Origin of the sequence: Pseudomonas sp. 2848 (assembly GCF_003253945.1) — a bacterium.
GTDB lineage: Bacteria > Pseudomonadota > Gammaproteobacteria > Pseudomonadales > Pseudomonadaceae > Aquipseudomonas.
Genome location: NZ_QKZD01000009.1, coordinates 1 through 57,671 on the forward strand (window position 1 = coordinate 1; position 57,671 = coordinate 57,671).

The window sequence follows — 57,671 nt, forward strand, 5'->3', positions numbered from 1 at the left end:
CTGTACATCGGTGGCGCGCAGGTGGCACGCGGTTACTTCAATCGCCCTGAACTGACTGCCGAGCGCTTCCTCGACGATCCGTTCGCCGCTGGCCGGATGTACCGCAGCGGCGACCTGGTGCGCTGGAACGCCGACGGCACCCTGGAGTACCAGGGGCGCAACGATGACCAGGTGAAGATTCGCGGTGTGCGGGTCGAGCTGGGCGAGATCGAGGCCGCGCTCAAGGCCCAGCCGGGCATCGCCGATGCCGTGGTGCTGGTGCGCGACGAGCGCCTGCTGGCGTGGTTCACCGAAGCGGCAACGGTCGATATCGAGCGCTTGCGCGAGGGCTTGCAGGCCAGCCTGCCGGCGCATCTGCTGCCGCAGGCCTTGGTCCGCCTGGACGCACTGCCACTGACCAGCCACGGCAAGCTGGACCGCAAGGCGCTGCCGGATCCCGATCCCTCGGCCCTGGTTCGCCACGCCTATGTCGCGCCGACCGGTGCTTCCGAGGTGGCAATAGCCGCGATCTGGGCCGAAGTGCTGGGTATCGAGCAGGTCGGTCGCCACGACAACTTCTTCGAACTCGGTGGCCACTCGCTGCTGGCGGTGACCCTCACCGCGCGCCTGCGCCAAGCCGGCCTGCAGGCCGACGTGCGCACCTTGTTCGGCCAGCCGACGGTGGCGGCGCTGGCGGCGACCCTGGGCCAGGGCCGCCGGGTCGAGGTCCCGGCCAACCGGATCCCGGCCGGCTGCACCCAGATCACCCCGGACATGCTGCCACTGGTGGAACTGGAACCGGCCGCCATCGAACGCATCGTCGCCATGGTGCCGGGCGGCGCGGCCAACGTGCAGGATATCTACCCGCTGGCGCCGTTGCAGGAAGGCATCCTCTACCACCACCTCAGCTCGCCGCAGCACGACCCCTACGTGCTGGCCTCGCGCATGGCGTTCGCCAGCCACGAACGCCTGCACGCCTTCGTCGATGCCCTGGGCAAGGTGATCGCCCGCCACGACGTGCTACGCACCTCGGTGCTGTGGGACGGCCTGCCCCAGGCGGTGCAGGTGGTGTGGCGCCAGGCCGCTCTGGCGGTGTTCGAGGTGGAGGATGAAGCCGCGGTGCCCCACGCCCTGGCCCTGGAGCAGGCCCCGCTGGTGCGCCTGTACCACTGGTCGGACCCGCAAGGTCCAGGGTTGCTGGCCGCGTTGCAATTCCACCATATCGTCCTCGACCATACCGCTCTGGATGTACTAGGCCGCGAGCTGGTCGGTTACCTGCAGGGCGCAGCGGTGCCCGCCGGGCAGGGCGCGCCGTATCGCAACTACGTGGCCCAGGCGCGCCTGGGCGTCAGCCAGGCCGAGCACGAGGCGTTCTTCCGCGAGCAACTGGGTGATATCGACGAGCCGACGCTGCCCTACGGCCTGGGCGACGTGCAGGTCGATGGCCAGGGCATCGAGGAGGCCCAGCTGTGGCTGGACGAGACCCTGTGCGCAGACCTGCGGCAACATGCCCGGCGGTTGGGTGTCAGCGTCGCCAGCCTGTTCCACCTGGCCTACGGCCGTCTGCTGGCCGCCACCAGCGGCCGCGACAGCGTGGTGTTCGGCACCGTGCTGCTGGGCCGGCTGGAGGCTGGCGAGGGCGCCGAACAGGCCTTGGGCATGTTCATCAACACCCTGCCGCTGCGCCTGGACCTGCGCGCCACGACCCTGCAGGAGGCGGTGCATCAGACCCAGCAGCGCCTCAGCGCCTTGCTCGCCCACGAACATGCGTCGCTGGCCCTGGCCCAGCGCTGCAGCGGCGTACCGGCGCCGGCGCCACTGTTCAGCGCGATGCTCAACTACCGTCACGGCACCCAGGCGGACGAGGCCCAGCGCCTGGCGCTGCAGGGTATCGAGACCCTGCAGAGCAATGAGCGCAGCAACTATCCGCTGAGCCTGAGCGTGGACGACATCGGTGCAGGCTTCCGTCTGGTGGCCCTGGCCCCGGCGGCGGTCGGCGCCGCGCGGGTCTGCGGGCAACTGCGGCAGGTGCTGCAGGCCATGGTCGAAGCGCTGCCACGCGAGCCACGCCAGGCGTTGCTGCAACTGCCGGTGCTGTCGCTCGATGAGCGCCGTCAGCTGGTGCACGACTGCAACCGCACGGCGCGGCCTCACGAACTGACCCAGACCCTCCAGGCGCTGTTCGAGGCCCAGGCCCTGCGTACGCCCGAGGCCGTAGCCATCTGCGCGGAGCAGGGTGAGCTGAGTTATGCCCAGCTCAATGCCGAGGCCAACCGCCTGGCCCATCACCTGATCGCGCTGGGTGTGAAACCCGACGACCGGGTGGCGATCTGCGTCGAGCGCGGCCTGCCGCTGCTGGTCGGCCTGCTGGCGATCCTCAAGGCCGGTGGCGCCTATGTGCCGCTCGACCCGGACTATCCGGCCGAGCGTCTCGGCCACATGCTCGCCGACAGCCAACCGCGGGCGTTGCTGGTGCAACAGGCCACCCGCGCCCTGGTGAGTTCGTCGGCGACATTGGTCGACCTCGATCAGCCGACGTGGGACGACCTGCCGGGCAGCAATCCGCAGGTGTCTGGCCTGACCTCGCAGCACCTGGCCTATGTGATCTACACCTCCGGTTCCACTGGCGTGCCCAAGGGGGTGATGGTCGAGCACCGCAACGTGGTCAACCTGGTGCACTGGAGCGCCGGGCTGTTCCCGAGCGAAGGCGCGGTGCTGCACAAGACCCCGGTGAGCTTCGACGCCTCGGTGTGGGAGCTGTTCTGGCCGCTGTGCAGCGGGTTGCGCCTGGTATTGGCACGCCCGGATGGCCAGCGCGACCCGCAGTACCTGGCGGGGCTGATCGAGCGGCAGCAGGTCAAGGTGGTGCAGTTCGTGCCGGCCTTGCTGCAGCAGTTCCTCGACGAGGACGCCAGCGCCGCCTGCGCCAGCCTCACCGACATCGTCTGCGGTGGTGGCGAGCTCACCGAAGCCCTGGCCCGCCAGGTGCGCGAGCGCTTGCCGCAGGTGCGCCTGCACAACGTCTATGGCCCCACCGAGACCACGGTGGATTGCAGCGTCTGGACCCTGGAAGCGCGGGATCCGTTGCCGACGGGTGCATTGCCGATAGGCCGGCCGATCGACAACACCCGCTTGTATGTGCTGGATGCGCATGACCAACCGGTGCCGTTCGGCGTTGCCGGTCAGTTGCACATCGGCGGGGCCGGGGTGACGCGGGGCTACCTGGGCTTGCCGGAGCAACAGGCCGAGCGTTTCATCGCCAGCCCGTTCGTGCCAGGTGACCGCTTGTACCGCAGCGGCGACTTGGTGCGCCAGCGTCCCGACGGCGTATTGGAGTTCCTCGGCCGCACCGACCACCAGATCAAACTGCGCGGCTTGCGCATCGAACCGGGCGAGATCGAGGCCTGCCTCACTCGTGTGGCCGGGGTGCGCGAAGCCGTGGTGCTGGTGCACGACACCCAGCCGGCCGGCCCGCGCCTGGTGGCCTATGTCACCGGCGACGTGCCGCCGGCCGAGGCCTTGCGCGAAGCGTTGCTCGGGCAACTGCCGGAATACATGGTGCCCGCACTGTTCATTCCGCTGCCGGCCCTGCCGCTGACCGCCAACGGCAAGCTCGACCGCAAGGCGCTGCCGGCAGCTGACCTGCCGAGCCGCGACTACGAGGCGCCGGCCGGCGATACCGAACAGCTGCTGGCGCGGATCTGGAGCGAGCTGCTGGGCGTGGAGCGGGTAGGGCGCCATGACAACTTCTTCGAACTGGGCGGCCACTCGCTGCTGGCGGTGACCCTCACCTCGCGCCTGCGCGAAGCGGGCCTGGAGGCCGACGTGCGCAGCCTGTTCGAACACCCGACGCTGGCAGGCTATGCCGCCATCACAGACAGAATGGAGATCGTCCTGTGAGCATCAACGAACTACTGGCGACACTGACCGCCAACAATGTCCAGCTGGCCCTCAAGGATGGCCAACTGGTGGTTCAGGGCAATCGCCAGGCCCTGACCGACACGGCCCTGGTGGCACGCTTGCGCGAGCACAAGCTGGCGCTGGTCGCCCTGCTGGAGCGCGGTGAATACGTGGCGGCGCGCCAGGGCAGCGTCGAAGTGCCGGAGAACCGCATCCCCGCCGATTGCGAGCGCATCACGTCCGCCATGCTCAGCCTGGCCGACCTCGACCAGGACAGCCTCGACCAGCTGGTCGCGGCCATTCCCGGCGGGGCGGCCAACGTGCAGGACATCTACCCGCTGGTGCCGCTGCAACAGGGCATGCTGTTCCACCACGCCAGTGCCGGCGAGCATGATCCCTATGTGATGCAGGCGCGCTTCGTGTTTGCCGACAGCAGCCGGGTCGAGGCCTTCGCCCAGGCGCTGCAAGGGGTGATCGAGCGACACGACATCCTGCGCACCTCGGTGCACTGGAAGACCCTGGAAACGCCGCTGCAGGTGGTCTGGCGCAAGGCCCGGCTGCGTGTCGTGCAACTGGCTCCCGGCGCGTTGCCCGACACTGGCTTCGACCTGACCCAGGCCCCGCTGATCCGCCTGCAGTGCCAGGCGCCGGAGCCCGGCGGGCAGGTCCACGCCACCCTGCAGTTCCACCACGTGGCCATGGACCACAGCGCCCTGGAAGTGGTGCGCCACGAAATGCTCGCCTTCCTGCTCGGCGAGAGTGCCCATCTGGGCCGGCCGGTGCCGTTTCGCAACCACGTGGCCCAGGCCCTGCTGGGCGTGAGCGAGGCCGAGCACGAGGCGTTTTTCCGCGACATGCTCGGGGGCGTCGATGGGCCGACCCTGGCCTATGGCCTGGGCGATGTGCAGGGTGACGGCGCGGCGCTGGACGAGCACGCCCTGGATCTCGACCTGGCGTTGTGCCGCGACCTGCGCAGCCAGGCGCGCAGCCAGGGGGTGAGCGTCGCCAGCCTGTTCCACCTGGCCTGGGCACGGGTGCTGGGTGGCCTGACCGGGCGCGAGCAGGTGGTGTTCGGCACCGTGCTGATGGGGCGCCTGCAAGGTGCCGAAGCCACCGACCGGGCGCTGGGCATCTTCATCAATACCTTGCCGCTGCGGGTCGACCTGGATGCCGCTGACCTGGCCACGGCAATCAAGGCTACCCACCAGCGCCTGAGCACGCTGATGCGCCACGAGCATGCGCCCCTGGCCCTGGCCCAGCGCTGCAGCGGCGTGGCGGCACCGACGCCATTGTTCAACGCCTTGCTCAACTACCGCCACAGCGCGTCCTCGGGTTCCGAGGCGGTGCGCCGGGCAGGCTGGGCAGGTATCGAGATCGTGCATGCCGCCGAGGCCACCAACTACCCGTTGACCTTGAGCGTCGACGACTTCGGCGAAGCCTTCCGCCTGACCTTGCTGGCCAGCCCCGATGTGCCGGCGCAACGCGTCTGCGCCTATCTGGAGCAGACCCTGCGCAGCCTGCTCGCGGCCTTGGTGCAAGCACCCGCTGTTGCCGTCCGCGCGTTGCCGATGCTGCCGGACGAAGAGCGCGAGCACATACTGGGAGCCTTCAACCAGACCCCTGGCGCCACAGATACTCATGGGCCGTTGCACCGGCGCATCGAGGCCGTGGCCCAGGCCCATCCGCAGGCCCTGGCCGCCACCTGTGACGACCAGTCGCTGAGTTACCAGCAGTTGAATCGGCTCGCCAACGCCCTGGCCCATCAGCTGATCGGCCTGGGCGTGCGCCCCGACGACCGGGTGGCGGTGTTCGCCCGGCGCGGCCTGGACACCCTGGTCGGCCTGCTCGCGGTGCTCAAGGCCGGCGCCGCCTACGTGCCGGTGGACCCGGCACACCCCGACGAGCGCGTGCGTTACCTGCTGGATGACAGCGCGCCGGTGGCCGTGCTGACCCAGCAGGCGCTGCGCGGCCGCCTGGGCACAGGCGCGGTGCCGGTGCTGGCACTCGACCAGCCGGACTGGCCGGCGCGCTGTGACGATCCCCAGGTGAGCGGCCTGAGCCCGGCGCACCTGGCCTATGTGATCTATACCTCAGGCTCCACCGGCCAGCCCAAGGGGGTGATGGTCGAACACCGCAACCTGAACAACCTGGTGGACTGGCACTGCCGCGCGTTCGACCTGTGCCAGGGGCGTCACACCTCGAGCCTGGCCGGCTTCGGCTTCGACGCCATGGCCTGGGAAGTCTGGCCGGCGCTGTGCGCGGGGGCGACCCTGCACCTGGCCCCGTCCAGCGAAGGCCACGAAGACCTTGACGCGCTGCTGGCCTGGTGGCGCGCCCAGCCGCTGGATGTCAGTTTCCTGCCCACGCCGGTGGCCGAGTATGCCTTCAGCCACCAGCTCGAACACCCGACCCTGCGCACCTTGCTGATCGGCGGCGACCGCCTGCGCCAGTTCAACCGCACCCAGACCTTCGCCGTGGTCAACAACTACGGCCCCACCGAGACCACCGTGGTGGCCAGCTCCGGCGTGGTGGAGGCGGGCGGCGCCCTGCACATCGGCGGCGCCGTGGACAACGCCCGCCTGTACGTGCTCGATGCGTACCTGCAGCCCGTGCCCCTGGGTGTGCCCGGCGAGCTCTACATCGGCGGCGCCGGGGTCGCCCGCGGCTACCTGGACCGTGCGCAACTGACCCGCGAACGCTTCCTCGACGACCCGTTCAGCACGACACTCGGTGCACGCATGTACCGCACCGGCGACCTGGTGCGGTGGCTGGCCGACGGCACCCTCGATTACCTGGGCCGCAACGACGACCAGGTGAAGATTCGCGGCGTGCGCATCGAACTGGGTGAGATCGAAAGCCGCCTGAACGGCTTGCCGGGCATCGGCGAGGCGGTGGTGGTGGCCCGCGAGGACCAGCCCGGCCAACCGCGGCTGGTGGCCTACTTCACCGCCCAGGCGGGCCTGGAACCGGCCCAGCCTGAGCAACTGCGCGGGCAGTTGCTGGCCCATCTGCCGGAATACATGGTGCCGGTTGCGTATGTGTCGCTGGACGCACTGCCCCTGACCGCCAACGGCAAGCTCGACCGCCGTGCGCTGCCGGCGCCGGAACGATCGGCCCTGTTCGAGCACACCTACGTGGCTCCCGAAGGCGAACTGGAAGAGGCCCTGGCCCAGGTGTGGGGCGAGCTGCTGCACGTGGAGCGGGTTGGCCGGCATGACCACTTCTTCGCGCTGGGCGGGCATTCGCTGCTGGCCATGCGCATGGTTTCCCAGGTGCGGCTGCGCCTTGGCGTGGAACTGGCCCTGGCCGACCTGTTCGCCAATCCCGAGCTGGCGGCGGTGGCCCAGGTGCTGGCCGGCGCCGGGCGCAGCGAGCTGCCAGCGCTCGTCGCGGTGTCCCGTGAGCAACCCTTGCCGCTGTCGTTTGCCCAGCAGCGCCTGTGGTTCCTCGCTCAACTGGAAGGCGGCAGCCAGGCCTACAACGTGCCGCTGGCGTTGGGCCTGCGCGGAACACTGGATGCCGACGCGCTGGAGGCCGCCTTGCTGCGCATCGTCGCGCGCCACGAGAGCCTGCGCAGTCGCTTCGTGCCCTGTGGCGACAGTGCCGAGGTGATCATCGCCGCGCCCCCGCAACCCGGCTGGTTGCAGCGCCGGACGCTGGCACCGCAGGCACTGGCCGGGCACCTGCGCGACGAGGCCGCCGCCCCCTTCGACCTGACAACGGGGCCGTTGCTGCGGGCCAGCCTGCTGCGCCTGGGTGAGGCGCACCATGTGCTGCTCCTCACCGTGCACCATATCGTCGCCGATGGCTGGTCCCTCGGCGTGCTGACCCGCGAATTGAACGCGCTGTACCCGGCGCTGCGTGAGGGCAAGGACGACCCGCTGCCGGCGCTGGCCATCCAATATGGCGACTACGCCGTGTGGCAGCGGCGCTGGCTGGCCGGCGAGCAACTGCAACGCCAGGCCGACTATTGGCGCCAGGCCCTGGACGGCGCGCCGACGCTGCTGAGCCTGCCCAGCGACCGGCCACGACCGGCGCGCCAGGATTTCAGCGGCGCCAGCCTGGCGCTGCAGCTGGATGCGCGCCTGGGGGCCGGCCTGCGGGCCTTGGCCCAGCGACACCAGGTGACGCTGTACATGGTTATGCTCAGCGCCTGGGCCGCCACCCTGGCCCGGCTGTGCGGGCAGGCCGAGGTGGTGGTGGGCTGCCCGGTGGCCGGGCGCGGGCGCGCCGAACTGGAGCCGTTGGTCGGCCTGTTCGTCAATACCCTGGCCCTGCGTATCGATACCGCGGGCGCGCCGAGCACCGAGCGCCTGCTGGCGCAGGTCAAGGCCCGCCTGCTCGACGCCCAGGCGCACCAGGACCTGCCCTTCGAGCAGGTGGTGGAGATCGTCCGGCCGGCGCGCAGCCTCGGCCATACCCCGTTGTTCCAGACCACCCTCAACTGGCTGGCCACCGAGGGCGCCGCGCCGACCCTGGCGGGGCTGCAGTTGGAAGGCGTGGAACAGGTCGGCCAGGTAGCCAAGTTCGACCTGTCGCTGAGCATGGGCGAGCAGGGCGAGGCACTGGTCGGCAGCCTCGAGTACGCCACAGCACTGTTCGATGAAAGCACCGTGCGCCGTTTCGCCGGGTATCTGGACAGCATGCTGCGCGCCATGGTGGCCAATGACCAGGCGCCGCTGGCCGAGGTCGAACTGGTGGGCGGGGCCGAGCGCAAGCGCCTGCTGGACACCTTCAATCGCAGTGCCCTGGCGTTCCCGAACGGGCAGACCGTGCATGGCCTGGTCGAGGCCCAGGCGGCCCGCGCACCGCAGGCACTGGCCGCCAGCCAAGGCGACATGCCCCTCTCCTATGGCGAGCTGAACCTGCGCGCCAACGCCCTGGCCCATTACCTGATCGGGCAAGGTGTCGGCCCCGACGAGCGGGTGGCCGTGGTGGCCCGCCGAGGCCTCGACACCCTGGTGGCGTTGCTTGCGGTGCTCAAGGCCGGTGGCGCCTACGTGCCGGTGGACCCGGCGCACCCGGACGAGCGGCTGCGCTATCTACTCGAGGACAGCGCCCCGGTGGTGGTGCTGGCGCAGCAGGCGTTGCTGGTGCGCCTTGAAGGGCTGGGCGTGGCGGCGCAGGCACTGGACAGGCCGCACTGGCCGGAGCGTGCGGACAACCCCGAGGTCGCCGGCCTGCAGGCCAGCCACCTGGCCTACGTGATCTACACCTCCGGCTCCACCGGCCAGCCCAAGGGCGTGATGGTCGAGCACCGCACCCTGGCCAACCTGGTGCACTGGCACTGCAAGGCCTTCGAGCTGGGCGCGGGGGATCACACCGCCAGCGTCGCCGGCTTCGGTTTCGACGCCATGGCCTGGGAAGTATGGCCGGCGCTGTGCGCCGGGGCGGTGCTGCACTTGCCACCAGCGCAGTTGGGCAACGAGCAGCTCGACGGTCTGCTGGCCTGGTGGCTGGAGCAACCCCTGAAGGTGGCGTTCCTGCCGACCCCGGTGGCCGAGTACGCCTTCACCCAGGGGCTGCGTCATCCGACCTTGCGCACCTTGCTGATCGGCGGCGACCGCCTGCGCCAGTTCACTAGCGACCCCGGCTTTGTCGTGGTCAACAACTACGGCCCCACTGAGGCGACCGTGGTCGCCACCTCGGGCCTGGTGCTGCCGGGCGGCGTGCTGGACATCGGCCGGCCGATCGCCAATGCCCGCGTGTACCTGCTGGATGATGCGCGGCAGCTGGTGCCGTGCGGTGTGGCCGGCGAACTCTACGTGGGCGGAGCCGGTGTGGCGCGCGGCTACCTGAACCGCGCAGGCCTGAGCGCCGAGCGTTTCCTCGAAGATCCGTTCAGCGAGGTGCCCGGCGCACGCATGTACCGCACCGGCGACCTGGCGCGCTGGAATGCCGACGGCACCCTCGACTACCTGGGCCGTAACGACGACCAGGTGAAGGTGCGCGGACTGCGCATCGAACTGGGGGAAATCGAGGCGCAGCTGCTCGCCCTGGAGGGGGTCGCCGAAGCGCTGGTGGTGGCCCGCGAGGACCAGCCCGGGCAGCCGCGGCTGGTGGCCTACTACATTGCCGGCGCCGAGGCGCAGCCGGTCGGTACCCTGCGTGCCGCGCTGCAACAACGCCTGCCGGCCTACATGGTGCCGGCGGCGTGGGTACAACTGGATGCCTGGCCACTGACCGCCAACGGCAAGGTCGACCGCCGGGCCCTGCCGTTGCCCGAGCGCGAAGCGGACAGCCAGGCCTACGAGGCCCCGGCAGGGGCCTTGGAGGTTGCCCTGGCCGAGCTGTGGTGCGAGCTGTTGCAGCTCAAGCGGGTGGGGCGTCAGGACCGCTTCTTCGAGTTGGGCGGTCATTCGCTGCTGGCCATGCGCATGGTGGGCCAGGTGCGCACGCGGCTGGGCCTGGAGCTGTCGCTGGGCGAGCTGTTCGCCGACGACCGCCTGCTGACGGTGGCGGCGACCCTGGCCGAGGATCGCCACGACGTGCTGCCGGCCATCGAGCCGGCGCCGCGCGGCCAGTCCCTGCCGCTGTCGTTCGCCCAGCAACGGCTGTGGTTCCTGGCGCAGATGGACGATGCCAGCGCCGCCTACCATATTCCCCTGGGCCTGGCCTTGCGCGGCCCGCTGGACCGCGAGGCCCTGGAGCGGGCGCTGGAGCGCATCGTCGAGCGCCACGAGAGCCTGCGCAGCCACTTCACCCAGACAGGCGCCGAGGCGCGGGTACGGGTGGCGCCCGGACGGGGCGGCTTCGCCCTGGCCTGGCATGACCTGCGCGGCGCGGCGCAGCAGTTGCCCGAGCTGATGCAGGCCGAGGCGATGCTGCCATTCGACCTGGCGCACCAGCTGCCGGTGCGCGGCCGCCTGCTGTGCCTGGCGGCGGACCACCATGTGCTGTTGCTGACCTTGCACCATATCGTTGCCGACGGCTGGTCGATGGGGGTGTTCACCCAGGAGCTGGCGACGTTGTACCAGGCCTTCAGCGAAGGCCGCGACGACCCGCTGCCGGCGCTGGCGATCCAGTACGGCGACTACGCCCTGTGGCAGCGTCGCTGGCTGAGCGGTGAGGCCTTGCAGCGCCAGGGCGACTACTGGAGCCAGGCCCTGGCCGGTGCGCCGGTGCTGCTGACCCTGCCCACCGACCGGCCACGACCGGCCCGTCAGGACTACCTGGGCGACCGCGTCGAAGTGCGCCTGGACCGGCGCCTGAGCGAAGATCTACGAGCGCTGTGCCTGCGTCATGGGGTCACCCCGTTCATGCTCTTCGCCGGCGCCTGGGCGGTGTTGCTGGCGCGCCTGTCCGGCCAGGCCGAGGTAGTGATCGGCACCCCGGTGGCCAACCGCCGGCAGGCCGAGGTCGAGGGGCTGATCGGCTTGTTCGTCAACTCCCTGGCGCTGCGTATCGATACCTCCGGCAGCCCCGATGTCGGCGCGCTGCTGGCCCGGGTCAAGGCCTGTGTGAGCCAGGCCCAGGATCATCAGGACCTGCCGTTCGAACAGGTGGTGGAACGCTTGCACCCGCCGCGCAGCCTGGCCCACACACCGCTTTACCAGGTATCGCTGGCGTGGAACGGTGTGCCGGGCGAGGCCCTGCGCCTGGGTGGGCTGCAGCTGGAGGCGCTGGGTGGCACGCAGACCTTCGCCAAGTTCGACCTGACCCTGAGCCTGGGCGAGACCGCCGACGGCTACGGCGGCGCCCTGGAGTTCGCCACCGCGCTGTTCGACCGGGCGACCATCGAGCGGCACCTGGGTTACCTGGAGCAACTACTCTGGGCGATGGCGGGCAGCGACCAGGCCGTGCCGGCGAAGGTCGAGCTGCTCGGCGCCGCCGAACGTCGCCAGGAACTGGTGGCCTGCAACGCCAGCGAGCGGATCGGCGGCTTGCAGCAACCGCTGCACGCGCTGTTCGAGGCGCAGGTGGCGCGTACGCCGCAGGCCATCGCGGTGCAGGCCGAGGACGGGCAACTGACCTACGCCGAATTGAATGCGGCGGCCAACCGCTTGGCCCACCGCCTGATCGAACAGGGCGTGGTCGCCGACAGCCGGGTCGCCGTGTGCCTGGCGCGGGGGCCACGGTTGCTGGTCGGGCTGCTGGCGGTGCTCAAGGCCGGTGGCGCCTACGTGCCGCTGGATCCGGGCTACCCGGATGAGCGCCTGGCGTACATGCTCGAAGACAGCGCGCCGCTGGCGTTGCTGGTGGATGCCGCCAGCAACCGGCGCTTCAGCGACAGCCCGGTGGCGCGGCTGGACCTCGACCAGCCGGACTGGACCGAGCAGTCGCCGGACAATCCACAGGTGCCGGGCCTTGGCGCCCGCCACCTGGCCTACGTGATCTACACCTCCGGCTCCACCGGCACGCCGAAAGGGGTGATGGTCGAGCACCGCAGCCTGTGCAACCTGGTGCACTGGAGTTCGCGGCTGATCGCCCCGAGCGCATCAGGTGCGCTGCTGCACAAGACCCCGGTGAGCTTCGATGCGTCGGTATGGGAGCTGTTCTGGCCGCTGTGTGCCGGCCTGCGCCTGGTGCTGGCGCGCCCGGATGGCCAGCGCGACCCGGACTACCTGGCGGCGCTGATCCAGCGCCAGCGGGTCAGCGTGGTGCAGTTCGTGCCCGCGCTGCTGCAGCAGTTCCTCGCCCTGGAGGCCAGCGCGGCCTGCGACAGCCTCACCGATGTGGTCTGTGGCGGTGGCGAGCTGACTTCGGCGTTGCTGCGCCAGTTGCGCGAGCGCCTACCGCAGGTGCGGCTGCACAACGTCTACGGCCCCACCGAGGCCACCGTCGACTGCTGCGTCTGGACCCTCGAGCCCCGGCAACCCGTGCCCGAAGGGGCGCCACCGATCGGTCGGCCGATCGCCAACACCCGCCTGTATGTGCTCGACAGCCATGGCCTGCCGGTACCGCGGGGCGTGGTGGGCGAGCTGTACATCGGCGGCGTCGGCGTGGCGCGTGGCTATCTGGGCCTGCCGGCGCTGGAGGCCGAACGTTTCGGTGCCAGTCCGTTCGTGGTCGATGAGCGCCTGTATCGCAGCGGCGACCTGGTGCGTCGTCGCGCTGATGGCGAGCTGGAATTCCTTGGTCGCAACGATTTCCAGGTGAAACTGCACGGTCTGCGCATAGAGTTGGGCGAGATCGAGGCCTGCCTGGCCAGCCATCCGGGTGTGCGCGAAGTGGCGGTGCTGCTGCGCGGTGAGCGCTTGGTCGCCTGGTTCACGGCCGACGATGCCGTGCCGGGCGTGGCGGCATTGCGCAAGCATGCCCAGGCGCGCTTGCCGGACTACATGGTGCCGTCGGCCTATGTGGCATTGCCGGCCATGCCATTGACGGCCAATGGCAAGCTCGACCGCCAGCGTCTGCCCGACCCTGGTGCCGACGCGGTGCTCAGCCGTGCCTACGAGGCGCCGCAAGGCGAGGCCGAGCGCCATCTGGCGGCGCTATGGGCCGAGTTGCTCAATGTGCCCAGGGTAGGGCGCCAGGACCATTTCTTCGAGCTCGGTGGCCACTCGCTGCTGGCCGTGACCCTGATCGCCCGCTTGCGCGCCGAGGGCCTGGACGCGGACATCCGCGTGCTGTTCGCCGAACCGACCCTGGCCGCCGTGGCCGCGACCCTGGGCCAGCATGGCGGAAGCCGGGTGCCGACCAACCGCATCGGCAGTGATTGCCGGAGCATCACGCCGGACTTGCTGCCGTTGGTGGCGCTGGAACAGTCGCACATCGAGCGGATTGTCGACCAGGTGCCTGGCGGTGCCGCCAATGTGCAAGACATCTACCCGCTGGGGCCGTTGCAGGCGGGGATTCTCTATCACCACCTGGCCAGCGAGGGTGACGATCCCTACCTGCTGCAGGCGCGTTTCGCGGTGGCCGACCAGGCCCGGTTGGAGGCGTTGCGCCAGGCGCTGGACCAGGTGATCGCCCGGCACGACATCCTGCGTTCTTCGTTGTACTGGGAAGGTCTGGCGCAGCCGGTGCAGGTGGTATGGCGCCAGGCGGCGTTGCCCGTGCAGGAACTGGCCGCGGATGAGCCGATCAGCCTGCGCCTGGACCTGACCCGCGCGCCGCTCCTGCGCCTGGTGCACCGCCAGGACCCGAGCAGCGGGCGGATCACCGCCACCTTGCTGTTCCACCACCTGGTCATGGATCACGTGGCCCAGGACGTGTTGCGCGCCGAACTGGAGGCCTGCCTGCTCGGCGAGCAGCTGCGCTTACCGCCGCCGGTGCCGTACCGCAACTACATCGCCCAGGTGCTGCAGGGTGCCGGCGAGGCCGAGCATGAGGCGTACTTCCGCGAGCAGTTGGGTGATATCGACGAGCCGACCCTGGCCTACGGTCCGCATCCGCTGGCCCACGCCGACGCCGTGGCCGAAGCCCAGCACTGGCTGGACGACGAGCTGGCGCGGCGGGCCCGCGAACAGGCGCGGCTGCTGGGTGTCGGCGCGGCCAGCCTGATGCACCTGGCCTGGGGCCTGGTGCTGGGGCAGTTGTCGGGGCGCGACAGCGTGATGTTCGGCACCGTGCTGCTTGGTCGCCTGCAGGGCGGTGAAGGCATGGAGCGGGCCTTGGGCGTGTTCATCAACACCTTGCCGCTGCGCCTGGACGTGGGCCGCCTGCCGGTACGTGAGGCGCTGCTCGACACCCACCGCCGGCTGACCGGGCTGTTGGTGCACGAGCATGCGCAACTGGCCCTGGCGCAGCGCTGCAGTGCCTTGCCGCCCGGTGCGCCGCTGTTCAGCGCCTTGCTCAACTACCGCCACAGTGCCGCCGCGCTGGCCCATGACACTGCCAGTGGGCGTGCCTGGCAGGGCATCGAGCTGCTGCATGCGCAGGAACGCAGCAACTACCCGCTGGCCCTGAGCATCGACGACCTCGGGGAGCGCTTCAGCCTGACCGCGCAGTGCGCGGCGGGCCTGGACGCCCGGCGTCTGTGCGGTTACCTCGAGCAGGCTCTCGCACACCTGGTCGAGGCCCTGGCACATGATCCCGAGCAAGGCCTGGAGCGGCTGGACATCGTGCCGGCCGAGGAGCGTCGCCGATTGCTCGGCTACAACGCCACGCAACGCGACTACCCCAGGTCGGTGCCCGTGCACCGCCTGTTCGAGCAACAGGTGGCGCGCCATCCGTTGGCGCTGGCGGCGCTGCATGATGAGCGCCAGCTGAGTTACGCCGAGCTGAATGAGCAGGCCAACCGCCTGGCGCACTGGCTGATCGGCGAGGGGGTGGCGGCCGGCGATCATGTGGCGATCCTGCTGCCTCGCTCGCTGCCGTTGCTGGTCGCGCAGTTGGCCGTGCTCAAGTGTTCGGCGATCTACGTGCCGCTGGACATCAACGCCCCGGCCGAGCGCCAGGCGTTCATGGTCCAGGACTGCCAGGCGGTGATGCTGCTGACCCTCGGCAGCCTGGCGGCCGATTGCGAGACGCGGCGCATCGACCTGGACTGCCTGGCGCTGGACGAGCAGCCCACGCACAACCCGGGCCTGGCCCAGGAGGCCGACGCGGTGGCGTACGTGATGTACACCTCCGGCTCCACCGGCACGCCGAAAGGGGTGCGGGTGACCCATCGCGGCATCGCCCGGCTGGTGCTGAACAACGGCTATGCCGACTTCAACGCCACGGACCGTTTCGCCTTCGTCGCCAACCCTGCGTTCGACGCCGCGACCATGGATGTCTGGGGCGGCCTGCTCAACGGCGGCCAGGTGCTGGTGATCGACCACCAGACCCTGGTCGAGCCGGCGCAGTTCGCCGCCGCCCTGCGCCAGGGCGGCGCCAGTGTGATGTTCGTCACCACGGCGCTGTTCAACCAGTATGTGCAACTGATCCCCGAAGCCCTGGCCGGGCTGCGCATCCTGCTGTGCGGCGGCGAGCGCGGCGAGCCCGCCAGCTTCCGCGCCTTGTTGGCCCGGGCGCCGCAGTTGCGCCTGGTGCACTGCTACGGGCCCACCGAGACCACCACCTTCGCCACCGCCAGCACGGTGCGGGCGCTGGTCGACGGCTGCGAGCACGTGCCCATCGGTGGCCCGATCGGCAACACCACGGCCTATGTCCTCGATTGCCACGGGCGCTTGCTGCCCGAGGGCGTCACCGGCGAACTGTACATCGGCGGCGACGGCGTCGCCCTCGGCTACCTGAATCGTCCGCAGCTGACCGCCGAACGCTTCCTCGACGATCCATTCGCCGCAGGTGCCGGGGCGAGGTTGTACCGCACCGGTGACCTGGCCCGCTGGCGCGAGGATGGCCAGTTGGAATGCCTGGGCCGCACCGACGACCAGGTGAAGATCCGCGGCTTTCGCATCGAGCTGGGCGAGGTCGAGCAACACCTCACCCAGTGCCCGGGCCTGGAAGAGGCCGTGGTCATGGCCCTGCGCCTGGAGCAGGGGCCGTTGCGCCTGGTGGCGTGGTACACCCGTACCGACATGGCCCTGGACGGTGCGGCGTTGCGTGCTTTCCTGCGCGATCGGTTGCCGGAGTACATGTTGCCGGCAGCGTTCGTCGCACTTGAGGCGCTGCCGCTGACCAACAACGGCAAGGTCGATCGTCGGGCCCTGCCACTGCCGGGCGCGCAGGACCTGGCCGTGGCGGTGTTCGAGGCGGCGGTGACGCCGGTGGAGCAGGCCTTGGCGGCGCTGTGGGCGCAGGTGCTCGAGGTCGAGCGAGTCGGGCGGCATGACAGCTTCTTCGAGCTGGGCGGGCATTCGCTGTCGGCGATCCGCCTGGTGGGCGAGATGCGCCAGGCTGGCCTGCACACGACCCTGGCCCAGTTGTTCCAGCACCCGACCATTGCCGCCCTGGCGCCGCTGCTCGACGAGGTGACGGCCGAGGACGAGGCGCAAGGCCTGCTCACGGTGCGTGCCGCAGGCAGCCAGCCTGCGCTGTTCCTGATCCATGAGTTCAGTGGCCTGGACCTGTATTTCCCGGTCCTGGGGCGGCATATCGAAGGTGATTTCCCTATCTATGGGCTGGCCGGCGTCGCCGTCGGGCAGGTGCAATTGAACACCATGGAGTGCCTGGCTGCGCGCCTGGTGCGGCAGATTCGCGCCGTGCAGCCACACGGGCCGTATCGCTTGGCCGGCTGGTCGTTCGGCGGTGTGCTGGCCTACGAGGTAGCGGCGCAATTGCTGGGTGCGGACGAGCCGGTGGCCTTCGTCGGCCTGATCGACACCTACGTGCCGCGCCTGAGCGACCAGGGCAAGGCGCGCTGGCAAGGGCCGCACCTGGTGCAAGCGCAGTTGCTGCTGCATTGCCGCGTGCACTGGCAGGCGCAGGGCGAGGCGGGGACTACGCAACTGGCCGAGATCGAGGCGTTGCAGCCGGGCGCATTGCCCTTCGAGGCACTGCTTGCCCACTGCCGTGAGCGGCAGTTGCTGGTGCCCGGCCTGGCCCAGGCCAGCGATGGACAGTTGCGTCACTTCTTCGAGCGTCACCTGGCCCATGGCCATGCCCTGGCTCACTATCGCCTGGCGCCGTTGCCGGTGCCGCTGCACTTGTTCATCGCCGAACAGCGCAGCGCCGGTATCGTCACCGACAGCCCGAGCCTGGGCTGGGCCGAGGCCTTGCCTGGGCAGGAGCTGAAGTGCCTGAGCGTGCCGGGCGATCACCAGAGCATGGTGCAGGACCCGCAAGCCGCCGTGCTCGGCCAGGCCATCGCCCAGGCGATGCAGGCCGCGTCGGCGCTCGCGCCGGCGGCGCACCAGCCGCTACTGGCAATCCAGAGTGGCGTGCCGGGCCATGTGCCGGTGTTCTGCGTGCCGGGCGCCGGCGACAGCGTGACCAGCTTCATCGGCCTGGCCGAGGCGCTGGGGCCGGACTGGCCGGTGCATGGCCTGCAGGCGCGTGGCCTGGTTGCGGGTGAAGTGCCCCATTGCTCGGTCGAGGTGGCTGCGGCGTGCCATGCCCAGGCCATCGAGGCGCTGTACCCCGAAGGACCGTTGAACCTGGTCGGGCACTCGTTCGGTGGCTGGGTGGCCCATGCCATGGCGATACGCCTGCAGGCCAAGGGGCGCGAGGTGCGCTCCCTGACCCTGATCGACAGCGAGGCGCCGGGGGCGGGGGGTAGTTGCGGCAAGCCGTACACCTTTACCCAGGCCCTGCAGCGGCTTGTCGAATCGTTGCAACTGTCCACCGGCAAGACGTTGGGCATCGAACCTGTAGCCTTCGCTGAAACCGACGATCAGGAACAGCTGCGTCAGTTGCACGCGGCGATGGTACGGGGCGGCCTGATGCCGTCGCGCTCTTCGCCGCAGGCGCTTGAGGGCGTGGTGCGAACCTTCGCCACGGCGCTGCGCACGGTGTATCGCCCCGAGGGGGGATTCGATGGTCTGGCGCGGCTGGTGCTGGTGACCGATCCGAGCCTGGACGCGGCCGGCAACCAGGGCGAGCAACAGGTGATGGAAGACGGCTGGCGTGAATGGCTGCCGCAGTTGGAGGTGTGGCAGGGGCCAGGCAACCATTTCAGCATCCTCAAGGTGCCGGATGTATTCAGCCTGGCCGCCTGGTGGCATGACGGGCAGGCCCTGTATCACAGCAGGGTGAAGCAGTAACACCGTCGTGAGAGCGGGCTTGCAAAGTGATGGCGTCACCTTGGAGTGGCGTTATCGCGGGGCAAGCCTGCTCCCACGGGACCTCATCAGCTTCAGGAAGAACGGTTTTATGGAAAAGACGAAGTTTCGCAAGATCACCCTCGGTGTCGCCGCGGCCCTGGTCGCCGGCATCGTGCTGTACGCGGTGCAGGCCCCGGCCAAGCCGCCGCAGTACATCACCGCCACGGTCGAGCGTGGCGATATCGAAAACGCGGTGCTGGCCACCGGCACCCTGGAAGGTATCCGCCAGGTGGACGTCGGCGCCCAGGTCTCAGGGCAACTCAAGTCGCTCAAGGTGAAGCTTGGCGACAAGGTCGCCGAAGGCCAGTGGCTGGCCGAAATCGACCCGCTGGTGCCGCGCAACTCGCTGCGGCAGGCCGAGGTCGACGCCGAGAAGCTGCAGGCCGAGCGGCGCTCGGTGCAGGCCAAGCTCAAGCAGGCCAAGCGGGTGTACGAACGCTACGACGTGCTCCAGGCCGACGAGTCGATCTCGCGCCAGGACTTCGAGAACGCCGAGTCCGAGTTCGAGGTGCAACAAGCCAACCTGCGCTCGCTGGACGCGCAGATCAAGAGCGCCCAGGTGCAGATCGACACGGCCCGGGTCAACCTCGGCTACACCCGTATCGTCGCGCCGATCGATGGCCATGTGGTGGGTATCGTCACCCAGGAAGGGCAGACGGTGATCTCCAACCAGCTGGCGCCGGTAATCCTCAAGCTCGCCGACCTCGACACCATGACCATCAAGGCCCAGGTGTCCGAAGCCGATGTGATTCATATCAGCCCCGGCCAGCAGGTGTACTTCACCATCCTCGGTGACGACAAACGTTACTACGCCAAGCTGCGCGGCACCGAGCCTGCGCCGCAGAACTACCTGGAAAGCAGCGACAAGAGCGGCGGCGCCGCCAAGCAGGCCAGCGCGGTGTTCTACAACGCGTTGTTCGAGGTGCCCAACCCCGAGCACCGGCTGCGCATCTCGATGACCGCCCAGGTGCGTATCGTCCTCGACACCGCCTTGGGCGTGCTCACCGTGCCAGTGGCGGCGCTGGGGCCGCGTGACGCCGACGGTAGCTTCCCGGTGCGGGTGCTCGATGGCAAGGGCTTCGCCCAGGTGCGCAAGGTCCAGGCGGGGATCAACAACAACGTCAAGGTGCAGGTCAAGGACGGCCTGGCCGAAGGCGACCGCGTGGTGATCGGCGAGCCGGTGTCGGGCGAGGCGGGGGCGTGAGCATGAACATGAACGTGGAACTGTCGCCGGCACGGGCGGTGTCGGCGCTCGAGGAGCAGCCGTTGCTGCGCCTGGACGGGGTCAGCCGCAGCTTCATGGCGGGCGACCGCGAGTTCCTGGCGCTCAAGGGCATCGACCTGGAGATCCATGCCGGCGAGCTGGTGGCGATCATCGGCGCCTCGGGTTCGGGCAAGTCGACGCTGATGAACATCCTCGGTTGCCTGGACCATGCCAGCGCCGGCAGCTACCAGGTCAGCGGCCGGGAAACCCGCGATCTCGACGACGACGCCCTGGCCGCGCTGCGGCGTGACCACTTCGGTTTCATCTTCCAGCGCTACCATCTGTTGCCGCACCTGGATGCCCTGCGCAATGTCGAGATCCCGGCGGTGTACGCCGGCGTGGCGCAGGCCGGACGCCATGCCCGGGCGCGGGAGCTGCTGGGCCGCCTGGGCCTGGGCGGACACCTGGCGCACCGGCCCAGCCAGCTGTCGGGGGGCCAGCAGCAGCGGGTCAGTATCTGCCGGGCGCTGATGAACGGCGGCGAGGTGATCCTCGCCGACGAGCCGACCGGAGCGCTCGATACCGCCAGCGGCAAGGAAGTGATGAACATCCTGCTGGAACTGCACGGCGCCGGGCACACGGTGATCCTGGTGACCCACGACCCCAAGGTCGCCGCCCACGCCGAGCGGATCATCGAGGTCAGCGACGGGCAGATCGTCAGTGACCGGCGCACCCGCGCCGAGCCCACTGCACCGGCCGCCGAGGCGGCGCCCGCTCGCGAGCAGGCGCCACGGCGGCTGGTGGCCAGCCTCGGGTTGTTCCGCGAGGCCTTCAAGATGGCCTGGATCGCCCTGGTCTCGCACCGCATGCGCACCCTGCTGACCATGCTCGGGATCATCATCGGCATCACTTCGGTGGTGTCGATCTCGGCCATCGGCGAGGGCGCCAAGGGCTACGTGCTCAAGGACATCCAGGCGATCGGCAGCAACACCATCGACATCTACTCCGGCACCAGTTTCGGCGACAGCCGGGCCAAGGCCATCGAGACCCTGGTGCCGGCTGACGTGACCGCGCTCAACGAACTCTACTACGTCGACAGCGCCACCCCGGTGATCGGTCAGAGTTCGCTGGTGCGCTACCGCAACATCGACGCCGATGTGCAGCTAAACGGTGTCAGCGAGCAGTACTTCCAGGTGCGCAACATCCCCTTGGCCGCAGGGATCGTGTTCAGCGCCGATGATGCCCGGCGCCAGGCACAGGTGGTGGTGATCGACCACAACACGCGCAAGCGCCTGTTTGGCGATGGGATCAACCCGCTTGGACAGGTGATCCTGGTCGGCAACTTGCCGTGCACGGTGATCGGCGTGACCGCCGAGAACAAGAACCTGTTCGTCGCCGGCAACACCCTGAACGTGTGGATGCCCTACGAGACCGCCGCCGGGCGCGTGCTTGGCCAGCGCCACCTGGACAGCATCAGTGTGCGGATCAAGGACGGCATGCCGAGCAAGCGGGTGGAGGAGGAGGTCAACAAACTGATGCTGCAGCGCCACGGCACCAAGGATTTCTTCACCAACAACCTCGACAGCATCATGCAGACCGTGCAGAAGACCAGCCGCTCGCTGACCCTGCTGCTGTCGCTGATCGCAGTGATTTCGTTGGTGGTGGGGGGGATCGGGGTGATGAACATCATGCTGGTGTCGGTTACCGAGCGCACCCGCGAGATCGGCATCCGCATGGCAGTGGGGGCGCGGCAGTCGGATATCCGCCAGCAGTTCCTGGTGGAGGCGGTGATGGTCTGCCTGATCGGCGGGGTGATCGGGATCGGGTTGTCCTATGGGATCGGGTATCTGTTCGCGCTTTTCGTCAAGCAGTGGGAGATGGTGTTTTCACTGGGGTCGGTGGTCACGGCGTTCGTCTGCTCGACCTTGATCGGCATCGTGTTCGGCTTCGTGCCGGCGCGCAATGCGGCGCGTCTGGACCCTATCGAGGCGTTGGCACGGGACTAGGCCTGAGCGCTCGGGATCGAGCGCCGCTTCCGCGGTGCTCGATCTTGCGTGCCTGTGGGCATTCGGTCTGGCTAGTGTGGTGTTTTGCAAATACGACCAATAAATCGCGAGCGATTTTTGTGCTCAAGCAAGGCGTCGCGACGAGTCGTAGCCCAGCTACGGCGAGGAGCGACAACGCCGCATGAGCGCAAAAAGCGCCGCGAGTTATGGTCGTTATTTGTGAAACACCACACTAGATCTCTGCATACATCCAGCGCATCAGCGAGTGGCGGCCGCTGATGCCCAGCTTGATCGCCGCCCGGCGCAGGTAACTTTCCACCGTATTGACCTTGAGCCGCAGATGCTCGGCTTGCTGCGGCGCCGTGCGCCCGGCCAGCAAGCCCTCGCACACTTGCATCTCACGTTCCGACAGGCGGATGCCGGTCTGACGCAGGCGTTCGAGAAAACGCTGTTCGAGGCTGTCAGGGTCTGCGGGTACCGGCGCGGCAGGCTGCAGGGCATTGATGTGTTTTTCCAGCATTGGCAGCAGCAAGGGCGAAATGTCCTCCAGCCGGCTGCGATCGGTAGCTGAGAAACCAACGCGGGTGTCGGCCCGCAAGACCGTGATTTCGTAGCGGAAACCATCCTTGCGCCGGGCCAGGTGCAGGCGCGCCGGGTCGTCGAAGCCGTCACCCGTATCGCCGGCGCTGAACACCGTCTCGCTGATCAGGGTCGCGTCTGGCTGGCTGGCGCAGGCCGGGTTGATACGCAGTTGGCGGATATGCGTGGCGTCGATGGTCAGGTGGGTCTGGATCAGGTCGTGCAGGTGCCGGGGGAAATGGCGGCTGCCGGTACTGGCTATGACTTTACCGATCTGCGGAAAAAGCAGGTGCGAACTCATCGTGTCATCCATGATAGGCGGTGGAACGGAGGCCCTTGCGCCAGCAACCAGCATCCTTGACTGTCGGCCGGGCCATCGGGGCTGCTAGCTATCCTAGTACAACGAATCAGTGACGGTTAAATGAAGCGGCGATAATGGCATAACAATATCATGGGTGGCGCCGCAGGTGTGTCCGCGCACGACTCGGGTATGATGCGCATCCCATCCCACAACGAGACCGCCCCATGTCCCTGAGCGCTGAACAGATCGGCGAATTCCGCTCTTTCTCCGAGCAACTGGCCGATGCCGCCGCGGCGGCGATCCAGCCTTACTTTCGTGCCAGCCTGGATGTCGAGGACAAGGGGGGGCGCCTGTACGACCCTGTGACCATCGCCGACAAGGCCGCCGAAGAGGCCATGCGCGCGCTGATCCAGGCCCGCTATCCCACCCACGGCATACTGGGTGAAGAGCAGGGCGCGGCACTGGGCAGCAGCCCGCTGACCTGGGTACTCGACCCGATCGATGGCACCCGCGCCTTCATCACCGGCCTGCCGCTGTGGGGCACGCTGATCGCTCTCAACGACGGTACCCGCCCGGTACTCGGGGTGATGAACCAGCCGTTCACCGGCGAACGCTTCATCGGCACTCCGCACGGCGCCTGGCGCAATGGCACGGCGCTTAAGACCCGCGCCTGCGCCGACCTGGCGTCGGCCACGCTGATGTGCACCACCCCCGACATGTTCGACACCCCGGCGCGCAAGGCGGCGTTCGAGGCGGTCGCCGGCAAGGCCCGGCTGATGCGTTATGGCGGTGATTGCTATGCCTACTGCATGCTGGCGTCCGGATTCGTCGATGTGATCGTCGAGGCCAGCCTGCAGCCGTACGACGTGCAGGCGTTGATGCCGATCATCGAAGGCGCGGGTGGGGTCATCACGTCCTGGGATGGCGGCTCGGCCCAGGACGGGGGCTGCGTGGTGGCGTGTGGCGATCCGGCGTTGCATGCGCAGGTACTGGCAATGTTGCGTCACGCCATCTGATAGACCCTGCACGAGACGTTTGCCGTGGACTCAATCACCCAAGCCGTGCTCGGCGCGGCCCTGCAAGGCGCCGTACTGGGCCGTATCCAGGGCCGCCGCTCGCTGATCTACGGCGCCGCCCTGGGGACATTGCCCGACCTGGATGTGGTGATCCGCTACGCCGACCCGGTGTCGCAGATGACCTTCCACCGTGGCTTTTCCCATTCGATCTTCGTCCTGACCGGCCTGGCCCTGTTGCTTGCCTGGCTGGTCGCCTGGCGTTGGCCAGGCCGAGGCTATACCCCAGGCAGGCTGTTCCTGGCCTTCTGGCTGGCGCTGGTCACCCACCCGGTGCTCGACGCCTTCACCGTTTATGGCACCCAGCTGTTCTGGCCCCTGCACCTGACGCCGGAAAGCTGGGCGGCGGTGTTCATCATCGACCCGGTGTATACCGTGCCGTTGCTGCTGGCGGTGGGCTATGCGGCGATCAGGGGCCTGAAAGGCAGGGCGACCGCGATGCTGTGCCTGGCACTGGGATTTAGCACGCTCTACCTGGGCTTCGGCCTGGCCGGGCGCATGGCCGCCGAGCAACGTTTTCACCTGGCCTTGCAGGCGCAGGGGGTCGAGGCCAGTGAGGTCCGCGCGGTGCCCATCGCCTTCAACAGCCTGATCTGGCGGGTGCTGGCGAAAACCCCGGATGGCGGTTACTACGAGGGCGTGAGCAGCGGGTTCGATCGCGAACCTCCGGAGATGCTGCACCAGTCGCGCAATCTGGAGGCTGCCAAGGTACTGGCGGGCTCGCCACTGTACGAGCGCCTGCGCTGGTTCACCGATGACTGGCTGCGCTACGACATCATGGGTGACTCGCTGGTGGTCACCGACCTGCGCATGGGCATGCCAGGCAACTACAGTTTCCGCTTCGAAATGGCCCGGCGTGATGCCGCAGGGCAATGGACGGTGATCCAGCCCAGGGGCTGGATTGGTGGCGGTGCCGCCTCCCTGTTCGATGGCGAGCGGTTGAGTTTGATCTGGCGCCGTATCCTCGACCAGCAACCGCCACTGCCACTTGCCGTGTGGGCGGGGCACTTGTAGGCGGCCGGTTGGCGAGCAAAAAAAAGCCCGCCGGGTGGCGGGCTACAAGGGCTTAGGGAGCAACACACAACAAATTCGGGGTCAGGCGACCCAGGTCTGGTCGAGCAAGCGGCCGGCCAGGGTCTCGGCGCAGCGGCGGCTGGTCAACGGGCCACTGATGGCTTCACCGTCGCGCAGCAGGTACCAGCAGGCCAAAAGGCCCTGTTGGCGCAGGCTGCTGGGGACTGCGCTGCCGACAACGGACATGATCTGGATCGGGGCCATGGCGGATCTCCTCTCGAACATGGCCCTACCTTACCCAGGCGTCTTCAGGGTTTGAAATCAATGTCCTCGATAGTGGTCATTGCTTTTATCAACTATGCCGCTTACCAGCGCGGCGGGCCGTAGTACACCGGCGGCGGGCCATAATAGCGGCGGTAGACCGGCGGCGGGGCGGGCACATAGCGCTCGACCACATAGGGCTGGTAATACACCGGCGGTGGCGGCGCCTGCACATAGACCGGTGGCGGTGGATAGTAGGCCGGCTGGCGTTCGACGTAGACAGTGCGGTCGTGGCCGCCCGATACGGCCGCCCCGACCACCGCGCCCACCACGGCCGCGCCGATCACCGGCCCCGGGCCGTACCAGCCGCCACCATGGGCCGAGGCTTGCCCGCTGATTGCCAGCGCGCCGACCAGCAGGGCGATTCCGGGGATGAAACGCTTCATGGTGACACCTCGCAAGACAACCCCACGTTCGGGGTCTGTCTACTATGACCGCAGCCTCGGTCAACTGCGCACTGGCAAAGGGTAAAGGTTGTGTAAGGGGCGACCGGCGGCGGGGTCTGGTACGCTGGCGCAATCGATTCAGCCATGACAGAGGAACCGCGATGAGCCATTCACCGAGCAGGGACACCGTGTTGTGCATTTCCCTGGCCGGGCGCCCCGGTACGTTCGGCGTACGCTTTCACAACCATCTGTATCAGCAGTTGGGCCTGGACTATTACTACAAGGCCATGACCACCCAGGATCTGCCGGCCGCCGTGGCCGGCATCCGCGCCCTGGGTATTCGCGGTTGCGGCGTATCGATGCCCTACAAGGAAGCCTGCCTGGCCCTGGTGGACGAGGTCGACCCCTCGGCGGCGGCCATCGACTCGGTGAACACCCTGGTCAATACCGCAGGCCATCTGAAGGCCTACAACACTGACTACCTGGCGGTACGGCAGCTACTGGCCGAGCGGCGGGTCGACCCGGCGACCGGCTTCGCCCTGCGTGGCAGCGGTGGCATGGCCAAGGCGGTGGCCAGCGCGCTGCGCGACGCTGGTTTTCGCGACGGCATCATCGTCGCCCGCAACGAGCAGGCCGGGCGGCAACTGGCGGATGTTTGCGGCTACCGCTGGCTGCCTGAACTGCAGGACCGTTGCCCGCCGATGCTGATCAACGTCACGCCGATCGGCATGGCCGGAGGCCCGGAGGCCGACCAGCTGGCCTTCAGCGAAACCGCCATCGCGGCGGCCGAGCGGGTATTCGATGTGGTTGCCCTGCCGGCACGCACACCGCTGATCCGCGCCGCCGAGGCGCTGGGCAAACCGGTGATCACCGGCCTCGACGTCATCGCGCTTCAGGCGCTGGAGCAGTTCGTGTTGTACACCGGGGTCCGGCCGACAGCCGAACAGGTGGCGGCTGCCGTGGCGTATGCCCGTGAAGGATGATTGGGTATAGAAGGGCGCCGTATCGCCGGCAAGCCGGCTCCCACACTGTTCGCTTTGCCTGTGAGCGAAGCGCAATCTCTGTGGGTGCTGGCTGCTGGCGTGGGGTTATCAGAACACCCGCTGATCCTTCTCATCCAGCTGCTGGTCAACCAGCGCCCGGCCATGGGCCAGGGACACGTGCTGGGCATTCTCCAGGTCGGCGAAGAACTTCATCGGCATCGATAGTCGCCTGCTGCTGTGGCCGGCAGGGTCGGTGATCACGCAGCCTGCAGCATAGGGCAGGGGAGAGTCGGGGTGGGGCATCACGCTGGCGGTGATGGTGTGGTCGCGGTATTCAAAGTGAAGGGTTTGCATCGTCCTTACCTCGCTGTGGCTTGGAACAGGCGTTACTTCCATATACCACAGCGAGGGGCCGGGAGTTCCCGGCCCGACGAGCGCGACCGGTGGGTATCAGCCCTTGAGTTCGGTCGGCTGGATGACCTCGACCCAGTAGCCGTCGGGGTCCTTGACGAAGGCCAGGTGGTTCATGCGGCCATCCTGCAGGCGCTTCTGGAACGGGACGTCCAGCGCCTCGAAGCGGGCGCAGGCAACACGTACGTCCGGTACCGAAATGCAGATGTGGCCGAAGCCGCGCGGGTCGGTGTTGCCATTGTGGTAGGCGAACCCGGGGTCGTTCTCGGTGCCGTGGTTGTGGGTCAGCTCGAGTACGCCGGGGATCGATTTCATCCACTGATGGCGCTCGGCGTCATCGGCAGGAATCTGCGCCGGGTCGACCAGGGCCAGGAAATACAGGCTGAAAGCCGCTTCCGGGAAGTCGCGCTTGTCCACCAGGCGAAAGCCCAGCACGCGGGTGTAGAAGTCCAGGGACTTCTCGATGTCCTTGACCCGCAGCATGGTGTGGTTGAACACGAATTGGGCGGTGGCAGTGTCTGGTTGGGCGGTCACGCCGGGGAGGGTTTGCAGATCGTGCAGGCTCATGGGTACTCCGGAATCAGGGCCTTGAATAGGTTTGCCATGATACGGAAGTCAACCTGCAGCGCAAATGAAAGCGCCCCGCACGAGTGCGGGGCGCCGGAATTAGAGGCCCGCATGTGCGGGCGCGTGATGGGGTCGCTAGTCCTTTAGCTGGTTCGATACTGAGCCTGCGGGTGTGAAAAAAGTGTGAAGCAGGTGTCGAGGTTTCATCAGCGCACCCAACTTTCCACCGTCTGCGCCCCGTACTGTTCCTTCCAGGCTTTCAGCCCGCGGTGGTTACCGCCCTTGGTCTCGATCCGCTCGCCGGTATGGGGGTTCGCGTAGACCTTCACCACCCGCGGGCGGCGTTGCTGCTTGACCGCGGCCGGGGCGCGGGTCACGGCTTTCGGGTCGAGAATGGCGATGATATCGCGCAGGCTCTTGTCATAGCTTTTCATCAGGCCGACTAGTTTCTGCTCGAATTCGATTTCGCGTTTAAGGCCGGCATCCTTTTTCAGCGCTTCCAGTTGTGCCATCTGTTCCTTGAGCGCTTTTTCGGCAGCACGAAACTCTGCAAGTCTGGACACTGTCTTCACTCCTGTAAGTCTGCCGTGGCGGGACGTGACGAACATGAAACCAGACTGAACGCCGGCCACGTGGATGGGTAAAGCTGTTCGCTAAGCGAGAGTGTAGTAGTCGCTTGCGAGTGGGTAAACAGCAAACTTTCTATCAATTACTCGGGAACTTTGCCGATTTTTTACGCGTTATTCGAAAAGACCCGGCCAACCACCTTAGACCATGGTCCCATGGCTTAGGCTAGAGCCCTTGGCGGAAAATTATGGATGATGGTCGAAGTGTATTCGTTCATCGCGTAGTGCCGGTGCAGATGACTGCCCGGATGGTTTTTCGTCTTTCTTCTGGATGTTCCTTCGCATGTTTGCCCCTTTCCCCCTCGCCCCCGGGCGCCGAGTTGCCGGCTTGTTCTTCCTGTGTGCCGGTGTCAACGCCCAGGCCGCCGGTTTTCTTGAAGACAGCAGTGCCAAGGTCGAAGCACGCAATGTCTATTTCAACCGGGACTTCCGTGACGGCCACACCAGTTCCAAGCAAGGCGCGTCGAAGCGCGAAGAGTGGGCGCAGGGCTTTATTCTCAATGTTCAGTCCGGTTATACCCAGGGACCGGTCGGATTCGGCGTGGATGCGCTGGGGATGATTGGTTTCAAGCTCGACTCCAGTCCCGCCGACAGCAATAGCGGCCTGTTGCCGTCGTCCGGGCACGACCCGCGCCATTCCGCCGACCAGTACGCCAAGATGGGCATCGCCGGCAAGGTGAAGGTGTCCAACACGGTATTCAAGTACGGTTCGATGATGCCGGACGTGCCGCTGCTCAAGTACAACGACGGGCGCCTGCTGCCGACCATGTTCCATGGCGCCTGGTTGACCTCCGAGGAAGTGCGCGACCTCAAGTTCACCCTGGCACGCCTGAACCAGTACACCGCGCGTGATTCCACCGACCGCCAGGACATCCGCGTGCACTGCAAGAACAAGCGCTATGCCTGCGATATCGAGGCCGATCATTTCGACCTGGCCGGCGTCGACTACCGCTTCAACGACCGCGTCAGCGCGCAGTACCAGGTGTCCAAGCTGGAAAACATCTACCGCCAGCACTTCCTCGGGCTGGTCGCCAGCCAGCCGCTGGAAGTCGGCACGCTGTCGGCGGACCTGCGGGTGATCAAGAGCGACGACATCGGCAATGCCCGTGCCGGGCGCATCGACCACCGCGCCTTCAGCGGCATGCTTGGCTACAGCCTGGGTGGGCACAAGCTCAGCGCCGGCTGGCAGCGCATGTACGGCGACAGCGCCATGCCGTACCTCGACGGCACCAACCCCTACCTGGTCAACTATGCCCAGGTCAACGACTTCGCCGCCGCCCAGGAGCGCTCCTGGCAGGTGCGCTACGACTACGATTTCAAGGCCCTGGGCGTGCCCGGCCTGACCTTCTTCACCCGCTACATCAATGGCGACAATGTGAAGGTCCCTGGCAGCAACGCCGAAGGCAAGGAATGGGAACGCGACAGCGAGCTGAAGTACCAGGTGCAGAGCGGCACCTTCAAGGACGTCAGCGTGCGCCTGCGCAACTCCACCTACCGCAGCAACTACGAGAAGTGGGCGCGTGACATGGATGAAACCCGGGTCATTGTCAGCTACAACTTCTCGATCTTCTGACCCGCTTTGCCAAACGGCCGGTGGTCGGTCGACAATGACCACCGGCAACCAGGCAGGGCAGGCGATGAAACAGCTTCTACTGATCGGCATCGGACCGGGCGATCCTCGCCAGGTCACTTACGAGGCGGTGGAGGCGTTGCGGCGCGCCACGGTGTTCTTCGTGCTCGACAAGGGCAGCGACAAGGACGAACTGGTGCGCCTGCGCCGGGCCATCCTCGAGCGCTACCTGCCCGAGGGCGGTTACCGCCTGGTGCAGGTCGAGGACCCGCGCCGGGACGGCCAGGCGCCGGATTATGTCGGCGCCGTGCAGGACTGGCACGCCCAGCGCGCCGCATTGTACGCCCGGCTGATCGAGGATGAGCTGGGCAGCGATGATGTCGGCGCGTTCCTGCTTTGGGGCGAGCCGGCGTTGTACGACAGCACCCTGCGTATTCTCGACCTGGTCCGCGAACGCGGCCTGACGCTGGCCTTGCAGGTGATTCCCGGCATCAGCAGCATCCAGGCGCTGGCCGCCCGTCACCAGATCCCGCTCAACCGTATCGGCGAGCCGCTGACCGTGCTGCCGGGGCGACGCCTGGGCGAACAGACGCGGATCGACAATGTGCTGGTGATGCTCGACGGCCAGTGCGCGTTCGCCGCCCTGGATGATCCGCAACTGGTGATCTACTGGGGCGCCTACCTGGGCACGCCGGACGAGCTGCTGGTGAGCGGGCCGTTGCAGGCGGTGAAGGGGCGCATCCTTCAGTTGCGCGATGAGGCGCGGCGGCGCAAGGGGTGGATCATGGATACCTATCTGTTGCGCCGTGAAGAGTAACCCGGGGCAGCTTATCCGAAACGCCTGTCAGGCACTTCAAGGCCGCTGTGGCACCACCGAACTGCCAAAGCTGTTGCCCATGCGCGTCGAGGTCGCTGCCGGAGTCGCCAAGCCCATCTGGTTTGGTGCCCTGCGCTGCATCTGCTTGACCGGGTCGAGCTGATCTCGCAGGCCCTTGGCGGCGCGCGGATCGGCCCCTTGCAGCTGTCGGGTCAGACAGTCGTAGGCCAGCGCCCGCGATTGCCCGACCTGCACGTCGATGCAGCCCTTGGGCGGTTCGGCCAGCGCCGGCAGGGCGCAGGCCAGCAGCAGGGGCAAAGTGATCAGCGGCAGTCGGGCCATGATGCTTCTCCGTGCAGTCATTCCTTGCGCCAGTCTATCCGCTGCCGGCAGGGGACGGGGTGAAGCTTTGATTGCCGAGGCCTGTCACCACAGCGTCATACACAGGCCCCAGGATGACGTTTCCCCGGCGACGGCGGCCAGCAAGGAGGCCTGATCTCCCGTGCGTGCATTGCTTGTGGTCGGCGCGCTGATACTGGCCTGGTTGGTGGCGGCGCCAGGGGCGCGTGGCCAGTCGTTACTGACCTTCGATCTACCGGCGCAGGCGCTGGACCGGGCGCTGGACAGCTTCGGCCGGCAGAGTGGCCTGGCGGTGCTGGTCGACCAGGCGTTGCTCGCCGGCCAGCGCTCCAGCCCGCTGCGCGGCCGCTACACGGCGCGCGAGGGTTTGCAGCGCTTGTTGCAAGGGACCGGCCTGCAGGCGCGCCACGGCAGTGGTGGATTCACCCTGCAACCGTTGCGCCTGCGCACAACGCCGGGGCGTGGCCGGAGTGAAGGCCCGGCGTCGGGCAGTTATGCGGTGGCATTGCAACACGCGGTCGAGCGCGCTCTGTGCGCTTGGCCGTCGACCCGCCCGGGCAGCTACCGGGCGGCCGTGCAGGTCTGGATCGATGCCAGCGGGCAGCTGGTGCAGAGCCGGCTGCTGGCCTCCACGGGCGACTTTGCCCGCGATGCCGCGCTGGTCGAGCGGCTGCGGGCGGTGCGCCTGGAGCAGGCGCCGCCGACTTCACTGGCACAGCCGCTGACCCTGTTGCTGCGCCCGGAACCTATGGATTGCCCTCTTTCGCAAGGAGCTGCGGCGGCATGAACAAACCTCGGGACAGTGCGCTGGTCAAGCTGTTTCTGACCTCCTACGACACCTTCAGGGTCCGCCTGAGGCGCCGGCTCGGCTCGGATGACCTGGCCAACGATGTGCTGCAGGAAACCTACCTGCGGGTGGATCGCATGGACGCCGCGCACGACCTGCACAAGCCTGGTGCCTACCTGTACCGCATGGCCTTGAACGTTGCCGCCGACCGCCGCGAGGCCGATGCCCGGCTGCTCACCGGCGCCGAGATCGAAACGCTGCTGCAGGTGGCCGAGGACCAGGACCCGGCCCGCATCGTCGGCGGCCAGCGCGAGATCCAGAGCCTGCTGGGCGCGCTCTACGAACTGCCAGCCCGACGTCGGCGGATCTTCATCGCCGCGCGGCTGGAAGAGGCCTCGCACCAGGAAATCTCCCAGCGTTTCGGCATTTCCACACGCACCGTGGAAAAGGAACTCAAGGCGGCGCTGGGGCATTGCGCGATGCGTCTGGACAGAAAAGTGTTTCAGCGCTTCGGTCCCGGCGCGGGAAAACCGTCTTGAACGATAGTCGACCTCTTCATGTGAGCACCATGCCCCAGATTCCGCCCGATCCCGACTTGCAGCGCCAGGCCCAGGGCTGGCTGTTGCGGCTGACCTCCGGCCAGGCCACCCAGGCCGATGCCCGGGCCCTGCGCCAATGGTGCGCGCGCAGCCCCGCGCACGCCGAGGCGTTCGCCCAGGCGCGTCAGCTCTGGTGTTTGCTCGGGCCAGCGGCGCAGCAAGCCAGCCAGGCGCCATCGGCGCTGCTGCTCGGGCGCCGGGCGTTGTTGGGCGGGGCGCTGGCCGCGTCACTGGCGGTGGTTGCCTGGCGTGGCGGCTGGCTGGACGAGGCCATGGCGCCGCCTGCGGCGTTCGCCACCCAGGTGGATGAGCAGCAGCGGGTCGAACTGGCGCCTGGCATCGAACTGGAGCTGAATGTACGCACACGCGTCAGCCGCGAGGCACAGGGTATCGCCCTGCTGGCAGGCGAAATCGAAGTGCAGGCCCGCCAGCCCATGCAGGTGCGGGCGCAGGAAGGGGTGATCAGTACCGAGCAGGCCCGATTCAATGTGCGCGAGGACGACGACAGCGTATGCGTCACCTGCCTGAGTGGCGAGCTGCGCATCTTTGCCCAGGGCCGGCTCGAGGCGCTGCCGGCCGGCCGCCAGTTGCGTTATGGCGCGCAAGGCGTCGGCGTGCCCGAGGCCTTCGACATTGGCCAGGTGACGGCCTGGCGCGAGCGCATGCTGGTGTTCCGTGATGCACCATTGACCCAGGTAATCGACGAGATCAACCGCTACCGCCCCGGGCGCCTGGTACTGCTCAACCCGTCACTGGGGCGCCGCCGGGTGCAGGCGCGGTTCAGTTTCGATCAGTTGCGCCAGGCCGCCGAACTGATCCGCGTCGCCTATGGCGCGCGCTGCCTGGAACTGCCCGGCGGGGTGGTGCTGGTCAGTTGAATGGCCCCAGCACCTGGCGGTAGTGTTCCTCGCCCTGGGGACCGCGCCGGTTCAGGCGCACCTCGAGCCCGATGGGGTTGTCGTCGGCCTCGCTGGCCGGGGAGCGCCAGCCGCCCTTGGCCTGCCAGGTGCGCAGGCTGAATGCGCTGACGTTGTCCAGCACCGCCACCGCGGCTTTCGGCGCGGGCAATGGGAAGCCTTCGCGCAGTGGCGCGGCGGCGCGGTACAAGGTGCTGCCGCGCACATACCAGCGCACCCGCTGCAGGCCGCTGCCAGACACGGCACCGGCGCGCACCAGCTCCAGGCGCTCGGCGCGGGCGCGCATGGCGGGTAGCAAGGGCTTGCCCGGCGGCTCGTGGCCGGGCAACACCGGCTCGACCAGTTCCACCGTGGCGCGCAAGGCCAGGTCGCGCTCCAGCTGTTGCAGTACACGCATCACCGCCTGATGGTCATCGCTGGCCTGGCGCAGGTGCTGGTCGGCGCGGCTGACGCTGTCCAGGCCACGCCAGGCGATCAGGCTGACCACCGCCATCAGCAGGATGGCGATCATCACTTCGATCAGGGTAAAACCGCGTTGGCGGGTCATGGCTGGCTCACCCGCACCTGCCCGGCGGCGTTGCGCGCCAGTTCCAGCCGCAGCGTGCCGCTGTGCAGGCGCAGGGTCAGGGGGGCGCCGATCCACTCGCCATCGAGCCACACCGCGCCACGGGGCTCGGCCTGCACCTTCACCGTCTCGGCCTGCCAGCGGCGCGGCTTGAGTGGTCCCTCCGCCAGCACCTGGCCATCGGCGCGCACGAAGCGGTAGCCGTCGCGGTCGCTCTGCCAGCGCAGCGGCTGACCGTCAGCCTGGGCTTCGCTTTGCGCCAGCTCCAGCAAGCGCGCCAGGCGCTCGCCGTCTGCGCGCAACTGCTTGCCCGGATCGGGGCGAATGTTCAGGCTGATGGCGGCGCTGGCGATGCCGACGATCACCAGCACCACCATCAGTTCGATCAGGGTGAAACCACGTTGTCCGTTCACGGGGCGCTCCTTGTCCTGGCAAGGCAGCTTGCCCGAGCAAGATGATCGGCGTGTGAAACAAAACCGTGAGAATCACCCGGTATGCTTGGGCGCAGGCACACAAGGAGCGCGTGACCATGCGTATCGTTCGTCCCGACTTGTCACTCGGGCTGTTGTTGCAGGCGCTGGGGCTGCTGGTCGCCATGGCCGGGCTGGCGACCTGGGGGCAACTGTTGTGGCCGCCAGCGGCGGGTCAGGCCACGGTCCGGGCTGCCGATGCCCCGGTAGTGGCCGGAACACCGGCCGGGCGATGGTTTGCCGATATTCCCCTGCAGGTGCAGATCCAGGTCAGCGGGGTGATGGCCGGCAGCCAAGGCGCCGTGGCCATCGTCAGCCTCGATGGTGGCCCGGCACGCGCCGTGCGCAGTGGCGAGGAGCTGGCTCGCGGGGTGCGCCTGGTGGCCATCGAGGGGCGCGGCCTGGTGATCGAGCGCGGCGGCCAGCGCAGCCGCGTCGAGGTGCCGGTACTGGCCCAGGCGTCGTTCTGGGGCGAGGCGCCTCAGCCCTCGGCGAACTGACGCAGGCGCTCGCCGTCGAGACGATAGCGGATCCACTCGTCCTGAGGCTCGGCACCCAGCGACTGGTAAAAGCCGATGGCCGGTTCGTTCCAGTCCAGCACGCTCCACTCCAGGCGCCCACAGCCGTTTTCCACCGCCTCGCGGGCGATGTGCCGCAGCAGCTTGCGCCCCGCGCCGTCACCGCGTTGCTGCGGGGTGACGTAGAGATCCTCGAGGTAGATACCATTGCGCCCCAGCCAGGTGGAGTAGCTGTAGAAATACACGGCGAACCCGATGGCCTGGCCGTCGCGCTCGCAAATCAGGCTACGCACTGTGCTGCCCGGGTCGAACAGGCTGTGCTCGATGTCGGCGAGGGTCGCCACCACTTCGTGGCGGGCGCGCTCGTAGTCGGCCAGCTCGGTGATGAAGGCCAGGATCTGGGTGGCGTCGGCCAGGACTGCGGGGCGGATGGTCACGGGCATGATGGGGCTTCCTTGTGCGGGATAGGGTGCGAAGGCTTCAGTAGTGTCAGGTAGGATGAGGGAAGACCGCCAGGTGTCTGGCGGAAGATTCGCCGCAGCTTTGCTGCGACGATGGCGTGGAGGCACGCAATTGAGTGAAACAGAAATGTGTATTCATTCAATTCTGCGTAACTGTACCGGTCATTTCCTACAAGCCTCCGCTACCGTGGCATTTCGATAATCAGAAAAGCCGGAAACTGCCGCCATGCTTGCCTCGCTCGATCTGCTCAGCGCGTTCGTCCTGTTCGCCTTCGTCTCTTCCATTACCCCCGGTCCGAACAACACCATGCTGCTGGCCTCGGGGGTCAATTTTGGCGTGCGCCGCACGATTCCCCACGCGCTGGGCATCAGCGTCGGCTTCATGGTGATGGTGCTGGCGGTTGGTCTTGGGCTTGGCGAGGTGTTCAAGGCTTGGCCACCGTTGTACAGCATCCTGCGCTACGCGGGCGCGGCCTACCTGTTGTACCTGGCCTGGAAGATTGCCACCTCAGGGCCGATGTCCGGCGACACCAATGGCAGCCGCAAACCGCTCGGATTCTGGGGAGCCGCGGCGTTCCAGTGGGTCAACCCGAAGGCCTGGGTGATGGCGATCGGGGCGATCACCACCTACACCCCGGCCCAGGGCTACGTGTTCAACGTGATCGTCATCGCCACGGTGTTCGCCCTGGTGAACCTGCCCAGCGTCGGCATCTGGGTGATGTTCGGCAGTGCCTTGCGCAACCTGCTGCGCAATCCGCGCGCGGTGGTGCTGTTCAATGTCCTGATGGCCGTGCTGCTGGTGATTTCACTGTATCCGCTGCTGTTTGTAGAATCGGCGTTTTCCTAGAACCGATGAGTGCAGTCGATGGAGTTGATTCCCTGGTCCCATGAATGCGCCGAAGGCTTCACCCTGCGCGGATGGCGCACCACCGCCAGTGGCAGGCCGCTGCTGCATTTCCTGCATGGCAATGGCTTCTGCAGCCTGGCCTACCAGCCCATGCTGATGCGTCTGGGCGAACATTTCGACCTGTGGCTGAGCGATGTCCAGGGCCATGGCGACAGCGACCATGGTGGCGTGTTCCTTGGCTGGAACCGCACCGCAGCGCTGGCGGTGGAGGCCTTCGAAGCCGGCCGCGGCGACTATGGCGACGTGCCGCGCTTTGCCTTGGGCCACAGTTTCGGTGGCGTGCTCACTGGCTTGATCCTGGCTGCCGAGCCGCAGTTGTTCCAGCGTGCGGTGCTGCTGGATCCGGTCCTGTTCAGCAGGCGCATGATCGGGGTGATGGGCGCCGCTGCCATGGTCGGCCTGCATCGGCGTCATGCCCTGGCGCGCAAGGCGGCCACCCGCCGCAGCCATTGGCCCGACCGTGAGGCGGCCCAGGCCTCGCTGCAGGGGCGCGGTATCTTCAAGGGCTGGACCGATGCGGCCTTGCAGGCCTATGTGGAGCACGCCATAGGCGATTGCGGGGAGGGGGTGGTGCTCAAGTGCCGGCCCAGCCGAGAGGTGGAGATATTCAGCTCGTTCCCCGAGCGCATGTGGCAGCAACTGAGCCGTGTCCAGACGCCGACGCGGATCCTGTACGGTGAGCAGACCTATCCGTTCGTGCCGCACTCGGTGCAGCGCCTGGTGGCACTCAATGGCCAGGTGAGCGCGCAGCAGGTAGCGGGGGGACACTGTTTCATGCAGGAAGATCCGATAATGGCCACAGAGCAGGTAGTGGCGTTCTTGCAACATTGAAAGCGGTCCGCTCGCAGGGTTGATCTGCTGTCCATTTTGCGACGATTGAAGGCCTGTTCGCGAGCGAACGACAATCTCAGATTCCGTACTCTGGCGCTCCCCCCCACCGGATGGAGCCCAGCATGAACCAGGCGGTCAGCCCAGATCCCCAGCACACCCTCGAGCAAATTCGCGCCCGGCGCCGTCAGCGCCTGCTGCGCTTCGGCCTAGCCGGGGGCCTGGGTTTGCTGGTGGCGGCCTATGGCGCCTACTGGTGGCTCGACGGGCGTTTCCTGGAACAGACCGACGACGCCTACGTGCGCGCCGACTGGGCGCCGATCAGTGCTCGGGTCAGTGGTTACGTGGCCGAGGTAGCAGTGGCGGACAACGCCACGGTCAAGGCCGGCGACCTGCTGGTACGCCTGGACGCGCGCGATTTTCGCGACCGCCTGCGCAAGGCTGAGGCGCACCTGGCGGTGAGTGAGGCGGCATTGCAAGTACAGCGCATGCGCCTTCGCGCCTTCGTCGCCGAGCAAGACGAGCAGACCCACGCCATCGCCCGCGCCGATGCCGAACGCGGCGGTAGCCGAGGCGAGGCGCAGCGGGCCGAGGCCGACTGGCAGCGTTACCAGCACCTGGCGCAATGGCAGGCGGTCAGTGTGCAGCGGATGGAGCAGGCCCGCGCCACCCGCATCCAGTCTCAGGCGCTGCAGCGCGCCGCTGATGCCGAACTGGCCCGCCAGCACGCACGCAAGACGATGCTGGAGCAGCAGGGCAAGCAGCTGGAGGCCGAGTTGCTGCAGCGCCAGGCCGACCTCGACCAGGCTGCTGCCGAGGCCGACCTGGCCCGCAGCGCCCTGGCCGACACCGAAATCCGCGCGCCCTTCGATGGCGTGGTCGGCCAGCGCAAGGTGCGCCAACAGCAGTACGTCACCCCCGGCCTGCCGCTGCTGGCTGTGGTGCCGGTGGCGCAGGCGTACGTGGTCGCCAACTTCAAGGAAACCCAGCTGGCGCACATGCGTCCCGGCCAGGCGGTGACACTGGAAGTGGACACCTTCGGCCAGCACTGGCGCGGTACCGTGGACAGCGTCTCGCCGGGCTCCGGTGCCGTGTTCGCCTTGCTGCCGCCAGACAACGCCACCGGCAACTTCACCAAGATCGTCCAGCGCTTCCCGGTGCGTATCCACCTCGACCCAGAGGGCGATGACAGCCCACGGTTGCTGCCCGGCATGTCGGTGATCGCCACCGTCGACACCCGGCAGGCCCGCCATGAGCGCTGAGGACAAAGTCTCCCTGCGTGCCTGGGTGGCGGTTATCGGCGGCTTGTTCGGCTGCTTCATGGCTGGCATGAACGTCCACGTCACCAGCGCTGCCTTGCCCGAGATCGAGGGCGCGCTGGGGGCCAGCTTCGAGGAAGGGTCCTGGATTTCCACCGCCTACCTGGTGGCCGAGATCAGCATGATCCCCTTGACCGCCTGGCTGGTGCAGGTGTTCTCGCTGCGCCGGGTGATGCTGGTGGGCTCGGCGGTGTTTCTGGTCAGCTCGGTGAGCTGCGCGATGGCCGGCAGCCTGGAGGCGATGATCGCCTTGCGGGTGATCCAGGGCGCCTCGGGCGCGGTGCTGATCCCGCTGTCGATGCAACTGATCATCACCGAGCTGCCGGCCAGCCGCCTGGCGCTGGGCATGGCGCTGTTCAGCCTGTCCAACAGCGTGGCCCAGGCCGCCGGCCCGTCGATCGGTGGTTGGCTCACCGACATGTATTCCTGGCGCTGGATCTTCCTGCTGCAGTTGCCGCCGGGGGTGGCGCTGCTGGCGGCGGTGGCCTGGTCGATCAAGGGCCAGGCCGGAGACCGCGGCGCTTTGCGCCAGGCCGACTGGCTGGGCATTGTGGCCATGGCGCTGGGGTTGGGGGCATTGCAGGTGGTGCTGGAGGAGGGGGGGCGCAAGGACTGGTTCGAGTCCCGCTTCATCGTCGGCTTCAGCCTCGTCGCAGTGATCGCCCTGGCGCTGTTCATCCAGCGTCAGTTGTGGGGCGCGCGGCCGTTCATCAACCTGCGGCTGTTGGGCAGCTACAACTTCGGCGTGTCGAGCCTGGCCATGGCGGTGTTCGGCGCGGCCACCTTCGGTCTGGTGTTCCTGGTGCCCAACTACCTGTCGCTGGTACAGGGCTACAGTGCCAGCGAGATCGGCAAGAGCCTGATCGCCTACGGCATGGTCCAGCTACTGCTGGCGCCGCTGCTGCCCCGGCTGATGCGCTGGCTCAACGCCAAGCTGCTGGTGGCCAGCGGCTTCGCCATCATGGCCCTGGGCTGTTGGCTGGGGTCGACGCTGACAGTGGACTCGGGCAGTAATGTGATCATCCCCTCGACCGTGGTGCGCGGCATCGGCCAGCCGCTGATCATGGTGGCGCTGTCGGTCCTGGCGGTGAAAGGCCTGGACAAGGCCCAGGCCGGCTCGGCCTCGGCGCTGATCTCGATGCTGCGCAACCTCGGCGGCGCGCTGGGCACGGCGTTGCTGACGCAACTGGTGTCGCAGCGCGAGCGCTTTCATTCGGTGCGGGTCGGCGAAGGGCTGACGCTGTTCGACGGCGCGCTGCAACAGCGCCTGCCGGGCGGCATGGTCGACCCGCAGTCGCCACAGGTCATGCAGACGCTGGCGTTGATCGACCAGAGCGTGCGCGAGCAGGCGTACCTGATGGCCTATTCGGATGCGTTCTACCTGTCGTGCGTGGCGCTGCTGGCCTGCGCCGCGGCGTCGCTGCTGCTGCGCAGCCGCTGAGCTTTACGGCTGGCGTTCGGCCACGGCGCGCAGGGTGCGCAGGGTGACCATCGGCGCATCCACCACGAAGCGGTTGGCCAGCCAACCCGGCACATCACCGGCCGGGTCGGCACGCAGCTGGTAGGTGACCTCGGTATCGCGCTCGCCCAAGGGGCGCATGATCCATTCGCCGCTGAGCCGGCGCACGCGGATCAGCCCGGGTTCGGTCGGTACCCGCCCGGGCTCGGCGCTCAGGTGGCGGACCAGGGAGTCGTCGTCCAGGCGCTCGGTACGCACCTTGAGCACCATGTCCCTGGGTTTGGCCGGCCAGGGCAGGGCGGTGGTCAGGTAGACCCAGGTGGTATCGCCGTCCACTTCCAGCAGGCGCATGTCGGCGCAGGCGTACAGCCATTTGCAGGCCACGCGCAGGTTTTCCTGCAGCTCGCTCAGGGTACGGACGCTGGCCTTGATCCGGGTGACGCCGCGAAACTGCTGGTAGGCCGAACCGCTGACGTTTGCCAGGTAGACGTCGATGCCGTCTTCCTGGTGCGCGAGTTGCCAGTCGTCTGCCCACGGCAATGCGCCCGGCAGTAGGAGCAGCAGGGCAAGTAGAAGGCGATGGAAGGTCATGGCGGGAGGCCGGGAAGGGGCTGTCCGCTCAGTATGGCTCAAGACTGCAGGAGCGACGGGCTGCCGCTCCTGCAAGGTCATCAACGCTGCGGGTTGAGCGTCAGGTGCACGTGACGGTTGACGTCCTTGTACAGCAGGTAGCTGAACGGACCCGGGCCGCCGGAGTAGCAAGCTTGCGGGCAGAAGGCGCGCAGCCACATGAAGTCACCGGCCTCGACCTCGACCCAGTCCTGGTTCAGGCGGTATACCGCCTTGCCTTCCAGGACGTACAGGCCGTGTTCCATGACGTGGGTCTCGGCGAACGGTATCACGCCGCCAGGCTGGAAGGTCACGATGTTCACGTGCATGTCATGGCGCATGTCGGCCATGTCGACGAAGCGGGTGGTCTTCCAGGCGCCTTCGGTGCCCGGCATCTCGATGACGGTGGCGTTGTCGCGGTGGGTGACGAACGACTCGGGAACCGGCAGGCCCTCGACCTTCTGGTAGTGCTTGCGCAGCCAGTGGAAGGTGACGTTGGCCTTGCTGTTGTTGCGCAGGCTCCAGTCGGCGCCGGGGGCGAGGAAGACGTAGCCGCCCGGCACGAGGGTATGGTGCTTGCCTTCGACGGTGACGTCGATCTCGCCTTCAACCACGAACAGCACCGCTTCGGCGTTCGGGTCCAGTTCAGGGCGCTCGCTGCCGCCTTCGGGGGCGACTTCTACGATGTACTGCGAGAAGGTCTCGGCGAAACCGGTCAGCGGACGGGCGATGACCCACATGCGCATCTTGTCCCAGAACGGCAGGTGGCTGGTGACGATGTCACGCATCACGCCCTTGGGGATGACGGCATAGGCTTCGGTGAACATGGCACGGTCAGTCAGCAGCTCGGTCTGAGCCGGGTGCCCACCGTGGGGGGCGAAGTAGGAAGGTTTCGACATGAACGGTCTCGACTTTGTTGTTCTCTCCCCATGCCTTGGACCACACCGGCCGGTGCGTGCAGGGGATGCCGGGACAGCATAGGGGGCGGGCGCTGTCATCCACAAATTAAATGTTGAAATACCCGGTATCCATTTACTGAATGATGTGTGCAGGAAAACGCCTGGAAATCGTGGCGTCGACATTTTTTTCACATCACCTTGCTAGCATCGCCCGCACTTTCCAGGAGCCGACTTGATGACGCATGTGCTACCCAAACGCGGTGTCCGCCTCGCCTTGGCGGCCACCACGGGCCTGGCGGCCTGTGCCTTGGGCTTTTTCGCCTGGCAGACCTTCTACCCGGTACAGGCCGCCGAGGGCTGGAACGTGCAGGTGCTGCATAACTCGGTGACCCGGGCCGCTTCGCTGCTGCCTCAGGACGACGGCAGCCTGCTGGTCAGCCGCGAGCTCAACGGCGGCAAGGGCAGCATCCTGCGTATTACTGCCGAGGGGGACCGCGTGGTGGTGCTCGAAGGCCTGTCCAAGCCGGACGGCATGGTCGCCGTCAACGGTGGCTGGGCGTTCAGCCAGGAGGTCGGCGGGGCACCGGTCAGCGTGTCGCGCGATGGCCAGGTCAGTCAGCTGTTCGACGGCAACAACGTGCAGGGGTTGTACAACGATGGCCAGCATCTTTACGCCATCGAGGACCGCAAGGGGGATGGGCGGTTGATGCGATATGACTGGCAGAGCGGCGAGCTCGACGTGTTGCGCTCAGGGCTTACCGAAACCGAGGGCCTGACCCGTTGCGCCGACGGGCGTCTGCTGTATACCGAAAAGGCCACCGGCAAGATTCGTGCGTTGAGCGAGGGCGGGAATGACCCGGTGGTGATCGAAGGTCTGCGCAACCCGACCTTCCTGCTCTGCGACCAGCGCGGGCTGTGGATCAGCGAGGATTCGACCCATCGCGCGAGGCTGTTGCGTATCGACGGTGATGGTACGCGCCATACGGTTCTCAGCTACCTGAAGGCACCGCAGGCCATCGTTCCGGATGGCAAGGGTGGATACCTGCTCGCCGAGGGCGGCCGCGACCGGGTGCTGCGCCTGACGCCACCGGCCAAGGGCAGGACTGTGCAGGCCGAGGCCTCGTCGCGAGGGCCTGAAGCCTGAGTCATACCCTGCGAGCGGTTTTTGCCTTCTTAATGCCCGCGTGTTAAGGAAGGTCGCCATAAAGGTGAAAAGGTGACTTTGCGTCGACATCGCAAATGAATGCACTTACAACTATAAGAACCGATGCCGACTGACTTTGACTTACACAGCGTGTGTCTCGAAAGTTATATACGCATTCAATTGCGATGGTGACGCATAATCACCTTTCCGCCCTTACGGCGGGTCCCTTTTTGAAGCATCAAAAAGGAACCAAAAAATGCTCGCTCCATTCATCCGGCCCCTACGCTTCGCTCCGGGGTCCCCTCACTCCGGCCTTGCTCCCGGGAGGACCGCGCTGAACGCCCCATCCTGGGGCGCAGCGCTTGGCAAGACCTGCGTTCGGCCTCCTGAAGTCGCGAAGTAACGGGCGGCGCCTGGGATGACGCAGCTGTCGCTAGCTGGGTAGGGCGCTAGACTCTTGATCGGCAACGGCAACGGCAACGGCAACGGCAACGGCAACGGCAACGGCAACGGCTCGAACGCTCGCAGGATTCAACTCGACCTACCGCGCAATGCCAGAAGCACCAATCGTTCAGCCCGTGGCCTGCATCCGCGCGATGATGTCCCACAACCGTGGATCGTCATAGTCTTCGATCACCAACCGCGCTCCGGCTTCCAGTAGTCGTTCGGCCGGCTGGGTAGTGGCCAGGCCTACGGTGAAGATGCCTGCATCGACAGCCGCCTTGATGCCAGGCAGCGAGTCCTCGAAGGCGAGCGCCTGGCCGGCCTGGGCCTGCAGGCACTGCAGCCCGGTGAGGTAGGGCAGGGGATCGGGTTTGGGCCGTGCCAGCTCATCGGCGACCAGGACCTGAGCGAAACGCTCGCCAACGCCCATGGCCCCAAGCATGTGCTCGGCGTTCAGGCGCGGCGCGTTGGTCACCACGCACATGCCGATGCCGTGCCGCTCGGCATGTGCCAGCAGGCGCAGCAGGCCGGGCATTGGTGTCAGGGTTGGCGACAGTTCGCGGAACAACGCCTCCTTGCGCTCGGCCAGGGCCTGGCGGTGGGCGGCATCGGCCTGAGGGAACAGCTCGGCGAACAACAGGCCGTTGGAGCGTCCGCTGACCTGGGTGTTGAACTGTTCCTGGGTCAGCTCGCGGCCATCGTGGTCGTGCAGCAGCTGGCGGAAGGCTTGCAAGTGCAGGGTGTCGGTATCGGTGAGGGTCCCATCGAGATCGAACAGCAGGGCGGTCAGCATCGGGCATCCTTAAGGGGAGAAACCATTCAGCAGCATCTTATGCCATCAGCATTGGAAAGTGCAGTTGGCCGGTTCTTTCACGTTTTCGGCACAAGGCTCACAGGCGCGGGGCTGCCAAGCAAACGCTCCAGCCCCAAGAGACCCTGAACGGTTACTATCGGCTGCCAGGCATCCACTGCACGGAGCAATCACCCCATGCCTTTCGTCACCACCCGCCAGATCCTGTTCGGCGATTGCGACCCCGCCGGGATCGTCTATACGCCGCGTATCAGTTACTTCGTCATCGAGGCGATCCACGAGTTTCTCTCCCATCGGCTGGGCGGCGAAGGTCTGCGCAAGCTGTTCGCCATGGGCGTCATGCCGCCAGCGCGGGCATTGTCCATCGAGTTCCTGGCGCCGATGGCCTGGGACGACCTGATCCGCGTGCACGTCAGCAGCGGGCCGCTCGGCCGCACATCGTTCAGCTTCGCCGTGGAAGGGTTCGGAGCCAGTGGCGAGGCATGTTTCCGCGCCAGCATGACCCAGGTATGCGTCTGCCCCGAAAGCAAGCAACCGGTTGAGCTGCCCGAGGCACTGCGCCAGGCACTGAGCAGCACCACAGACTGATGTGCATCACCACGGATAGATATTTCATCAACCAACAAACGTTTCAGCATCAATTGGATATAAAGTCCAAACGTGACCGGTTATTCAGTTGTGTTTTTCCGTTTAATTGAGGCTGTTGGCACTGGTTGCTTCTGGTGAAAGCTGTTAGCTTTCGCCCCGCTCCGGAATTAAACAAGCAGGCCTGCAACGCGCCGCTTGCGGCCACCCGAAAAACTACGGGTGGCCGAACAGGGAACGATAATAAAAATCCTAGGGAGGGATAACCGGATGAATCTCTACATCCGTCTGTTGCTGGCTGTTCTGCGCGGTTTCTTCAAGCCGCCGATGGCCCTGACCGACACGCTGCAGCGAACGCTGCGGGTCTGGCCAAACGATATAGACATCAATAAACACATGAACAATGGCCGTTACATGACGATTGCCGATCTGTTCATGCTGGAACTTTGCCTGCGCGCGAAAATCCTCATTCCTGCCTTCAAGTTGGGCTGGAAGCCCATGCTCGGCGGTAATCTGGTCGTCTATAAAAAGCAACTTTCCATGTTCGAGCAGTATACCGCCGAGTTCAGCATCTGCTGCCTCGACGAGAACTGGACCTACTTCCAGTACACCTTCTTCAACCGTGCCGGTGAAGTGGTGGTGACTGGCTATTCCAAGGGCGCCTGGGTCGGTCGCAAAGGCCTGGTCGCCAACGCGGTGATCGCCGAAAAGCTCAAGGTCGAACCCACTACCGCGCCAATGCCCGAAGCCATCAGGAAATGGCTTGAGGCTGAGGCCCACGTGCTCGGCAAGGCCTGAGCCAGGCCGCGTCGCGGCCCACTTGGCAAACCCCACACCCACGTAATCCGTCCATTGCTCCACGGCACCGGGCCTCTGGCCTGGCGCCGCGCGCGGCAGGCTTTGCCGTGCCCGGCATTCGCGCCTGCCCCACGTCGATCCATGAATGAGTAGGGAAACACCTCATGCCGAACACCTTGTTGTTGATGCTGGTTCTTTTCGCAGTTTTTCTATTGGTCGCCGAGCTGTTCAGGCGCTACCGCCTGGTGGGCCTGACCTTCTTCGTGCTGTCGCTGCCGGCGTTGCTGGTGCCGAACGCCAACCTGTTCATGCGCATCAAGACCATCAGCGTGCTGCTGCCCATGTGCTTCCTGGCTTACGCCAGGTACAGGCCGAAAATGGAAGGTTTCATCTACAAGCTCATCTACGTGGTGATCGTGCTCAACATCATCGAAGCCTCGGTGATCGACTGGCAAACCGGCAACGTCCTCAACATCGTCGCCGCCGTGGGCCTGATCCTGTGCCTGCCGTACTCCCGCCAGCACTGGGAGATCTCTGGCCGCCACAGTGATTTCGTGGTGCACGTCCCTGCCTACTGGCCCTACCTGTACACCACTTGGAACCTGTGCTTCCTGTACTCGGCGCGGATCACCACCTTCGGCTACGCACTGCCGTTGTTGCTGGCGCCGGTGGCCTACGCCTTGCTCCTGCGCCGCTCCGACCTGTACTTCCAGGCCCGTGCCTACACCTTCGGCTTCTACCTGTTCGTGCGCACCATCGCCGGCGACACCCCGCTGATGAACCTGCCGGCCTTCGACCTGACGACCTGGTACAGCCCCGACGCCGCGCTCGCCTGGAGCGTCGTCAACGTGATTTTCACAGGCGCCTGCCTGTACAGCTACGGCGCAAGCCGCAAGAAGAACAAAGCGATCGAACAAGGAGTGTGAAGCATGTTGGAAGTTATCCTGCTGGCGTTTTTCATCACCGCCAGCCCGGTGATCCTGTTGATGAGCAAGACCCGCGCCGAGCCATTGAAGCATGTGTACATCGGCCTGTATTACGTAAAGTTCGTACCGTTGCTGCTGTCGTTGTACGCGATCAACCTCAGCGCCAGCTTCCTGGCCTGGAAGTGGGTGCAGCTGAAATGGCTGCTGCCTCGCTACTTCGGCTATCGCCACTACAACCGCGATTCCATCTCGATGGAGAGCACGCCGATCCCGGGCACTGACTACCACATGGGCTACATCCCCAAGAAACTGCCCGCCGAACTGGTCTATCGCTGGAGAAAAGACAAGGTCTACCACAACTACATCCAGTCGATCATCAAGGCCAACCGCGACTACTACAAAGTACCGCTGGGCCAGTTCCCGCAACCGACGGCGATTTCCGACGAGGACCTGAAAGTCTTCCTGATGTCGTCGCAGATCACCCACTACCTGCAGACGGTCGATGGCGTGTCGACCTTCGACATGCGTGATTTCACCCGCGAGATCCGCCTGTCCAGCTCGGTGTTCGACGTGGCCAGCATTTCCATCGCCCAGGACTTCGCCACCGACAGCATGCGCATCACCCTGCGCGACGGCTTCAGCGTCGGCCCGGGCGAGCCGCACTGGGACCTGGCCAAGGTGTACTTCATGTCGAACACCATGGTGTTCTTCATCCTCGGCGCGCACCTGCACCACCACCTGTTCTTCGCCGAAATGGGCGCGGCGTTCCTGTTCAACCTGGTGCCCAAGGATTCCAACTTCCACAAGCTGATGGACCCGCACACCGCCTATATCCTGATGCTCAACCACCAGTTCAAGGAGTCGCCGCTTTCGTTGCGCGAAACCACCGGTATCGCCGACAAGTTCCTCTACAGCTGCATCGGCTACTACTCGGCGCAGACCTTCTACAAAGTCGGTTATGAAAACGCCCTGAACATGTACAACAAGCGCGACACCGAAGACCAGGCGCTGACCCAGAAATTCGAGATCAAGTTCGCCATCCCGTTCGACCAGTACCTCAATGGCCAGCACGCACTCAACGCCCAGTACCGCGACTACTATGCGGCGGTGCTGAAGTTCGTCACGGCCAGTTACGACGACCTGCTGCGCGACGGCTCCGAGCCCTATATCAACAACTGGGTCGCCGAGCTGTGCCGCTATGTCAACCTGCCGTGCCAGGCCAATGACAAGGCCTTCAACATCGAAGTGATCGCCACCTATATCTGGTACGTGTCGTTCGTCCACTCCCTGGAGCACTACCAGTTCCACAAATACAAGATGAACTACTGCCTGCTGACCCGGCTGCCGTTCGCGGTCGCCAAGCACTTGCCAGCGGACCAGGTGTTCAGCCAGTACGACATCTGGAAGTCCAAGCACATCGTGCACACCTTCGGCAAGAACCACCTCAATGCCGGTGTCTCGGAAAGCTATGCCGACCTGGACTACAAGTTCCGCGACCTGCCGCTGATCGACAAGCAGACGCAACTGAAGAAGGACGTACTCGCGTTACTGGAGAAACACCAGACGCCAAACGAGGCGATCGCCTTGTCCATTCGTTACTGAGCCTGGGCGAGGAAGGCCGGCGACGAAGGGGTCTGTTCAGTTTTCTCAGAAAGGAGTACAAATGTACTCCATGGACAATCTATCCCCCAAACGCCGCGCCATCCTCGAATTCATCCGCGAGCGCATCACCGATCAAGGTCAGCCGCCGTCGCTGGCCGACATCGCCGAGCGCTTCGGTTTCGCCTCGCGCAGCGTGGCGCGCAAGCACATCACCGCCCTGAGCCAGGGCGGCTTCATCGACGTCACGCCCAACCAGGCGCGGGGTATCCGCCTGGCCGAGCCGTTGCGTCGGCCCGAGATCCTCGAAGTGCCGGTGCTCGGCCAGGTTGCCGCCGGTGCGCCGATCGGACCCGACCTCGATATCCACGAGCAGTTGCTGCTCGACCCCAGCCTGTTCCGGCGTACTCCCGACTACCTGCTCAAGGTGCGCGGCGACTCGATGGTCGACGACGGCATCTTCGATGGCGACCTGGTCGGCATTCGCCAGCAGGGCGAGGCGCGCGACGGGCAGATCGTGGTCGCCCGGCTCGACGGCGAGGTGACCATCAAGCGCCTGCAGCGCACCCGCGACGGCTATCGCCTGCTGCCGCGCAACCCCGCCTATGCCCCCATCGACGTGAGCCCCGAGCGCGAGTTCTTCATTGAAGGCGTGTTCTGCGGCTTGCTGAGGCGTGACTGATGGGCGCGGTGGTCGAGCTCGACCGGCTGCTCGACCAGCGCCAGGTATGGCGCGGGCGGCAGGCCCAGGCGCGTCCGCAGGGCCTGCAGCCCACCGGGCATGCCGCCCTCGATGGTCGGCTGCCGGAAGGCGGTTGGCCGGCGGCGTCGCTCAGCGAGCTGCTGCTGGCCAGCCCCGGCTGCGGTGAGTTGCAGTTGCTCTGGCCCACGCTCGCCCGGCTGAGCGGGGAAGGGCAGAGGGTGGTGCTGGTGGCGCCGCCGTTCATCCCTTATGCGCCGGCCTGGCAGGCCGCCGGGGTGGACCTGCGCTGGCTGGTGCAGGTTGACGCCGAGGCCGGCGATGCCCTGTGGGCAGCCGAGCAGTGCCTGCGCTCGGGCAGTTGCGCGGCGGTGTTGTGTTGGCCGGAGCGTGCCGATGATCGGGCGCTGCGGCGTTTGCAAGTGGCCGCGGAAACCGGCAACGCGCTGGCATTCGCCTGTCGTCCGCGGCAGGCCGCGCTGAACCCATCGCCTGCCGCCCTGCGCATCGCCCTCGACCTGCGCCCGGCACAATGGCGCGTGCTCAAGTGCCGGGGTGGCCTGCCACCTGCCGCACCCATCGCCTGCCCTGGGCAGGGGTGATGCACCATGCTCTGGGCCTGCATCCTGTTACCCCAGCTGGCGCTGGACACTGTCCTGCGCGAACGTGACGACCCCGAGGCGCCGCTGGTGCTGCTCGGCGGGCCGCCCCAGCGCCGCGTGCTGCGGGCGGTCAACCCGGCGGCCAGTGCGCTGGGCTTGCGCGCCGGGCAGGCCCTGACCGCCGCCCGCGCCCTGGCCGACGGTTTCACCTGTGTCGAGGTCGAGCCGGCGCGTATCGAGCAGTTGCAGCAGCTGCTCGCGGCCTGGGCCTACCGTTTCAGCGCCCAGGTCAGCCTGCACTATCCCCGTGCGCTGCTGCTGGAGGTAGGCTCGAGTCTGCAGCTGTTCGGCCCGTGGCCGTCGTTCGAGGCGCGCCTGCGCCAGGAACTGGCGGCACTCGGCTTGCGCCAGCGCATCGTGCTGGCTAGCAACCCGGTGGCGGCGAGAATGCTCGCCAACGGCCATGATGGCCTGGCGCTGAGCTGCCCGCAGGCGACCCGCGCCGCCTTGCTCGACATGCCCGTCGAGCGTGTCGGCCTGCCCAGTGAGGCAGCCGAAGCCTTCATCCGCATGGGCCTGCGCCGCCTCGGGCAGGTGCTGGCGCTGCCCCGTGATGCCTTGGCCAGGCGCTTCAGCGCCCAGGTGCAGTTGCATCTGGACCAACTGCTTGGTCTGCGTAGCCTGGGGCTGGATTTCTACCAGCCTCCCGACCGTTTCGAGGCGCGGCTGGAGCTGAACTTCGACGTCGAATCACACCAGGCCCTGCTGTTCCCCCTGCGTCGTCTCATTCACGACCTGGCGGCATTTCTCGCCGGGCGTGACTGTGGCGTGCAGCGTTTCGAACTGCACCTGGAGCATGCCGAAGGCGCGGACACCGTGCTCAAGGTCGGCCTGTTGGCTGCCGAACGCGACGCCTCGCTCTTGTTCGAGCTTGCCCGTGGCCGCCTGGAGCCGCTGCGCATCCCGGCGCCGGTGCGCAACCTGCGGCTGCTGGCTGCCGACCTGCCACCGTTCGTGCCCCAGCACCAGGCGCTGTTCGACCCGCGTGCGCAGCAGGCCCAGCCTTGGGACCAGCTGCGCGAGCGCCTGCGCGCGCGGCTGGGCGATGATGCGGTCAAGGGCTTGCGCGCCGAGGCCGATCATCGCCCCGAGTGTGCCTGGCAAGGGGTGGAGCAGGGTGGGCAGGGCCATTTGGTGATGGCCCCTGGTCGGCGCCCCGGCTGGTTGCTGCCGGTGCCTCAGGCGTTGTCCGAGACCGGCCTGCAACTGCTCGGACAGGCCGAGCGCATCGAGTCCGGCTGGTGGGACGGTGGTGATGTGCGGCGCGACTACTACCGCATCGAAACCCGTGATGGCCTGCGCGGCTGGGCCTTCCGCGACCTCGCGGCCCCGGGGCCGTTGTGGCTGCAAGGCTGGTTCGCATGAGCGCCCCGGGCTACGCCGAGCTGCACTGCCTGTCGAACTTCAGCTTCCAGCGTGGCGCCTCCAGTGCCGACGAGCTGTTCCGCCGCGCCCGCGAGCAGGGTTACCAGGCCCTGGCGATCACCGACGAATGTACCCTGGCGGGTATCGTCCGGGCCTGGCAGGCGGCAAAGCAGCATCAGGTGCGGTTGATCGTCGGCAGCGAGGTGCGGGTGCACCAGGGACCGAAGCTGGTCCTGCTGGCACAGGACCTTGCTGGCTACCAAAACCTCTGCGCCTTGATCACCCGCGCCCGGCGGCGTTCGCAGAAGGGCAGCTACCAGTTGCTCGTCGAGGACCTCCAGGCCCATCACCAGGGCTTGCTGGCGCTGTGGGTAGCCGAGCCGGATGGCAGCGCCGGGGCCTGGTTGCAGCCCCTGTTCGACGGGCGTCTGTGGCTGGCGCTGCACCTGCATCGCGGGGCCGATGACGCCCAGCGCCTGGCCCACCTGCGCGCGCTGGGGGCGCGGCTCGATCTTCCGCTGGTGGCCTGCGGCGATGTGCACATGCACGTGCGCGGACGGCGGGCGCTGCAGGACTGCATGACCGCCATCCGCGAACATTGCGCGGTCGCCGAGGCGGGGCGCTTTCTGTTCGCCAATGGCGAGCGTCACCTGAGGTCGCTCGACCAGTTGCACGAGCTGTACCCCGACGATCTGCTGGCGCAGACCCTGCAGGTTGCCGAGCGCTGCACCTTTGATCTGTCCCAGCTGAACTACCAGTACCCACGGGAACTGGTGCCCGAGGGGCAGACCCCGGCCAGCTGGCTGCGCGAGCTGTGCCGGCGAGGGTTGCCGGAGCGCTGGCCCCAGGGCCCGAGCGACCAGGTCCACGCGGTGCTGGAGCGGGAGCTGGCGCTGATCGAGGAACTGGGCTACGAGAGTTACTTCCTCACCGTCCACGACATCGTCGCCTTCGCCCGCCGCCAGCGCATCCTCTGCCAGGGGCGCGGCTCGGCGGCCAACTCGGTGGTGTGCTTCGTCCTCGGCATCACCGAGCTCGATCCCATGGAACACCGCCTGCTGTTCGAGCGCTTCCTTTCCCGCGAGCGCAACGAGCCGCCGGACATCGACGTGGATTTCGAGCACGAGCGCCGTGAAGAGGTGATCCAGTACGTGTTCCAGCGCTACGGCCGGCACCGGGCGGCGCTCACCGCGGTGGTCAGCAGCTACCACGCCGCCGGCGCGGTGCGCGACGTGGCGCGGGTGCTCGGCCTGCCGCCCGACCAGGTGGACGCCCTGGCCAAGTGCTGCGGGCGCTGGAGCGATCGCATCCCGGATGCCGCTCGCCTGGCCGAGGCCGGGTTCGATGCGCACAGCCCGTCGCTGCGGCGCATCCTGGTGCTGGCGGGGGAGCTGATCGGCTTTCCCCGGCACTTGTCGCAACACCCGGGAGGCTTCGTCATCTCCGAGCAGCCGCTGGACCAGCTGGTACCGGTGGAGAACGCGGCGATGGCCGAGCGCACGGTGATCCAGTGGGACAAGGACGACCTGGACATGGTCGGCCTGCTCAAGGTCGACGTGCTGGCGCTGGGCATGCTCAGCGCGCTGCGCCGCTGCTTCGACCTGATCGCCCGGCACCGGGGGCGCGAGTACACGCTGGCGACCCTGCCCAAGGAAGACCCGGCCACCTACGCCATGATCGGCCGCGCCGAGACCATGGGCGTGTTCCAGATCGAGTCGCGGGCGCAGATGGCCATGCTGCCCCGGCTCAAGCCGGTGAAGTTCTATGACCTGGTGATCGAGGTGGCCATCGTGCGGCCCGGGCCGATCCAGGGCGACATGGTCCACCCCTACCTGCGCCGCAGGCTCGAGCAGGAGCCGGTCACCTACCCATCGGAAAAACTCAAGGCCGTTTTCGAGCGTACCCTGGGCGTGCCGCTGTTCCAGGAGCAGGTGATGGAACTGGCCATGGTCGCCGCCGACTACAGCCCCGGCGAGGCCGACCAGCTGCGCCGCAGCATGGCCGCCTGGAAGCGCCATGGCGGCCTGGAACCGCACCGCGAGCGGCTGATCGCGGGCATGCTGCGCAATGGCTACGAACGGGCCTTTGCCGAGCGTATCTTCGAGCAGATCAAGGGCTTCGGCAGCTACGGCTTCCCCGAGTCCCACGCCGCCAGCTTTGCCCTTTTGTGCTACGCCAGCAGTTGGCTCAAGTGCCATGAGCCGGCGATCTTCACCTGTGCGCTGGTCAACAGCTGGCCGATGGGCTTCTACAGCCCCGACCAGTTGCTGCAGGAGGCGCGCCGCCAGGGCATAGAGGTGCGCCCGGTGGATGTGTTCCATAGCGAGTGGGATTGCACCTTGGAGGCACTGGGCGAGAACGAACTGGCCATCCGCCTGGGCCTGCGCCAGATCCGCGGCTTCAGCGAAGACGATGCCCGGCGCCTGGAGCAGGCGAGGGCGCAGCGCCCCTGGCGGGATGTCGAGGACTTGTGCCTGCGCGCCGGGCTCGATGGCCGGGCCCGGGCGCGCCTGGCCGACGCCGGGGCATTGCGCGGGCTGGCCGGCGACCGCCACCAGGCGCGCTGGCAGGTGGCGGCGGTGCAGGCGCAACTGCCGTTGTTCGCCGAAGTCGAATCGACAATTGAACAGGCGGTGGCCTTGCCTACACCAAGCATTGCCGAAGATCTGGCAGCCGACTACGGCACCCTGGGCACCACCCTCGGGCCGCATCCCCTGACCCTGCTACGGACACGCTTGCGCGCGCTGGGGTGTCGCAGTTCAAGGGAGCTGACAGGGGTCGAGCATGGCGACAGCATCGCCGTCGCCGGCATCGTGGTCGGGCGCCAGCGACCACAGACCGCCAGTGGCGTGACCTTCGTCACCCTCGAGGACGAGCATGGCATGGTCAACGTGGTGGTCTGGCGCGACCTGGCCGAGCGCCAACGGCGCGAACTGGTAGGTTCGAAGTTGCTCAAGGTGAGCGGGCGGCTGGAGCAGGAGAGCGGGGTACGGCACCTGATCGCCCGGCGCCTGGAAGACATCAGCCCACTGTTGCAGGGACTGGATGTGCGCAGCCGGGACTTTCACTAGAAATAGCGTTTGGCTTGAAGGCGGCGCGGTCGGTGTGGGAGCCGGCTTGCCGGCGATAGGGCCGCAGCGCGGCCCCTGGTGCAGGCAGCTCAGACCATCGCCAGTCGCTGCTTGCGTGTCGGAGCCGGGAACGCCTGCTCGATGGCTTGCAGGTCCTCTTCGGCAAGCACCAGGTCGGCCGCCGCCGCATTCAAGCGCACATGCTGCGGATCCACCGCCTTGGGGATCGCGATCACCCCATCATTGCGCGTGACCCAGGCCAGGCTCACTTGTGCCGGCGTGGCGCCATGGCGTTCGGCGATCTGCGCCATCACCGGGTGTCGCAGCAAGCGCCCGCCCTGGGCCAACGGGCAGTAGGCCATGGTCGGCAAGCCCTGCTCGCGGCTCCACGGCAGCAGGTCGAACTCGATACCACGTTCGGCCGGGTTGTACAGCACCTGGTTGGTGGCGCAGGCGCTGTTATCCAGTTCGCGCAAGTCGTCGAGGTCGAAATTGGACACGCCCCAGCGGCGAATCTTGCCCTGCTCGATCAGCCGCTCGAAGGCTTCCACCGTCTCGTCCAGCGGGTACTGGCCGCGCCAGTGCAGCAGGTACAGGTCGATGCAGTCGGTGCCCAGGCGCTGGAGGCTGCGCTCGCAGGCGGCCGGTACACCGCGTCGGCTGGCATTGTGCGGATAGACCTTGCTGACCAGGAACACCTGGTCGCGGCGCCCGGCGATGGCCTGGCCGACCACCTGCTCGGCGCCGCCCTCGGCGTACATTTCCGCCGTGTCGATAAGGCCAAGGCCTAGGTCGATGCCTTGTTGCAGGGCCGCCACCTCGGCGGCCCTGCGGCCCGGGTCCTCGCCCATGTACCAGGTGCCCTGGCCGATGGCCGGAACGCGGGAGCCCGCCAGATTCACGTAACGCATGTCACCTCCTGTGGGTGGGTATGGGTCAGCAGTACATCGAGCAGTGCCTCGGCGGCCTTGGACAGCTTGTGATCACCCAGGGCGATCACACCGATGCGCCGCTCCACGGTGGGATCGACCAGCGGCACGCAACGGGCGCCGAGCTCCTGCATCTGCTCGATGCACAGCGCCGGCACCGCGCTGACGCCCAGGCCACTGGCGACCATGCGGCCGATGGTCGACAGCTGATGGCTCTCGAAGGCCACCGCCAGCTTGCCATGGTTGGCGGCCAGGTGCTGTTCGAGCAGCAGGCGCACCGCCGATGGCCGCTGCAGGGCGATGAAGTCCTCGGCCAGCAGCTCCTGCCAACGCACCTGGGGCTGCTGGGCAAGGGGCGAGTCGGCCGGCACCACGGCGACGAAGCGGTCCATGTACAGCGGGTGGAAGCGCAGCGCCTCGCTGCTATCAGGCTCGAAGCCGATGCCCAGTTCGACGCGGCGATGGCGCACCAGTTCCAGCACCTGCTCGTTGATCACGTCGTGCACGGTGACATTGACCTTGGGGTAGCGTTGGCGAAACACCTTCAGCGACCGTGGCAGCAGGTTGCCGGCGAAGGCCGGCATGGCCGCCACCGACACCCGACCCAGTTGCAGGGTGAAGCGCTGGCGCAGCATCTCCTCGGTATCGTCCCAGTCGGCGAGCAGGCGCCTGGCCAGGGGCAGCAGTACCTCGCCCTCGGGGGTCAGGCTGACGCTGCGGGTGGTGCGGGTGAGCAGGGCGCCGCCGAGGTTGTCCTCCAGGGCCTTGATGGTCAGGCTCAAGGCCGGTTGCGACACGTGCAGGTGCTCGCCGGCCTGGGCGAAGCTCTGGTACTTGGCCACGGTAACGAAGGCACGCAGCTGCTTGACGTTCATGAGGGGCTGACCCTTTGTTTTGGAAAAGTTATCAATCGATGACGAAAACAAAATTAACAAATCAGTCGACTACAGTGAAGATGACCGTACGGTTCCAACAACTACAAAAGGCGACTGAGCATGGCCGGACTGGACAAGCGTGTAGCAACTTATGAAGAGGCCCTGGCGGGCCTGACCGACGACATGACCGTGCTGGCCGGCGGCTTTGGCCTGTGCGGCATCCCCGAGAACCTCATCGCCGAAATCAAGCGCCTTGGCGTCAAGGGCCTGACCGTGGTCTCCAACAACTGCGGCGTCGACGGCTTCGGCCTCGGCGTGCTGCTCGAGGACCGGCAGATCCGCAAGATGATCGCCTCCTACGTTGGCGAGAACGCCGAGTTCGAGCGCCAACTGCTCAGCGGCGAACTGGAAGTGGAGCTTACCCCGCAAGGCACCCTGGCCGAGAAGATGCGCGCCGGCGGCGCCGGCATCCCGGCCTTCTTCACCGCCACCGGCTACGGCACCCCGGTTGCCGAAGGCAAGGAAGTACGCGAGTTCAACGGCCGCAAGTACATCCTCGAAGCGTCCATCACCGGCGACTTCGCCATCGTCAAAGGCTGGAAGGCCGACCACTACGGCAACGTGGTGTACCGCAACACCGCGCAGAACTTCAACCCGCTGGCCGCCACCGCCGGCAAGATCACCGTGGTCGAGGTCGAAGAGATCGTCGAGCCCGGCGTGCTGCTGCCCAGCGAGATCCACACCCCGGGCATCTATGTCGACCGGGTCATCGTCGGCACCTTCGAGAAGCGCATCGAAAAGCGCACCGTCAAGGCCTGAGCGCCGCCCTCAAGAACAACAAAGAGATCCTGACCATGGCATTGACCCGCGAACAAATGGCGCAACGCGTCGCCCGTGAACTCAAGGACGGCTACTACGTCAACCTCGGCATCGGCATCCCCACCCTGGTGGCCAACTACGTGCCCGACGGCATGGAAGTGATGCTGCAGTCGGAGAACGGCCTGCTGGGCATGGGCGAGTTTCCCACCGAAGCCACCATCGACGCCGACATGATCAACGCCGGCAAGCAGACCGTTACCGCCCGCCGTGGCGCGTCGATCTTCGATTCGGCGCAATCCTTCGCCATGATCCGTGGCGGCCATGTCGACCTCACCGTGCTCGGCGCCTTCGAGGTGGACGTGGAAGGCAATATCGCCTCGTGGATGATCCCCGGCAAGCTGGTCAAGGGCATGGGCGGCGCCATGGACCTGGTGGCCGGCGCCGACAACATCATCGTCACCATGACCCATGCCTCCAAGGACGGCGAGTCCAAGCTGCTGCCCAAGTGCAGCCTGCCGCTGACCGGTGCCGGCTGCATCCGCAAGGTGCTGACCGACCTGGCCTACCTGGAGATCGAAAACGGCGCCTTCATCCTGCGCGAGACCGCGCCGGGCGTGAGTGTCGAGGAAATCGTCGCGAAGACTGCCGGCAAGCTGATCGTGCCGGACGACGTGCAGGAAATGACCTTCTAAGCAGCACCGTTGCAAGCGCCCCATCGCGGGGCAAGCCCGCTCCCACTAGGGTTTGTACGAAAAGTCGCCGAGCGGCGATCAGGCAAGGCGAAAACAGGCGAGGAACGGCCGGGGTCGCGCCCGACTTGACTGGTTGTCAATGAGCATTCCGAGCCTGTTTTCAACGCAGCATGATCGTCGCGCAGGCACTTTTCGTACAAAGCCTAAGGACCACGCATCCTTCGTGGGAGCGGGCTTGCCCCGCGATGGGGCGACGCCGTTTCAGTCCTATAAAAATCAGAAAAAGGAAAACATCGTGGCCGCTGATATCCAAGACAGCCGCTCCGCCCGCTTTGCCCTGCGCTGCTCCAACTGGGCCGAACGCTGGTTCCCCGATTCCTGGGTGTTCGCCGCCCTGGCCGTGATGCTGGTGGCCCTCGGCGCCCTGGCCATGGGCGGCAAGCCCACCGACACCGCCAAGGCTTTCGGTGACGGCTTCTGGAGCCTTATCCCGTTCACCATGCAGATGGCCTTCGTGGTCATCGGCGGCTATGTGGTGGCCAGCTCGCCACCTGCCGCCCGGCTGATCGACCGCCTGGCGCGGCTACCGAAAAACGGCCGCTCGGCGGTGTGCTGGGTGGCGCTGATCTCGATGCTCGCGTCCTTGCTCAACTGGGGGTTGTCGCTGGTGTTCGGCGGCCTGCTGGTGCGCGCCCTGGCGCGCCGCACCGACCTGAAGATGGACTACCGCGCCGCCGGCGCCGCCGCCTACCTGGGCCTGGGCGCGGTGTGGGCGCTGGGCCTGTCGTCGTCGGCCGCGCAGTTGCAGGCCAACCCGGCCAGCCTGCCGCCGTCGATCCTGTCGATCACCGGGGTGATCCCGTTCACCGAGACCATCTTCCTCTGGCAGTCCGGGGTGATGCTCGCCGCGCTGGTGATCGTCTCGCTGATCGTCGCCTATGCCACCGCGCCTGGCCCGAACAGCGCCCGCAGCGCGCAGGACTGTGGAGTGGACCCGAGCTTCAGCGCACCACCTTCGCCCCAGCGCACGCGCCCGGGTGAATGGCTGGAATACAGCCCGATCCTGATCCTGCTGCTGGTGGCCCTGGCCGCCGGCTGGCTGTACCAGGAGTTCGCCACCAAGCCGGCGATCACCGCGATTTCCGGGCTGAACACCTACAACCTGCTGTTCATCATGCTCGGTGCCTTGCTGCACTGGCGCCCGCGCAGCTTCCTCGATGCCGTG

44 protein-coding genes (1 of these 44 running past the window's edge) are annotated in these 57,671 nt (G+C 66.9%); 29 read left to right on the forward strand and 15 right to left on the reverse strand.

The window, feature by feature from the left end; genetic code table 11:
• The 4 genes from DFS21_RS18100 to DFS21_RS18115 all read left to right on the forward strand — a co-directional run.
• Window positions 1–3,879 (forward strand): non-ribosomal peptide synthetase (locus DFS21_RS18100; RefSeq protein WP_146603152.1); only part of this gene is annotated, 3,879 nt, incomplete at its 5' end.
• Complete coding sequence (locus DFS21_RS18105) at window positions 3,876–18,410, forward strand: non-ribosomal peptide synthetase (protein WP_111532762.1); 14,535 nt, start codon at window positions 3,876–3,878, stop codon at window positions 18,408–18,410. The genes DFS21_RS18100 and DFS21_RS18105, both read left to right, overlap by 4 nt.
• Window positions 18,411–18,519: 109 nt before the next feature.
• Window positions 18,520–19,674, forward strand: coding sequence for a macrolide transporter subunit MacA (gene macA, locus DFS21_RS18110; RefSeq protein ID WP_110701405.1), 1,155 nt, complete (start codon window positions 18,520–18,522; stop codon window positions 19,672–19,674).
• Between the two features lie 2 nt (window positions 19,675–19,676).
• Window positions 19,677–21,680 carry a MacB family efflux pump subunit gene (locus DFS21_RS18115; RefSeq protein WP_110701403.1) on the forward strand — a complete coding sequence of 668 codons (2,004 nt, stop codon included), beginning with the start codon at window positions 19,677–19,679 and terminating at the stop codon, window positions 21,678–21,680.
• A 232-nt stretch (window positions 21,681–21,912) separates the two neighbouring features.
• Here the strand turns inward: DFS21_RS18115 and DFS21_RS18120 are convergent, their stop codons facing one another.
• Window positions 21,913–22,560 (reverse strand): helix-turn-helix transcriptional regulator, encoded by a 648-nt coding sequence (locus tag DFS21_RS18120; protein ID WP_110701401.1) that lies wholly within the window; start codon window positions 22,558–22,560, stop codon window positions 21,913–21,915.
• A gap of 224 nt (window positions 22,561–22,784) precedes the next feature.
• Between DFS21_RS18120 and hisN the strand changes: the two genes are divergently transcribed.
• The gene (gene hisN, locus DFS21_RS18125) at window positions 22,785–23,576 is read left to right on the forward strand and encodes a histidinol-phosphatase (protein WP_110701399.1); all 792 of its coding nucleotides are present in this window, start codon (window positions 22,785–22,787) and stop codon (window positions 23,574–23,576) included.
• A gap of 24 nt (window positions 23,577–23,600) precedes the next feature.
• Window positions 23,601–24,647 (forward strand): metal-dependent hydrolase, encoded by a 1,047-nt coding sequence (locus tag DFS21_RS18130; protein WP_111532763.1) that lies wholly within the window; start codon window positions 23,601–23,603, stop codon window positions 24,645–24,647.
• 81 nt (window positions 24,648–24,728) lie between these two features.
• On the opposite strand, the gene DFS21_RS18135 is transcribed toward DFS21_RS18130, so the two are convergent.
• Together DFS21_RS18135 and DFS21_RS18140 are read right to left on the reverse strand one after the other, a co-directional pair.
• A complete protein-coding gene (locus DFS21_RS18135) occupies window positions 24,729–24,911 on the reverse strand; it encodes a hypothetical protein (RefSeq protein ID WP_102683888.1) in 183 nt (60 codons plus the stop codon).
• 101 nt (window positions 24,912–25,012) lie between these two features.
• Window positions 25,013–25,354, reverse strand: coding sequence for a hypothetical protein (locus DFS21_RS18140; RefSeq protein ID WP_038706052.1), 342 nt, complete (start codon window positions 25,352–25,354; stop codon window positions 25,013–25,015).
• A 161-nt stretch (window positions 25,355–25,515) separates the two neighbouring features.
• Here DFS21_RS18140 and DFS21_RS18145 point away from each other — a divergent pair, with 161 nt between their 5' ends.
• Window positions 25,516–26,337, forward strand: a complete 822-nt coding sequence (locus DFS21_RS18145) for a shikimate 5-dehydrogenase (protein ID WP_111532764.1) — start codon at window positions 25,516–25,518, stop codon at window positions 26,335–26,337.
• Between the two features lie 108 nt (window positions 26,338–26,445).
• Here DFS21_RS18145 and DFS21_RS18150 read toward each other — a convergent pair whose 3' ends face one another.
• The 3 genes from DFS21_RS18150 to DFS21_RS18160 form a co-directional block, all read right to left on the reverse strand.
• Window positions 26,446–26,691: a hypothetical protein gene (locus tag DFS21_RS18150; protein ID WP_111532765.1), complete on the reverse strand. Its 246-nt coding sequence runs from the start codon at window positions 26,689–26,691 to the stop codon at window positions 26,446–26,448.
• A gap of 96 nt (window positions 26,692–26,787) precedes the next feature.
• The gene (gene gloA, locus DFS21_RS18155) at window positions 26,788–27,315 is read right to left on the reverse strand and encodes a lactoylglutathione lyase (RefSeq protein WP_110701391.1); all 528 of its coding nucleotides are present in this window, start codon (window positions 27,313–27,315) and stop codon (window positions 26,788–26,790) included.
• A 206-nt stretch (window positions 27,316–27,521) separates the two neighbouring features.
• Window positions 27,522–27,878 (reverse strand): histone-like nucleoid-structuring protein, MvaT/MvaU family, encoded by a 357-nt coding sequence (locus tag DFS21_RS18160; RefSeq protein WP_046855429.1) that lies wholly within the window; start codon window positions 27,876–27,878, stop codon window positions 27,522–27,524.
• Window positions 27,879–28,224: 346 nt separating this feature from the next.
• On the opposite strand from DFS21_RS18160, the gene DFS21_RS18165 reads away from it, so the two are divergent.
• Window positions 28,225–29,514: an OprD family porin gene (locus DFS21_RS18165; protein ID WP_111532766.1), complete on the forward strand. Its 1,290-nt coding sequence runs from the start codon at window positions 28,225–28,227 to the stop codon at window positions 29,512–29,514.
• A gap of 64 nt (window positions 29,515–29,578) precedes the next feature.
• Window positions 29,579–30,328 carry a precorrin-6A synthase (deacetylating) gene (gene cobF, locus DFS21_RS18170; protein ID WP_102683927.1) on the forward strand — a complete coding sequence of 250 codons (750 nt, stop codon included), beginning with the start codon at window positions 29,579–29,581 and terminating at the stop codon, window positions 30,326–30,328.
• Between the two features lie 36 nt (window positions 30,329–30,364).
• Here cobF and DFS21_RS18175 read toward each other — a convergent pair whose 3' ends face one another.
• Window positions 30,365–30,670: a hypothetical protein gene (locus tag DFS21_RS18175; RefSeq protein ID WP_256591418.1), complete on the reverse strand. Its 306-nt coding sequence runs from the start codon at window positions 30,668–30,670 to the stop codon at window positions 30,365–30,367.
• Between the two features lie 160 nt (window positions 30,671–30,830).
• Between DFS21_RS18175 and DFS21_RS18180 the strand changes: the two genes are divergently transcribed.
• Genes DFS21_RS18180 through DFS21_RS18190 form a run of 3 tightly spaced genes read left to right on the forward strand, consistent with a single transcriptional unit; the run spans window position 30,831 to window position 32,952 of the window.
• Window positions 30,831–31,475: a secretin and TonB N-terminal domain-containing protein gene (locus tag DFS21_RS18180; protein ID WP_250888437.1), complete on the forward strand. Its 645-nt coding sequence runs from the start codon at window positions 30,831–30,833 to the stop codon at window positions 31,473–31,475.
• The gene (locus DFS21_RS18185; RefSeq protein WP_102683893.1) at window positions 31,472–32,014 is read left to right on the forward strand and encodes an RNA polymerase sigma factor; all 543 of its coding nucleotides are present in this window, start codon (window positions 31,472–31,474) and stop codon (window positions 32,012–32,014) included. The genes DFS21_RS18180 and DFS21_RS18185 overlap by 4 nt, the downstream gene beginning before the upstream one ends.
• A 29-nt stretch (window positions 32,015–32,043) precedes the next feature.
• Window positions 32,044–32,952 (forward strand): DUF4880 domain-containing protein, encoded by a 909-nt coding sequence (locus DFS21_RS18190; RefSeq protein WP_110701382.1) that lies wholly within the window; start codon window positions 32,044–32,046, stop codon window positions 32,950–32,952.
• Here the strand turns inward: DFS21_RS18190 and DFS21_RS18195 are convergent.
• Both DFS21_RS18195 and DFS21_RS18200 read right to left on the reverse strand, forming a co-directional pair.
• Complete coding sequence (locus tag DFS21_RS18195) at window positions 32,945–33,538, reverse strand: type II secretion system protein GspJ (RefSeq protein WP_102683895.1); 594 nt, start codon at window positions 33,536–33,538, stop codon at window positions 32,945–32,947. The two genes, DFS21_RS18190 and DFS21_RS18195, sit on opposite strands and share 8 nt — an antisense overlap.
• Entirely contained in the window at window positions 33,535–33,969 is a 435-nt protein-coding gene (locus DFS21_RS18200) for a GspH/FimT family pseudopilin (protein WP_094012116.1), read from the reverse strand. Before DFS21_RS18200 ends, DFS21_RS18195 begins: the two co-directional genes overlap by 4 nt.
• A gap of 116 nt (window positions 33,970–34,085) precedes the next feature.
• Between DFS21_RS18200 and DFS21_RS18205 the strand changes: the two genes are divergently transcribed.
• On the forward strand, window positions 34,086–34,526 hold the full coding sequence (locus DFS21_RS18205) for a general secretion pathway protein GspC (protein WP_102683896.1): 441 nt from the start codon (window positions 34,086–34,088) through the stop codon (window positions 34,524–34,526).
• Here DFS21_RS18205 and DFS21_RS18210 read toward each other — a convergent pair.
• Window positions 34,508–34,987, reverse strand: a complete 480-nt coding sequence (locus DFS21_RS18210; RefSeq protein WP_110701378.1) for a GNAT family N-acetyltransferase — start codon at window positions 34,985–34,987, stop codon at window positions 34,508–34,510. The two genes, DFS21_RS18205 and DFS21_RS18210, sit on opposite strands and share 19 nt — an antisense overlap.
• A 244-nt stretch (window positions 34,988–35,231) precedes the next feature.
• On the opposite strand from DFS21_RS18210, the gene DFS21_RS18215 reads away from it, so the two are divergent.
• The 4 genes from DFS21_RS18215 (at window position 35,232) to DFS21_RS18230 (ending at window position 39,500) form a co-directional block, all read left to right on the forward strand.
• Window positions 35,232–35,852, forward strand: a complete 621-nt coding sequence (locus DFS21_RS18215; RefSeq protein WP_111532768.1) for a LysE family translocator — start codon at window positions 35,232–35,234, stop codon at window positions 35,850–35,852.
• Window positions 35,853–35,870: 18 nt separating this feature from the next.
• Window positions 35,871–36,743 carry an alpha/beta fold hydrolase gene (locus tag DFS21_RS18220; protein WP_111532769.1) on the forward strand — a complete coding sequence of 291 codons (873 nt, stop codon included), beginning with the start codon at window positions 35,871–35,873 and terminating at the stop codon, window positions 36,741–36,743.
• A 122-nt stretch (window positions 36,744–36,865) separates the two neighbouring features.
• Window positions 36,866–38,002: an HlyD family secretion protein gene (locus DFS21_RS18225; protein ID WP_102683899.1), complete on the forward strand. Its 1,137-nt coding sequence runs from the start codon at window positions 36,866–36,868 to the stop codon at window positions 38,000–38,002.
• Window positions 37,992–39,500: an MDR family MFS transporter gene (locus DFS21_RS18230; protein WP_110701372.1), complete on the forward strand. Its 1,509-nt coding sequence runs from the start codon at window positions 37,992–37,994 to the stop codon at window positions 39,498–39,500. Before DFS21_RS18225 ends, DFS21_RS18230 begins: the two co-directional genes overlap by 11 nt.
• A 3-nt stretch (window positions 39,501–39,503) precedes the next feature.
• Here the strand turns inward: DFS21_RS18230 and DFS21_RS18235 are convergent, their stop codons facing one another.
• Both DFS21_RS18235 and DFS21_RS18240 read right to left on the reverse strand, forming a co-directional pair.
• Complete coding sequence (locus tag DFS21_RS18235) at window positions 39,504–40,109, reverse strand: START domain-containing protein (protein WP_110701370.1); 606 nt, start codon at window positions 40,107–40,109, stop codon at window positions 39,504–39,506.
• An 80-nt stretch (window positions 40,110–40,189) separates the two neighbouring features.
• A complete protein-coding gene (locus DFS21_RS18240) occupies window positions 40,190–41,026 on the reverse strand; it encodes a bifunctional allantoicase/(S)-ureidoglycine aminohydrolase (RefSeq protein WP_110701368.1) in 837 nt (278 codons plus the stop codon).
• Between the two features lie 235 nt (window positions 41,027–41,261).
• Between DFS21_RS18240 and DFS21_RS18245 the strand changes: the two genes are divergently transcribed.
• On the forward strand, window positions 41,262–42,170 hold the full coding sequence (locus tag DFS21_RS18245) for a hypothetical protein (RefSeq protein ID WP_110701366.1): 909 nt from the start codon (window positions 41,262–41,264) through the stop codon (window positions 42,168–42,170).
• Between the two features lie 571 nt (window positions 42,171–42,741).
• On the opposite strand, the gene DFS21_RS18250 is transcribed toward DFS21_RS18245, so the two are convergent.
• Window positions 42,742–43,407 (reverse strand): HAD family phosphatase, encoded by a 666-nt coding sequence (locus tag DFS21_RS18250; protein ID WP_111532770.1) that lies wholly within the window; start codon window positions 43,405–43,407, stop codon window positions 42,742–42,744.
• 195 nt (window positions 43,408–43,602) lie between these two features.
• Here DFS21_RS18250 and DFS21_RS18255 point away from each other — a divergent pair, with 195 nt between their 5' ends.
• The 8 genes from DFS21_RS18255 (at window position 43,603) to DFS21_RS18290 (ending at window position 53,131) form a co-directional block, all read left to right on the forward strand.
• Window positions 43,603–44,013 carry a thioesterase family protein gene (locus DFS21_RS18255; RefSeq protein ID WP_111532771.1) on the forward strand — a complete coding sequence of 137 codons (411 nt, stop codon included), beginning with the start codon at window positions 43,603–43,605 and terminating at the stop codon, window positions 44,011–44,013.
• Window positions 44,014–44,280: 267 nt separating this feature from the next.
• Window positions 44,281–44,808: a thioesterase family protein gene (locus tag DFS21_RS18260; protein ID WP_052752599.1), complete on the forward strand. Its 528-nt coding sequence runs from the start codon at window positions 44,281–44,283 to the stop codon at window positions 44,806–44,808.
• A 164-nt stretch (window positions 44,809–44,972) separates the two neighbouring features.
• Complete coding sequence (locus DFS21_RS18265; protein WP_110701360.1) at window positions 44,973–45,734, forward strand: hypothetical protein; 762 nt, start codon at window positions 44,973–44,975, stop codon at window positions 45,732–45,734.
• 3 nt (window positions 45,735–45,737) lie between these two features.
• Window positions 45,738–47,336: a hypothetical protein gene (locus DFS21_RS18270; protein ID WP_111532772.1), complete on the forward strand. Its 1,599-nt coding sequence runs from the start codon at window positions 45,738–45,740 to the stop codon at window positions 47,334–47,336.
• 61 nt (window positions 47,337–47,397) lie between these two features.
• A complete protein-coding gene (lexA, locus tag DFS21_RS18275; RefSeq protein WP_178082040.1) occupies window positions 47,398–48,015 on the forward strand; it encodes a transcriptional repressor LexA in 618 nt (205 codons plus the stop codon).
• Entirely contained in the window at window positions 48,015–48,635 is a 621-nt protein-coding gene (gene imuA / locus DFS21_RS18280) for a translesion DNA synthesis-associated protein ImuA (RefSeq protein WP_094012626.1), read from the forward strand. The genes lexA and imuA overlap by 1 nt, the downstream gene beginning before the upstream one ends.
• A 6-nt stretch (window positions 48,636–48,641) precedes the next feature.
• The gene (locus DFS21_RS18285) at window positions 48,642–50,060 is read left to right on the forward strand and encodes a DNA polymerase Y family protein (RefSeq protein ID WP_111532773.1); all 1,419 of its coding nucleotides are present in this window, start codon (window positions 48,642–48,644) and stop codon (window positions 50,058–50,060) included.
• Window positions 50,057–53,131: an error-prone DNA polymerase gene (locus tag DFS21_RS18290; RefSeq protein WP_111532774.1), complete on the forward strand. Its 3,075-nt coding sequence runs from the start codon at window positions 50,057–50,059 to the stop codon at window positions 53,129–53,131. The genes DFS21_RS18285 and DFS21_RS18290 overlap by 4 nt, the downstream gene beginning before the upstream one ends.
• 89 nt (window positions 53,132–53,220) lie before the next feature.
• Here DFS21_RS18290 and DFS21_RS18295 read toward each other — a convergent pair whose 3' ends face one another.
• Window positions 53,221–54,042, reverse strand: coding sequence for an aldo/keto reductase (locus DFS21_RS18295; RefSeq protein WP_111532775.1), 822 nt, complete (start codon window positions 54,040–54,042; stop codon window positions 53,221–53,223).
• Window positions 54,030–54,935 (reverse strand): LysR family transcriptional regulator, encoded by a 906-nt coding sequence (locus DFS21_RS18300; protein WP_110701350.1) that lies wholly within the window; start codon window positions 54,933–54,935, stop codon window positions 54,030–54,032. Before DFS21_RS18300 ends, DFS21_RS18295 begins: the two co-directional genes overlap by 13 nt.
• A 120-nt stretch (window positions 54,936–55,055) precedes the next feature.
• On the opposite strand from DFS21_RS18300, the gene DFS21_RS18305 reads away from it, so the two are divergent.
• The 3 genes from DFS21_RS18305 to DFS21_RS18315 all read left to right on the forward strand — a co-directional run.
• Window positions 55,056–55,754, forward strand: a complete 699-nt coding sequence (locus DFS21_RS18305; protein ID WP_110701348.1) for a CoA transferase subunit A — start codon at window positions 55,056–55,058, stop codon at window positions 55,752–55,754.
• Window positions 55,755–55,789: 35 nt separating this feature from the next.
• Window positions 55,790–56,446, forward strand: coding sequence for a CoA transferase subunit B (locus DFS21_RS18310; RefSeq protein WP_110701346.1), 657 nt, complete (start codon window positions 55,790–55,792; stop codon window positions 56,444–56,446).
• A gap of 295 nt (window positions 56,447–56,741) precedes the next feature.
• Window positions 56,742–57,671: the 5' portion of a short-chain fatty acid transporter gene (locus tag DFS21_RS18315; protein ID WP_110701344.1), read on the forward strand. Its footprint extends 489 nt past the window's final position; 930 of the gene's 1,419 nt are visible here — the first part of the coding sequence; it begins with the start codon at window positions 56,742–56,744; its stop codon lies beyond the right edge, outside the window.

Bases quoted from the DNA above. Each gene is read 5' to 3' on its own strand.
- macA (WP_110701405.1), top strand. From the start codon at position 18,520: ATGGAAAAGACGAAGTTTCGCAAGATCACCCTCGGTGTCGCCGCGGCC.
- DFS21_RS18115 (WP_110701403.1), top strand. From the start codon at position 19,677: ATGAACATGAACGTGGAACTGTCGCCGGCACGGGCGGTGTCGGCGCTC.
- DFS21_RS18120 (WP_110701401.1), bottom strand. From the start codon at position 22,560: ATGAGTTCGCACCTGCTTTTTCCGCAGATCGGTAAAGTCATAGCCAGT.
- hisN (WP_110701399.1), top strand. From the start codon at position 22,785: ATGTCCCTGAGCGCTGAACAGATCGGCGAATTCCGCTCTTTCTCCGAG.
- DFS21_RS18135 (WP_102683888.1), bottom strand. From the start codon at position 24,911: ATGGCCCCGATCCAGATCATGTCCGTTGTCGGCAGCGCAGTCCCCAGC.
- DFS21_RS18140 (WP_038706052.1), bottom strand. From the start codon at position 25,354: ATGAAGCGTTTCATCCCCGGAATCGCCCTGCTGGTCGGCGCGCTGGCA.
- DFS21_RS18145 (WP_111532764.1), top strand. From the start codon at position 25,516: ATGAGCCATTCACCGAGCAGGGACACCGTGTTGTGCATTTCCCTGGCC.
- DFS21_RS18150 (WP_111532765.1), bottom strand. From the start codon at position 26,691: ATGCAAACCCTTCACTTTGAATACCGCGACCACACCATCACCGCCAGC.
- gloA (WP_110701391.1), bottom strand. From the start codon at position 27,315: ATGAGCCTGCACGATCTGCAAACCCTCCCCGGCGTGACCGCCCAACCA.
- DFS21_RS18165 (WP_111532766.1), top strand. From the start codon at position 28,225: ATGTTTGCCCCTTTCCCCCTCGCCCCCGGGCGCCGAGTTGCCGGCTTG.
- cobF (WP_102683927.1), top strand. From the start codon at position 29,579: ATGAAACAGCTTCTACTGATCGGCATCGGACCGGGCGATCCTCGCCAG.
- DFS21_RS18175 (WP_256591418.1), bottom strand. From the start codon at position 30,670: ATGGCCCGACTGCCGCTGATCACTTTGCCCCTGCTGCTGGCCTGCGCC.
- DFS21_RS18185 (WP_102683893.1), top strand. From the start codon at position 31,472: ATGAACAAACCTCGGGACAGTGCGCTGGTCAAGCTGTTTCTGACCTCC.
- DFS21_RS18190 (WP_110701382.1), top strand. From the start codon at position 32,044: ATGCCCCAGATTCCGCCCGATCCCGACTTGCAGCGCCAGGCCCAGGGC.
- DFS21_RS18195 (WP_102683895.1), bottom strand. From the start codon at position 33,538: ATGACCCGCCAACGCGGTTTTACCCTGATCGAAGTGATGATCGCCATC.
- DFS21_RS18205 (WP_102683896.1), top strand. From the start codon at position 34,086: ATGCGTATCGTTCGTCCCGACTTGTCACTCGGGCTGTTGTTGCAGGCG.
- DFS21_RS18210 (WP_110701378.1), bottom strand. From the start codon at position 34,987: ATGCCCGTGACCATCCGCCCCGCAGTCCTGGCCGACGCCACCCAGATC.
- DFS21_RS18215 (WP_111532768.1), top strand. From the start codon at position 35,232: ATGCTTGCCTCGCTCGATCTGCTCAGCGCGTTCGTCCTGTTCGCCTTC.
- DFS21_RS18220 (WP_111532769.1), top strand. From the start codon at position 35,871: ATGGAGTTGATTCCCTGGTCCCATGAATGCGCCGAAGGCTTCACCCTG.
- DFS21_RS18225 (WP_102683899.1), top strand. From the start codon at position 36,866: ATGAACCAGGCGGTCAGCCCAGATCCCCAGCACACCCTCGAGCAAATT.
- DFS21_RS18230 (WP_110701372.1), top strand. From the start codon at position 37,992: ATGAGCGCTGAGGACAAAGTCTCCCTGCGTGCCTGGGTGGCGGTTATC.
- DFS21_RS18235 (WP_110701370.1), bottom strand. From the start codon at position 40,109: ATGACCTTCCATCGCCTTCTACTTGCCCTGCTGCTCCTACTGCCGGGC.
- DFS21_RS18240 (WP_110701368.1), bottom strand. From the start codon at position 41,026: ATGTCGAAACCTTCCTACTTCGCCCCCCACGGTGGGCACCCGGCTCAG.
- DFS21_RS18245 (WP_110701366.1), top strand. From the start codon at position 41,262: ATGACGCATGTGCTACCCAAACGCGGTGTCCGCCTCGCCTTGGCGGCC.
- DFS21_RS18250 (WP_111532770.1), bottom strand. From the start codon at position 43,407: ATGCTGACCGCCCTGCTGTTCGATCTCGATGGGACCCTCACCGATACC.
- DFS21_RS18255 (WP_111532771.1), top strand. From the start codon at position 43,603: ATGCCTTTCGTCACCACCCGCCAGATCCTGTTCGGCGATTGCGACCCC.
- DFS21_RS18260 (WP_052752599.1), top strand. From the start codon at position 44,281: ATGAATCTCTACATCCGTCTGTTGCTGGCTGTTCTGCGCGGTTTCTTC.
- DFS21_RS18265 (WP_110701360.1), top strand. From the start codon at position 44,973: ATGCCGAACACCTTGTTGTTGATGCTGGTTCTTTTCGCAGTTTTTCTA.
- DFS21_RS18270 (WP_111532772.1), top strand. From the start codon at position 45,738: ATGTTGGAAGTTATCCTGCTGGCGTTTTTCATCACCGCCAGCCCGGTG.
- lexA (WP_178082040.1), top strand. From the start codon at position 47,398: ATGTACTCCATGGACAATCTATCCCCCAAACGCCGCGCCATCCTCGAA.
- imuA (WP_094012626.1), top strand. From the start codon at position 48,015: ATGGGCGCGGTGGTCGAGCTCGACCGGCTGCTCGACCAGCGCCAGGTA.
- DFS21_RS18285 (WP_111532773.1), top strand. From the start codon at position 48,642: ATGCTCTGGGCCTGCATCCTGTTACCCCAGCTGGCGCTGGACACTGTC.
- DFS21_RS18290 (WP_111532774.1), top strand. From the start codon at position 50,057: ATGAGCGCCCCGGGCTACGCCGAGCTGCACTGCCTGTCGAACTTCAGC.
- DFS21_RS18295 (WP_111532775.1), bottom strand. From the start codon at position 54,042: ATGCGTTACGTGAATCTGGCGGGCTCCCGCGTTCCGGCCATCGGCCAG.
- DFS21_RS18300 (WP_110701350.1), bottom strand. From the start codon at position 54,935: ATGAACGTCAAGCAGCTGCGTGCCTTCGTTACCGTGGCCAAGTACCAG.
- DFS21_RS18305 (WP_110701348.1), top strand. From the start codon at position 55,056: ATGGCCGGACTGGACAAGCGTGTAGCAACTTATGAAGAGGCCCTGGCG.
- DFS21_RS18310 (WP_110701346.1), top strand. From the start codon at position 55,790: ATGGCATTGACCCGCGAACAAATGGCGCAACGCGTCGCCCGTGAACTC.